This window comes from Pontibacter saemangeumensis (genome assembly GCF_039541895.1).
GTDB lineage: Bacteria > Bacteroidota > Bacteroidia > Cytophagales > Hymenobacteraceae > Pontibacter > Pontibacter saemangeumensis.
The window spans coordinates 519,044-576,714 of the sequence record NZ_BAABHC010000016.1 but is presented as its reverse complement, the minus strand read 5'-3'; the positions used below and the strand labels follow the sequence as shown (position 1 = coordinate 576,714).

Here is a 57,671-nt window from a genome sequence, read left to right as displayed (position 1 = left end):
GTCCAGTTTGGCCGTCTTCACTTCCGTGACACCCACCGGAATGGCATCGCTTTTTATTTCTGCTACTGCTGCATTGGCTGCCATCTGCTCCTTGTTGTCCATCAGCTTAAAGCCAACAGCAGCTATAATCACAAGCACAACGACGATATAGATTATCTTTTTCATTTGGTATATAGGGTCTGATGTTATTTAGTTAATGTTTGTAGTTCCCCTGTTGCCTGCAGGTAGTTCAGTTGGGCAATCTTGAATTTCAATACTTCGTTGTTCAGGTTTGTCTTGGCCTCCCGCAACTGCACCTCTGCCTCCAGCAGATCGGTGAGCGGGGAAAGCCCTTCTTTGTAGAGTTGGTTGGTGGTGTCATATACCTCCTGGGCCAGCGCCACATTTCCTTCCTGGGCCGTTATGGCATCCTGGCTGTTCTGCAGCTGGCTCACAGCGTTGGTCAGGGTCACGGCTGTGTTTGTCGTAAACTGCTCCATGTCTTCGTCCAGCTTCATCATTTCCAGTTGCGCCTGCTTGGCCTGCGCGTCTTTCTTGAAGCCGTCAAAAATCGGGATGTTGACCTGAAGGCCGATCACAGAGCTTTTGAACCAAGGCACGTTGCTGTCGAACAGCTCGTTTCGCTGCGTCTGGTAGCCGTACTGCCCGTACGCAGACAGCGTGGGGTAATACCCTGACTTGATATTTTTCTCCTGCAGGCTGGTCAGGTGCTTTTGGGTGCTCAGCAGCCGGAACTGTGTCTTGCCGGTGGCTGCGGCGTCCACATCCACAGTGGCGGGGTCTACTTTCTCCAGCATGATCGTGGCGTCCTGCAGGGTGATGTCCTGCTCCAGCGGCATGCCCATGAAGAATTTCAGCGTGTTTTTCTGCTGCTCAAAAGCGGTGCTCAGGCTTTGCTTCTGGTTATCCAGGTTCACGCGGCTCACCCGGATGCGGTTCACATCCACCTTCTTCACCAGGTCGTTCTCGTACTGGAGCTGCATGATTTTCTCCAGCTGCGTCAGGCGCGCCAGGTTGGCATCGATGGTGTTGAACTGCTCCTTTGTCTGCAGCGCCATCAGGTAGGCCGTGCCGATGTTATAGATCAGGTCTTCCTGCACCATCTGCGAGCGGAGGCGGTACAGGTCCTTTGCTGTTTTAGCAGCCTGCAGTCCCACGAAGTAAGATTTGTTGAAAAGCAGCTGATTCACCTGCAGGTTGGCTTTGGCGTTGTAGTCTTTGCCGAACTGCACGGGAATATCCTGCCCGGGCTGGCCCGCCAGTTCGCCGGGCAGGATCTGCGTGGGAAGCGCCGGGAAGTAATCGAGACCGCCGGTGGCACTTACCTGAGGCAGGCCAACGCTTTTTGTCTCCCTGATCTGCTGCTCGGATATCTGCTCATCGTAGGCGGCTTTCTTCACCTGCTGGTTATTCGTCAGCGCGTACCGGATGCTTTCCTGCAGCGTCAGCTCATTTATCTGTCCGGCAGTTGGCTGCTCCTGCTGCGCAATGGCAGGGCTCAGGAACAGCAGCATCAGCCCGACAAGTACATTTTTCTTGATCACGGTTGTTTTATATATAGGATTGTGTTAAATTCTTTTAGTTCAATAAGTTCTGGAATAAGAGAACTAAAGCGGTAAAAAAATTACGCTCTCTCTTTTCTTGTCTTTTCCTCCCACTGTTCAATCAGCGAGGGGAGCTGCTGTTTCAGATAATCCAGGAAGCTGATAAAGCTCCTGAGTTGGACGTCATATGCCGGGCTTTCTCTCTTCCTCACTTCCAGCACGCGCTTGAGCAGGTCATTTAATGCGCTCAGGTCATCCATTTTTTTGTTAAACAGGTCGCGCCAGTTGGAGGACTTGATTTTGAAGTACCTTTTCCGGTCGCCGGAGAAAGTGGTGTATTCTATATGACCTGTGTTGAGCAGCATGTTCAGGGCGTTGCTGGTGGCGCTTTTGCTGATGTTCAGCGCCTCGCTAATCTCATCAAAGGAAAGCTCGGGCTTATCAGATACAAGCAGAAGCCCCACAACCCGCGCCACGGCAGGCTGAAAGCCATTGTTTTCGTGGTAGATGCCGATCTCTTCTATCAGTTCCCGTTGTTTGTCACTAAGTGCCATGAATTTTAAATCTGTTATATGAGGAGAACATTGCAAAGGTATAAGTAAGTTTCGTTAGTTCATAAATTACTGAACTAAATATTTTTGTTTTTCCCCGCGCATTAAATTATATGCCTTTACTGCACATAATTACCCTCAGAAGCTGTCTCAGACAAATGAGGGCCCATTGTATGGAAGTACATTTGAGTACCCATAACCCTCAGGTGCAATATTATCGTAGGGGATACTTGGCTATTTAAAGGATTTATACTTAGTATGCGTGATTTTACTACGCAGCCAGTGAAACAGACGGAATAAGGCTGATCCGAAAAATACCAAGAATTAACTAACTGTAAATTAAAGAATAAAAGAACGTTCCGCTTATGGCTTCATCATATAACCGATGGTATCATCCTTACGATATTAACGAAAAGTATACCCGCCGCGCCGCTTACTTCTGCATGGAGTACGCCATTCACCAATCCCTGAAGATCTACTCCGGCGGTCTCGGTTTTCTGGCCGGATCGCACATGCGCAGCGCCTATGACCTGCGCCAGAACCTGGTCGGCATCGGTATGCTCTGGAAGTACGGCTACTACGACCAGGAGCGGAACGAGGACCAGAGCATGCGCCCGCACTTTACCCAGAAGTTCTACAGCTTTCTGGAGGACAGCGGCATTACGGTGCGCGTGCTGGTGAACAACCACCCGGTGCTGGTGAAGGCAATGGTGCTGAAGCCAGAAACCTTTGGTACGGCCCCGGTCTACTTCCTCACCACCGACGTGCCGGAGAACGACCACCTGGCCCGCACCATCACCAATCGCCTATACGACCCGGAGCCGAACGCCCGGATTGCGCAAAGCATCGTGCTGGGTATCGGTGGGGCAAAGGTGGTAGAGGCGCTGGGCGGTGCCGAAACCTACCATATGAACGAGGGCCATGCGCTCCCGCTTGCCTTCCACCTGTACCAGGAGTACGGCAAGAAGGAAGAGGTGCGCCGCCGCATGGTGTTTACCACCCACACCCCCGAGAAGGCGGGCAATGAGGAGCACGATATTCAGATGCTGCACGGCATGAGCTTCTTTAACGGTCTGGGGCTGGAGGAGGTGCGGGAGCTGACAAGCACCCACGGGCAGATGTTCAACCACACGCTGGTGGCGCTGCGCCTGTCGAAGGTGGCGAACGGCGTATCGCAGCTGCACGGCGAGGTGTCGCGCGAGATGTGGTACGACAACGAGGGCGTGTGCGAGATTAAATCCATCACCAACGCCCAGAACGTGCCTTTCTGGATGGACAAGCAGCTGTGGGAGTCGCAGGACCAGAACAAGGACATGGCCCTGCAGCGCCGCAAGGCCGAGATGAAGCGCAAGCTGTTTTATATAGTGGCCAACCAGGCGGGCAAGCTGTTTAAAACGGAGGTGCTCACCATTGTGTGGGCCAGGCGGTTCGCCGCCTACAAGCGCGCCGACCTGCTGGTGCGTGATATGGAGCGCTTCCTGAAGCTTGTGAACAAGCCGGATATGCCGGTGCAGGTGATCTGGGCCGGGAAGCCATATCCCTTCGACCACAATGCCGTGCACGTGTTCAACAAGCTGGTCTATTTATCCCAGAAGCTTGACAACGTGGCGGTGCTGACCGGGTATGAGCTGGCGCTTTCGCGGAAGCTGAAGCAGGGGGCCGATATATGGCTGAACACGCCGCGCCGCCCGCGCGAGGCATCTGGGACGAGCGGTATGACGGCTGCCATGAACGGTGCCGTGAATTTCTCGGTGCAGGACGGCTGGCTGCCGGAGTTCTCCCGAACGGGCGAGAACAGCTTCGTGCTGCCGATCGTGGATACGTCCCTGCCCGACGAAATGCAGGACGAAGAGGACTACGAAAACATGATGAATATGCTGGAGCAGCAGATTGTGCCGACGTACTACCGCGACCGCGAGCGCTGGCTGCACATTGTGAAGCAAAGCATGCGCAACGTGGTGCCGCAGTTCGACTCAGACCGCATGGCCCACCAGTATTACGAACTGATGTATAATTACCAGATGAGGGGGAAGTAGGCAGAAGTCGGCTTACACGTAGCCTCTATATAAAAGCAGCCGCCGCCTTGTGTCAATAAGGCGGCGGCTGCTTTTATATAGCATATATAGCACTCTGCCCGTTTCAGGCCTTCGCAGGTATCCGCTGCAGAGTGGCGAGCAGGAAGTCCCAGTACTTCTGCACCGAGCTGATCTGTACTTTCTCGTCGGGGGAGTGGGCCCCGCGGATGTTCGGGCCGAAGGAGATCATCTCCATACCCGGGTAGTTTGCGCCGAGGATGCCGCACTCCAGGCCGGCATGGCAGGCGTTCACGTCCGGCTCCCCGTTAAACTTTTCGCGGTAGAGGTCACGCATCAGCTGGATGATGGCCGCATCAGGCTTAGGCGCCCAGCCGGGGTACGAGCCGCTGAACTCCACGCTGGCCCCTGCTAATTCCAGCGCACTCTGTATCGCCTGCGCCAGGTCCGTTTTCTCACTGTCAACGGAGCTGCGCGTCAGGCAGAGGATGCTGTAATTACCCTCTTTCAGGAGCACGCGCGCAACATTGTTCGAGGTTTGCACCAGGCCGGCAATCTCCGGGCTCATGCGGTATATGCCGTTCGGGCAGGCATATATAGCCCGCAGCAGCGTCCGGGTGAAATCCATTTTCGCAACCTGTGAGGGCGTTTCCACCTGCTCTGCCAGCACCTGCAACTTCGGGTCGGTGGCGCTGTATTCCTGCTGCAGCACCGCTGTCTGCTCCTGCATGAAAGCCTCGAAGGCTGCTTTATCCGCCTCCGGAACCGTAACAATGGTGAACGACTCGCGCGGAATGGCATTGCGGAGGCCGCCGCCGTCAATCGTACTGATGCGCAGCCCAAACCGATTCACGGCATTATACAGCAGCCGGTTCATCAGTTTATTTGCATTGCCGCGGCCCAGGATAATGTCCATGCCCGAGTGACCGCCCGTCAGGCCTTTTATGCTGAGTTTGTAGCCCGCCATACCGGTTGGCGTAGCCTCCTGCCCATATATGCCCTTGGCCGTGACATCCACCCCGCCCGCGCAGCCGATGGTCAGTTCCCGGTCGTCCTCGGTGTCGAGGTTCAGGAGAATGCCGGCCTCCAGCAGTCCGCCTTTCAGCCCCAGCGCACCCGTCATCCCTGTTTCTTCATCTACCGTAAAAAGCGCCTCGATGGCCGGGTGCGGTATATCCCCTGAGGCCAGAATGGCCATGATGCTCGCCACCCCGATGCCATTGTCTGCGCCCAGCGTGGTGCCTTTTGCCTTTACCCAATCACCGTCCACGTACATCCGGATGCCCTGCGTCTCGAAATCGAAATCCGTGTCTGCATTTTTCTGGTGCACCATGTCGAGGTGGCTTTGCATGGCCACTGTCTGCAGGTGCTCCATGCCGGTCGTGGCGGGTTTCTTGATGATGACATTGCCGGTCCCGTCCTCATAGGTCTCCAGGCCCAGGCGCTGGCCGAAATCTTTTATAAACTGAATCACCTTTTCTTCTTTTTTTGAGGGGCGGGGAACGGCATTCAGGTCCGCAAAGTTTTCCCAGAGCGCCATTGGCTCAAGGTTCCGTACTTCAGAGCTCATAGTTATATGTGTTTTTTAGGGAGTTGCGCGGCCTTTTCAGCCACGGCCCTAAAGGTACAAAAAACAGGATGAAAATGGCGGGCCCGGTGCGCACAGGAGGATATACAGGCAGGTATGAGGAGGCTGTGTGTTTCCTGTAACGCACACCAGCCTTTATTTTCCTGGCGGGGACTTCTATTGCTGGTCAGATTGACAGACGGCGATGTTTTGAAAAAGGGAGGTGAAATCACTCCTCCTGGCAGAGGCTATATCCCTGTTGGGCATGCGGCCTTCACAGAATAAAGCGCTGCTTTCATATTTTATTTGCAACCGATTTCATTAATTGGTATGTTTGGTAACAGACAATCAAACCTGGCTTATATACCTGACAAGGGGCAGCCTGTTTTTTTCGCCTGAAGGGTATCAGAATGGCTAATAAAAATAAATGATATGAAGAACCACTCCTACATCAGGACAACAGTTTTTGCTTTGATGGCAGCTTCGGCGCTCACAAGCGCCTGCAGTAGCAACACACCGGCAGGCGAGGGAGCCGAGGCCGAAAATGCTGACAGCCTGGCGACTGCACCGCAGGACCAGCGGTATTTGTCGCAGCCGCTGGTCACGGATATCTACACAGCGGATCCGTCGGCCCATGTGTTCAACGGGAAGATTTATATATACCCGTCGCATGATATTGACGCCAATGTACCGGAGAAGGATGACGGGGCACATTTTGCCATGCGCGATTACCACGTCTTCTCCATGGATAACCCGGACGGGGAAATCGTTGACCACGGCGTAGCCCTGGACATTGAGGACATTCCGTGGGCTGGCAGGCAGTTGTGGGCGCCGGACGCCGCGTTCAAGGACGGCACGTATTACCTGTATTTCCCTGTGAAAGACAAAGAAGACGTGTTCCGGATCGGGGTGGCCACCAGCGCTTCGCCAACAGGGCCTTTCAAGCCGGAACCGCAACCGATTGCAAAAAGCTACAGCATCGATCCCGCCGTGTACACGGACGCAGACGGCGCGGCCTATATGTACTTCGGCGGTATATGGGGCGGGCAGCTGCAGCGGTGGAGTTCCGGCGCTTACAAAGCCGAAGACGTGTACCCGGCTGACGACAAACCGGCGCTGATGCCGAAGGTGGCGAAGTTGAGCGACGACATGCTGCGCTTCAGCGAGGAGGTACGGGATGTGCAGATACTGGACAAGGAAGGGAAACCGCTGCTGGCCGGCGACAACGAAAGACGCTTTTTCGAGGCTCCTTGGGTGCACAAGTACAACGGAAAATACTATTTCTCTTACTCCACCGGCGACACGCACAACATTGCCTACGCCATCGGAGACAGTCCCTACGGCCCGTTCACGTACGAGGGTGTGCTGCTGAAACCGGTGCAGGGCTGGACAAACCACCACTCCATTATTGAGCAAGATGGCAAATGGTACCTGTTCTACCACGACACGCAGCTTTCAGGCAAAACGCACCTGCGAAACATAAAAGTAACGGAACTGAAATACAACCCCGATGGCACTATCCAGACTGTCACGGCCTATAACGAATAATTTGCAGTGCCATATATAAAACCCCGCCTGGTAGATCCATACCAGGCGGGGTTTTTTCGTTATAGCCCTGGCTACGGGGCATTCTAATCGGGTCGGGTTGTTTTGCCACGCTCCGGTATAGGCCGGATCATTCTGCTGCTGACATAATCGGTATTTATATATACCCATATCAGCCGGCTCAAACGCATTACATTTAAATTGTCTGCGGATTCCCCTCCCGGGAGGGGCAGGGGTGGGTTCTGAAGAGCTGCTTCGTGCGCAGCATGCAGTTGAAAGTGGTATAAAGTGGGAGCTAAAAAAGCACTGCAGAAGATTTTTGCGGAACCTGCGCCTGCTCATCCGGAAAGGTGCAGGTTGCCGGTGACACTGCGGCGTCGGGGTTGCGTGACCAGTTTTTCTAAGCGGAGGTTAATGCCCTCTGCTGCCATCGTAAACGGCAGCAGCACGTCGTCTGTGTCATATGCGCTTAGCCGGGCAGCACTTTTCAGGTTTTTGGCCGTGACCAGGATGTACCCTTTGTAGCCTTGGGACCGCAGGTTTTTGATCATCAAACTGGCCAGGTCATCGTCGGGGACCGTGTTGATGATGAAATCCACGTGCTGGTAGGGCAGCCGCTCGAAAATGTCCGGGTCCTCCAGGTCGCCGTATTCTATATGCCTTCCCTGTTTCCGCAGGTTTTTCACCACCTTCGGGTCAAAATCCACGCCCAGCGCCGGGATGCCCTGCGTGTTCAGGTTATCATAAATCGCGCTCCCAAACCGTCCTAACCCGATCACGATGGCCTTGTAGGCATGCAGCGCGTTGGCCGCAATGCTTTTTTCCCCGTAGGGCGTTTGCCGCTCAAACACCTGCAGTACCGGTGCAAGCCACTTGTATAACACGTGGGAGTACAGAATCATATAGGTAGACAGGCCGATGGTAATCAGGCCCACGAGGGTGATGAGGCCTACGATCTCGGCGCTGATGTGGCCCACCTGATAACCGATGCCGGCGAAGATCAGGGAGAATTCGCTGATTTGCGCCACCGTGAGCCCGGCCAGAAAAGAGGTTCGCTTGGTGTAGCCCATCACGCCCATGATGATCAGCACGATGAGCGGGTTCCCGATCAGCACAAAGAAAGAGAAGATCAAGGCGGCCGGCACCAGCGCCCCCAGCTGGGAAAGGTCGAGCGTAGACCCGAGGTTGATAAAGAAAAACAGCAGCAGGAAGTCGCGCAGGCTGACCAGTCTGCTGCTGATGGCCTCCCGGAACGGCGTGGAGGCAAGGCTGACACCCGCCAGGAAAGCGCCCACTTCGCTGCTAAAGCCCATCAGCTCACTTAGCGAGGCCAGCAATATGGCCCATGCGATTGAGAACAAGGAGAGCAACTCCTGAGACCGTGCCTGGAAATGGGTGAGCCCCGGTATAACCCATTTCATCAAAAGATAAATGGCGGCGGCCAGCACGGCGCCTTTCAATGAGGTGACGGCAAAATCCTTCAGAAGCGAGCTGTCGTCGCTTTTCCCCACGGCAGAGAGCATGATCATGATCAAAATCACCACCAGGTCCTGCACAATCAGAAACCCGATGGCTATCTGGCCATGCAGCGAGTCTATTTCCTTTTTATCGGTCAGTAGCTTTACGATGATGATGGTGCTTGAAAAGGTAAGCGCGACAGCTATATAGAGACTCTGAACGCCTGAGAAGCCAAGCGCCAGGCCAATCAGGAGGCCTGCCGCCGAAGTGAAAACCACCTGCCCCAGGCCTGTCAGCAAGGCGATCCGGCCGGTGGATTTGATAAGGTTGAGGTCCAGTTTAAGGCCCACGATAAAGAGGAGAAGCGCGATGCCTATCTCCGACAGCAGGTGGATCTGCTGCTGCGAGTGGATAATGTTGAGGACAGAAGGCCCGATCAGTATGCCCAGGGCGATGTTCTTTAATGCTGGTTTTGGTCAGAAGCAGAGAATGTTTTAATTTCCCTTTTCACCTAAACCTACAATTTATATATATGACCTATACCCCGAACCCGGCGCGTTACAACACCATGGAGTACCGCCGCTGTGGCAGGAGCGGCATCAGGCTGCCGGCCTTGTCGCTGGGCCTGTGGCACAACTTCGGGCATGTGGACGTGCTGGAGAATGCGCGCCAGATGCTCCGCGATGCCTTCGACGCCGGTATTACGCACTTCGACCTGGCCAACAACTACGGGCCGCCCTACGGCTCGGCAGAGGAGAACTTCGGCAGCATACTAAAGACTGATTTCCGGGGCTACCGCGATGAGCTAATCATCTCCTCCAAAGCCGGGTACGATATGTGGCCCGGCCCGTACGGCGACTGGGGATCGAAAAAATACCTGGTGGCGAGCCTGGACCAGAGCCTGAAGCGCATGGGCCTGGATTACGTGGATATCTTTTACCACCACCGCCCGGACCCGGAGACGCCGTTGGAGGAAACCATGGGTGCCCTGGACCTGCTCGTGCGCCAAGGCAAGGCATTGTACGTCGGCCTGTCGAACTACCATCCGGCAGCAGCCGCCAGTGCCATTAGGATATTGCGTGAACTGGGCACGCCCTGCCTGATCCATCAGCCGAAGTACTCGATGTTCGTGCGCTGGGTGGAGGAAGAGGGCCTGCTTAACCTGTTGGAGGAGGAGGGCGTGGGCTGTATCCCGTTCTCACCGCTGGCGCAGGGCCTGCTCACCAGCAAATACCTGAAAGGCATTCCGGAAAACTCCCGTGCCGCCAAATCCACGGGCCATTTGCAGGAGGAGGACATCACGGACGAGAAGATGGTGCAGATCCGGCAGCTGAACGAGCTGGCGCAGGGGCGGGGGCAGTCGCTGGCCCAGATGGCGCTGGCCTGGCTCCTGAAAGACGACCGGGTGACCTCGGTGCTGATCGGGGCCAGCTCTCCGGCACAGCTCGCTGATTCACTCAAGAGCCTGCAGAACAAGAACTTCAGCCCAGACGAGCTGGCGCAGATTGAGCAGGTTCTGAAGTCGCCGCCCGGGGGTTGATCAGTACCTAAACTGACTTGCCGTTATATATACCCTAACCTCCCTACCACAGGATATATGCTCCCTTGGCAGGGAGCATATATAAGCGCGCGTTTTGGTAGTTGGGGTATAGGCTCTAAGTCAGCTTCAACCTTTGCTACCTATATAGCCTGTCATGCTCCTATGGGGTATATACCCGCACATATAGCAGAAATCTGTATCGCTGCTTCTGTCCAACAGTGTTCTTTACATCACCTCCAGCACCACCTCACCGCCCACCGGGTAACCCACGCAGGAGAGGGTAAGTCCCTGAGCGAGGTCCTTCTCCGTCAGCACCTCGTTGTACGACATCCATACCCGGCCCTTGGTGCAGCGGGCGGCGCAGCTGCCGCATTTGCCCGCTTCGCAACTGTAAGGCAGCGGAATGCCGGCTTTCCGGGCGGCCTGCAGAATGGTGTGCGGGTACTGCACCTGCAGCTGGTACTCCCGGTTTTTGAGGTGCAGCACCACCGTGTGCTCGTCTGTGTCGGGGGGCAGGAGCGGCACCTTGACCTTTATAGTGCTGAAGCTCTCTCTCCGGATATTGTCGTTTGGCACATGTGCCTGCCGCAGCGCATAAAAGCACATCCGCATATAGGTGGTGGGGCCGCAGAGGTAAAACAGCACCTGCCCGTAAGGAGCCACGGCGTACTGGCGCAACAGGTGCTGCAGCAAGTCTTTGTAAAGCCGCGCCCGCGAAAGGTCCGGTGACACGCTGTACAGGAACTCGACTGCGAGCTGCTCCGGGAATTTACGGGCCAGCTGCTCCAGCTCTTTCCTGAAGATAGCCTTCTGCGGGTGGTTGTTGCTGTAGATCAGCACCACGTTCAGCTCCGGATGGGCGTAAAGCAGCGTTTTCAGCAGGGAGTAAATAGGAGTGATGCCGCTGCCGGCCGCCAGCAGGAAAACCTGCTTGTAGCTGCCCAGGTTGTCGGGGAGCGTGAACAGGCCCGTTGCGCCAATGGTATGTAGCCGGTCCCCGACTTTGGCTCTGTCTATCAGGAGCCTTGAAAAGAAGCCGTTCTCGACGCGCTTCACCCCGATGGCCAATGGCTCGTGCAGGGCGGGGGTGGAGGTGATGGAGTAGGAGCGGCGGACCTCCCCGTGGTGCGTCTGGTGGGCGAAGGTGAGGTACTGGCCCGGCTTATAGGGGATGTTTTTTGCATCCTCGCCTCCGAAGACAAAGGTTTTGACGCCGGGGGCCTCGTCCCGTATTTCAGTGATGGTGATTGGGGTGTAGAGTGAGGTTGCAGCGTTGTCAGGTTCTTCCATAGGGTAATTCTTACGGAAGATAAAAAGAAAAAGGTCCTGCGGCAAATCACGCCACAGGACCTTTTCTTCCTGATTATGCCGGCTCTGGTATTGGCAACCGGCTGAGGGAAAAGCGTTTTTTTATGGATCAGGCCTCGTAGATTTCCAGTGGCAGCCCGTCGGGATCGGCGAAAAAGGTAAAGCGCTTACCGGTGTGCTCATCAACCCGCACAGGCTCCGGCTCAACTCCCTGTCGCTTCAGTTCGTCTACGGACGCCGCTATATCTGCAACTGCAAACGCGAGGTGGCGCAAACCGCGCGCCTCTGGGTGCGAAGGCCGATGCGGTGGGTTCGGGAAAGAGAAAAGCTCCACTATATAGCGACCGTTCAACGCCAGGTCCAGCTTATACGACTGCCGATCCTGGCGGTAGACCTCCCGTATCACCTCCAACCCAAGGATGGCCGTGTAAAAATGCTTCGATTTCCCGTAGTCGGAGCAGATGATGGCAATGTGGTGGAGGCTGTTGAGCTGTAGCATCAGGGTATAATGGCTTTTTGGCTGGTCCGAAAATTACGGAAGTATATCCTACTGGTCAATCAAACAGGCTATATATAACTGTGTTGAAAAGCAAGCAGAACTACTGCTGGATCATTTCATATACCCGGACATAGTCTACTTCCATGGCCTGCGGGAAGACGCTCGGGTCCACACCCTCGGCGCCGCCCCAGTTGCCGCCCACGGCTATGTTCAGCAGCAGGTGGAACTTCTTGTCGAAGGGCCAGGTGCCGGAGCCTTTGCCCTCGTTCACGAAGTCAAATACTTTCTGGTCGTCTATATATCCCCGTACGGCGTAGGGCGTCCAGTCTACGCGGTAGAGGTGGAACTCGGTGCTGGCGGTCTCTATCACCTTGCTTTTCCCCTTTTGGGTGCCTTTGGTGTGGTTGTAGGCCTCCGTGTGCACCGTTACGTGCACCCTGTTCTGATCGTAGCCCACATGCTCCATGATGTCGATCTCGCCTGATTTCGGCCAGTCTCCGTAGGCCCATTCCGTGGGCAGCATCCAGATGGCTGGCCAGGTGCCTTTGCCGGTCGGCAGCTTTGCTTTCACCTCAAACCTGCCGTACAGAAAATCCCCTTTCCCCTTCGTGACCAAGCGGGCGGAGGTGTAGGTATTGCCTTCCTTTTGCTCTTTGCGGGCCGTGATGGAGAGCTTGCCGTCGGCAACCCGGGCGTTGTCGGTGCTGTTGGTGTAGTACTGCAGCTCATTGTTTCCCCAGCCGCCGCCCCCTGTGTCGAATCCCCACTTGGCAGGGTCGGGTGCCCCGGTGTAGTCAAACTCGTCTGCCCACACGGGGGTGGTTTCAAACGCCCAGTTTTTATCCTGTGGGGTCTGTGGCTTCGGGATAGGCGCTACCGGCCGCGGGTCCTGCGACTTGGAGGCGCACGAAATAAGGAGCAGCGCCAGCAAAAGCAAGGCCACTGGCTGCCGCTGCCAGCTTTCGTTTGTGTGATTAATAGTAGGCTTTGTCATATATGAAAAACTTTTTAGTGTGATGCTGAAACGGGGGCGCGGCTCAGAATTGTCGACCTTTAAATTAATGTAAAAAAATAGGGCCAGCACTACGTTTGTAATACTGGCCCTATAAAGATAGAGGTTATTCCTCTACCCGGATGTCGTCCAGAAAGAAGATGCCCGGTATGAAGTTCCCTTCACCGCCTATCTGAATCACTACGCGGTTCAGGTCGGTTCTTTCGGCGAAAGGGCTGAAATCAAACGTCAGTTCCACCCACTTGTCCAGCTGGTTCACCGGCTGCTTTATCTCCACCTGGTTTGCCCATGGCTCGGCGGCGGTACCGTCCTGCAGCTTCACTGATACCTGCTTCAGGAGGTTCTTGATCGCCCAGTCCTCGCCTTCGGCAGTCGTGAAATCGTTGTAGCCCGGTACATATACCTTCAGCTTGATGACGTTGTTTTGTGTCAGGTCGAAGTTATAGTCGTAGTTGGCGAACATATTGGCAAACTCAAAATCATTTCCTGCCTGCTTGGCATACAGGGCCACCTTGGCGGATGTGTTGATCGGAACCGGAGCAGGGTTATCGTAGCTCTCCTGCAGTGTCAGGGCCTCTTTTTGCCAGGTGATGCTGCCGTCTTCGTCGAAGTTGTCCTCCAGTTCCAGTGGCTTTACGGCTCTTTCCTCAACCGGGGGAGCGTAGCCCTCCGGCACCAACACGTAATTGCGCACGCCGGCGCCGCCGCAGCAGGTTTTCCGGATGTACAGCCTGTTCTCGGTTAGTTCGATGACTTCATATATACCTTCGTTGTCATCCCAGGCGATCGTCTCGCCGTTACCGATAGCAAGCATCGTCTTCCCGCCTTCTTCATAGAGGGTCCAGGTGCTGGCTCCCGGCGTCTGCGGAACGCAAACATTCTCCACGCCGTTGTTCATGCCCCACATCGCGCCGCCACTCTGGTTCTCGAACTTGAAACCCTCCAGCCTGAAGACGTATTTATCGTCTTTCATGCAGTCATTCTGATCGGCAAGCGTCTGGTTCCACCAGGAGGAGGGGGCCTCAGGCGTACCTCCAAAGTTCATCGGCCCCACCGGGTCGAACACCCACGTTTTTCCGTCCGCATCATCCGCACCGCCTGTCAGGAAGTTGTAGTCCTCGCGGTCCAGCATCGAGAAATCTGTCGCTGCTATACTAACGGTTTTGGTGTTCATGGCATAGCCTCCCCTGGTGAACACGGTCAGTTTCACGGTGTAATCGCCTTCCACGGCAAAGGCCCCTTCCACCTGCTGGCCTTCTGCGGTCGCCCCGTTTCCAAAGTCCCATATCGCCCTGAACGCGCCCGGCGTTTCGTTCGTGAAGGTGATCAGGTTCGCGTTGTCAGGGTTGGGTGTGGCTGTAAACTGCACCTGCTCTGAAGTGGGGGCAGGGGCCAGTTCCGCGTCTGTTTCGTCTGGTGAGCAGGCCGTAAAGATGCCTGCCAACAGCGCCACAGCCAGCGAAAGGTAAGTTCTGGATATAGATAGGTTGAATTTCATGGTTTCTGGTTTTTAAATGATTTCCCGGCTATTAGCGGTACTCAGGATTTTGCTGCAACTGCGTGTTGTTGAGTTCGGCCTGTGGAATTGGCAATACTTCATGCGTGCCAGCCACGAAGCCATAGGGCGCCAGCACGGTGGCGGCCCTGCCTGTTCGCACAAGGTCATACCAGCGGTGCCCTTCCGTAGCCAGCTCCAAACGACGCTCTTTATAGATGTTCTCCAGCGTCGCGGCTACCGGAGCAAGGCCAACCCGTGCACGCACGGCGTTCAGGAGGGCTGCTGCCCTTTCAAGGTCCCCCCCGCTCTGCACTAGCGCCTCGGCTTCCATCAGGTATGTGTCTGCCAATCGAATCTCGATGTAGTCGTTCGGCCAGTTCAGCAGCGGCTCGCCGCCGCCGGTGCTTCTCCATTCCTGCTTCGGCGCGTACTTCTCTACAAAGTAGCCTGTGTTCTGGTACCCTTTCTCGTAGGTTGCCAGGCCCGCTTTCTCTAAGCTGTCGATGTTGGCGACCGTGAATTTGTAGCGCGGGTCTCCCTGTAGCGCGTTCACAAGGTCAAGCGTGAGCGGGTTAAAGCCCCAGCCCGCCACATACGTTGGGCCGGCATATCCCCTTGGCCCGAACATGGTTACCCCCACGTTGCCCTCAAAACCAGGCCAGTTGCCCCAGCCTGCGTTCGCAACGGAGGTATGCACTATCTCAAGGATAGACTCGCTGTGGAACTTGTTGCCGGGGCTGAAGATGTCGCCGAAATTGCTGAGGAGTTGGTAGCCGTACTGGCTGGTGCCGCCGGGTGTGCCGTTTACATCAGCCAACTGGGCTGCCGCAGCGCCCCACTCTTTCTGAAACAGGTGCACTTTGCCCAACAGGGCCTTGCCGGTTCCCTGGGTTACGCGTCCGCCCTCGCTTGCCGCGGACACGGTCGTTGGCAAGTCCGGAATGGCCTCTGCCAGGTCTTTTTCGATCTGGGCATATACTTCCTCCGGGGCTGCCTGCGTGGCGTTGTATATATCCTGTGTTGAAATTGAGGCCGTGAAAAGCGGCACGTTCCTGAACAGGCGCACCAGGTCGAAATAATAGTACGCCCGCAGGAATTTTGCCTCGGCTATATATCGGGCCCTTGTGGCGTCGTCCAGGCCGGGGATGCCTGCCTGCACTTTCTCCAGGATAGTGTTCGCCCGCGATACTCCCGTGAAGTTCCTGTTCCAGAACTCGGCTTGCGGACCAACAGCCGGGTCAAGGGTATAATTGTTCCAGACCTGCCAGGTGTTCATGTCAGAGGAGCCGCCGCCGCCTGCGTAAGCGTCGTCTGAGGCGGAGTTAATGGCTCCGACGTTATGGTAGGTGCCGCCCGCCTGCCAGCCCAGCGGGTCATAAGCCGCGATGAGACCCGCGTAAGCCTCTTCCGGGTTGCTGTAATAGTTAGACTCCAGCACCGTTCCCCTTGGGTCAACCTCCAGGAACTCCTTTTCGCATGCGCTGAGTGACGGCAGCCCCAGGGCTACCATCGCGATGTATTTAAAATATATTCTTTTCATATGATTGCAGATAAAATCAATTAAAATCCAACATTAACACCCACCATGAAAGAGCGGGCCTGCGGGTAGAAGGCACGGTCGATCCCAAAAATGCTGCCGCCGATCTCGGGGTCATAGCCCGTGTAGTTGGTGAAGGTCAACAGGTTATTGCTGCTTATATATACCCTTGCCTTCTGCATGGCCACTTTTGAGGTGATGGACGCAGGCAGCGTATAACCGATCTGCAGGGTCTTGATGCGGAAGTAATCGCCGTCCTCTAAGAAGAAGTCAGAAGGGTTGGTGAAATTGCGGTTGTCGTCTTTTGTGGACAGTTTCGGGTAATCGTTTGAGGAGCCCTCGCCCGTCCAGCGGCCCAGCGCCTCTGATTGCCAGTTGGCAGTCGGAATGTCCAGGCGGCGGAGACCCTGGAAAATCTGGTTACCGGCCACACCCTGTCCGAAAATCAGCAGGTCGAATCCATTGTAGGTGGCATTGAGTGTGATACCATAGGTCCAGTCGGGGAGGGGTTTGCCGATGAAGGTGCGGTCATCCGCGTTAATCTGCCCGTCGCTGTTCAGGTCAGCCCAGCGGAAGTCACCGGGCTGGGCGTTTGGCTGGATTGGCTGGCCTTCTGTATTCTGGTAACCAGCAACCTCCGCTTCATTCTGGAAAATACCCAGGGTGCGGAAGCCATAGAAGGCACCATATGCCTCGCCAACATCCATACGGGTGAGTGGGTAGGCGATATTCTGTACACCCTCTCCACCTTCCAGGAACTCCTTGCCTTCCCCTAAGAAGGTGATCTCGTTGTGGAGGTAGGAAACGTTTCCGTTTACGCCAAAGGTAACTTCGCCGATGTTCCTGCGGTAGCCGAGTTCCACCTCAACGCCCCGGTTCTCCATGTCTGCCACGTTGCCCCAGGGCCTTCCTGTCGCGCCAACATAGCCCGGCAGGTCAATCTGCTGCAGGATGCCGCTTGTTTTCTTGTTATACCAGTCAAATGTCAGGTTCCAATCCCGGAAGAGCGTGGCCTCGAATCCGACGTTGGTCTGTGTTGTCTCCTCCCATCGCAGGTCCGGGTTGGCGGGTGCATCCGGGCTGTATCCGATCAGGTAGTTGTCGTTTCCGAAGGTGTAGTTCCTGTTCGAGCCAACGGTGGATATATACCGGAAATCACCTAACGCGTCGTTTCCTACCACGCCATACGAACCTCTGAATTTCAGGAAGTCCACCGCGTTGTTGGAAGGCCAGAAGGCTTCACGCGAGGCCACCCAACCGATAGAGGCGGAAGGGAAATAGCCGAATTTGTTATTCGTGCCGAATCGGGAGGATCCGTCGCGGCGGATGATACCCGTAAAGAGGTAACGCTCGTCGTAGTTATAGACCACGCGTCCGAAAAGGGAGCTCACCGTGTGGTCAATACCCTCGTAAGCATCTGAGGTTCTGTTGGCGGTCGGCACTTTCAGGTTGAAAGAGGCCTCATCAAAAGAACTAGCTGGGATGTTGGAGAAAGAGACATACGTGCCGCTGGTGTGGTTATCCCTGTAGGCTCCTTGGCCTGCCAGCACCGTGAAATTGTGCTTGTTGAGGGTGCGCGTGTAAGAGAGGATGTTCTCGATGTTATAATCGAACGTCATGCTCCTGTCGCGGTTAAAGGCGGTCTGCTGGCTTCCGGAGGCAGCGTTCAGGTAGTAAACCGGCCTGAAGCTCTCGCTCCCCCAGAAGGCCAGTTTCGTGCCAAGCGTGGACCTGAGTTTCAGCCCGGCAAGCGGTTCGGCTTCAGCGAATATGTTTCCCACGATGTTGTCAGACCAGCCATAGTTGCCTAGCTGCGTCTGTACATAGGCCAGCGGGTTTGTCATCTCCTGCTGCACCGTAGAGGAAATGCCGTACGGGTACCCCTGCCTATCGCGGATGGTGGGCTGTGCATTATACACGCTGTTCGGGTCCTCCAGAATCGCCGGGTCCGTTATCAGTACCGGGGTGATGGGGTCCAGGTTGATGGCGGAGCTCAAGGGGCCGCCAAACTCTGTGTTAGGGTTCAGCGCGCCCTGGCTCTTGATGTGGGAGTAGCCCAGGTTCTGGCCTACCGTCAGCCACCTGGCAACCTTGTGCGTGGAGTTCAGGCGTATGTTATGCCGTTTGTAGTTAGAAATCTCGCTCGTCACGATGCCTTCCTGGTCCAGGTAACCATAAGAGCTGTAGAAAGTGGATTTTTCGTTACCGCCGCTGATGCTGAACTCATGGTTCTGGATGCGGGCGTCGTCGTTAAAAACGTAGGCCTGCCAATCAGTGCCTTCGCCAAAAGCCCGTGGGTCTTCGTACGCGATGGCACCTCCCCCTGCCACGGCTGCCTCGTTGCGGAGGGTAGCGTACTCTGAGGCGTTCAGCAGGTCCAGTTTCCTGGCGGGTGCCTGTGTGCCGTAGTAGCCATTATAGGACACGCTGATAGCCCCGGCTTTTCCGCGCTTGGTCGTGACCAGGATCACGCCGCTTGCCGCGCGGGCCCCATATATAGCCGCAGAGGCAGCATCCTTCAGCACTTCAATCGACTCGATGTCTGCCTGGTTCAGGTAATCAATGCCACCGTTCACCACAACGCCATCCACCACATAAAGCGGATCGTTGCTGTTAAGGGTGGTAATGCCCCTTACCCGCACGGTGGCAGCGGAACCCGGGGCTCCTGAGTTAGAGGCAATCGTCACCCCGCTCACTCTGCCCTGTAAGGCCTGCTCCACCCGCGTAATCTGCTGATTTTCTAAATCGGTGGACTTGACACTTGATATAGCTCCGGTTACGACGCTCTTCTTCTGAGTGCCGTACCCTACCACCACCACTTCTTCCAGCGCCTGGGCATCTGTGGCAAGCGTGATGTCAATCACGTTCCGGTTACCGATCGGCACCTCCTGCGAGAGGAAGCCTATGTAGGATACGACCAGCACGCCGCCCTCCTCCGGAACGGTGATCGCATAAGCCCCGGTTGCATCCGTGATTGCCCCGATTGTAGTTCCCTTCAAGGCCACACTCGCTCCGATCAGTGGTTCCCCATCCTGAGAGGTTACCTTTCCTGACAGGGTGACCGCGTACGTGCTGCGGGTGTCCGGATGGGGTGAGTGTGCATATGTAACTTTGCTGAAGCAACCGGTTGCCAGCGAAAAGCTAATAGCGAAGTAATATAATTTCTTCATGTGTTGGTGGATAGGTTAAAGAATAAGATGTGTTTTGATTTTTATATATAGCCTAGCTTGTCAAAGTAATGGGAGGGACCGCCAAAGCACTTCATTCATTTTTAACTGTCAGTTGTATCCTGCTTTTTTGTGATGAGAACTTTCTTTCAGGGGGTAAAACCGCTGGCAAATATGATGGCCGGAAAGTGGATCAAGTGATCACTTTTTCTGTCGTTCAAGTAAGGTATTCCAAGTAGGGGGCACAAAGAAAGCCTTACATCATGACTACATCAGCGGTTTCGGACAAATTACAGCAAAACTACGTCAGAGGTACCTGAATATGCTTTTAAGCTAGTGTAAAGGCATTTTCATAATTACAGCAGTTTTACTGCACGTAAATGTTACGCTACATCAGGAATGTTTTTTACCTTTAGGAGGCAACGGCACTCACTCATGCTTTCATTCATTTCTTTTGTGCGGACGGTTCTCCTGTTATGCTTCATTATGACGGCAGCCAGCCTGTCTGCACAGCAGTATTTTTTCGGGAACCCGTTTATCAGGAACTTCAGCACAGATGAGTTTGCGGGAGGTATCCAGAGTTGGGGCATCGTGCAGGATAACCGGGAGGTTTTATATGTTGCTAACAACTTCGGGATGCTGGAGTTTGACGGGTCGTTGTGGACTAATTACCCCATGCAGCGTGGCACCAAAGTCCGGTCAGTTCATACAAGTTCAAACGGACGCATCTATATAGGAAGCCAGGCTGATTTCGGGTACTTTGAACCTGATGGCGTCGGTAAGTTAGAGTATCACTCGTTGCTGGACAGTATCCCGGAGGAGTACCGCAGGTTTGACGAAGTGTGGCGCATATATGAGATCGGCGGTAAGGTCTACTTCTGCACCTTTAAATACCTGTATGCCTTTCAGCCGGGTAAGCCGTTGCAGGTCATCGTGCCGGGCAACCCGCTTGAGTTCTCCTTTAAAGTAAACGAACAGCTCTATGCCCTGGAATGGAACGTGGGGCTGTCGGTGCTGGAGGGGAACAGGCTGCGCCTGCTGCCCGGAGGGGAATTCTTCGCGAACAGGCAGATCGCCTCCGTGTTGCCTTACGGGGGAAAGCAATTGATCGTCTTTACCATCAACGACGGCATCTATCTCTACGACGGGAACAAGGCGACCGCCCTGCCCATGGCGAACCAGGCGGCCTTGCAGGAAACAATTATCAACCAGGCTGTTATGCTGAAAGACGGCACATTCGCACTCGGCACGCAAAATGACGGGCTGTACCTGATGAACAAAAATGGGGAGGTTCTCCTGCACCTTACCCGCCGCGACGGCATCCATGACAATACCGTGCATGCCCTGTACCAGGATGTGCACGGAAACCTGTGGCTGGCCCTGAACAACGGCTTGTCAATGGTGGAGCTAAGCTCCCCTTTCAGCCGGATAGACGCAACCACGGGCGTGTCAGGGTCCGGGTACGCGGCTTATCAGCAAGACGAGAAATTATACATCGGAACCAACAGCGGGTTATATAGGTCGGATCGGGCAGGGGCGTACAGGGGCTTCTCGCTGGTGCCCAACAGCAATGGGCAGGTGTACCAGTTGCGCGGGTTTGGCGACCTGCTCCTGATGGGGCATCATAAAGGCCCCTATATAGTTGATAACGCCATGGCCAGCCTGCTGTATGCCGGAAAGGGCGCGTGGGATTTCGTGCCCGTGCCGGGTAAGCCGGGGTTTTATATCGTGGGTTCCTACGACGGCATCAGCCTGGTGGAGGCCGTAAACGGGCGATTGCGGCTTGTCCGGAAGTACGGGGGCTTTGAAGAGTCGTCCAGGGTACTGAGCTTTGACGGCAGCGGCACGCTGTGGATGGCTCACGGTTACAAAGGGATTTTCAAGATCAGTTTCGATGACAGCTACGGGAGAATAACAAAAACACGCTTTTACAACTCCAAGGACGGCCTGCCGTCTGACTTGCTGGTAAACATGGAGCTGATCCGGAACCAGTTGGTGTTCCCGGCCATGTACGGCATCTACCGCTACGACCCGCAACGCGACCGCTTTGTGAAGGATGAGGAGTTTAGCTCCTATTTCCGGGAAGGCGAGCACCTGGTGGAGATGGAGGAAGACCTACTGGGCAACATCTATTTCATCTCAAACCAGCGGGTGGGTAGGCTTTCGTTTGACAAGTTCGGGAAACCTTCCATTGAAGACCGGCTGTTCCAGACCATCCGCGACCGGCTGAACGACGACCTGAGCTATATCCGCGTGCTGGACCTGAACAACGTCCTGTTCGGGGCCAAGGATGGGTTTGTCCACTATAACGCAGGCAAACAGAAGGTCATGCACCCGTTTAACACCCAGCTTACCCAGGTCATCAGTACGTCGCAGGAGGTGGATTCGCTTCTGTTCAGTGAGCGGGTGGTTTCGGAGGAGGCGACATATGAGCTGCCCTATGAGCTGAACTCGCTGCGCTTTGCCTATGCCTCCTCCTTTTTTGAGAGCCCCGAAAAGACGCAGTACCAGTACTTGCTGGAGAATTTCGACAAAAGCTGGTCGGAATGGACGGGCAAAACAGAGAAGGAGTACACCAATTTGTCGGAGGGCGATTATGTGTTCCGGGTGCGGTCCAGGAATGTGTACGGCACCACCAGCGAAAGCAAAAGCTTCGCCTTTAAGGTGCACCCCCCATTTTACAGGAGCCGCATCGCCTTTTTTGCCTATATAGTGGCGGGCTTTTTCCTGCTGGGCACCTTCTTTCACCAGGTGGATAAGCGCTTTAAGCGCGAGAAAAACCGGTTGATGCGGGACCAGGAGCGCAGGCTGAGCGAGAAGGAGTCGGAGGTGCTGGAGGTAACGAAGCTCAACGAGCAGGAAATCCTGCGGCTGCGGCACGAGAAGCAGCAGTCCGAGATAGACCACATGAACCGGGAGCTGACGTCCTCCACCTTTCACCTCATCAACAAGAACGAGCTGCTGAACACCGTGAAGCAGGACCTGCAGGGGATCATCCGGAAAAGCGAGCGCCCCAGCCATGGCGATGAACTGAAGCGGATCATTAGGAACATCGAGCAAAACATTACGAGCGACGCTGACTGGAACCAGTTTGAGCTTCACTTCAACCACGTGCATGGCGACTTTACCAACAGGCTGCAGGGGAAGTACCCGAACCTCACGCCGCAGGAAATAAAGCTGAGCACGTACCTGCGCCTGAACCTCACCACCAAAGAGATCGCACAGCTCCTCAACATCTCCGTCAGGGGGGTGGAGATAGGCCGTTACCGCCTCCGCAAGCGCCTGGAGCTGGATAGAAGTGAGAACCTGACCGACTTCATGCTGAAGTTCTGAGTTATAGGGAGTCCTGCCGCCATAGAACCAGGCCCTGAACAACTGTCCGGCTAAATGGTTGAAACCACATCAGCTTATATATAAAGGTGTGCTTAAGCAGACCGGCATTTCTCCGGCAGGCAACTGACTCTGAAGACAAAGCTCACTCCTCCATGATATATAGGATAGTGCGTACAAAAATGCATAAATTTAAGCAAGCAAGTTATACCTGCCATATACAAGCTATACCTTACCTATATAGGTGTAGCAAAGGCGTCTTACAGAACCAGGTTGCGCGTGAGGGATAAAGCAGCACTTAAATCGAATACAGAGGGGCGTCGCATCGTCATCATCGGGAACGGCATAGCGGGGGTTACCTGCGCGCGCCATATCCGCAAGCGGGACAGCGCCGCGCAGATCACCCTTATCTCCGGGGAGTCGGAGCACTTTTTCTCGCGCACGGCACTGATGTATATCTATATGGGCCACCTGACCTACGGGCACACAAAACCGTATGAGACCTGGTTCTGGGAGAAAAACAGGCTGCGACTTATATATGATTGGGTCACGCACATCGACTTTGAGCAAAAGACGCTGCAGCTGCAAAAGCAGCCCCCGCTTATTTATGACACACTGATACTGGCCACCGGCTCCACACCAAACAAGTACGGCTGGCCGGGGCAGGACCTGAAGGGCGTGCAGGGGCTTTACAGCCTGCAGGACCTGGAGGAAATGGAGGTGAACACCCGCAACTGCCAGCGGGCGGTGGTGGTGGGCGGCGGCCTCATCGGGATTGAGCTGGCGGAGATGCTGCGCAGCCGCCATATACCGGTCACGTTCCTGGTGCGGGAGGAGAACTTCTGGGGAAATGTGCTGCCGGTGCAGGAGGCGCAGCTCGTGAACCGCCACGTGCTGGAGCATCACATCGACCTGCGGCTGATACATGAGCTGGAGGAGATTCAGGACGATGGCACCGGTCGGGTGAAAGGCGTGGTGGCCTCCACAGGCGAGCAGATCGATTGCAGCTTCGTGGGGATCTCCGTGGGTGTGAGCCCGAACATTGCGCTGGTGAAAGACACGGCGCTCGAAACGAACCGCGGCATTCTGGTGGATGATTACTTCGCCACCAACCTGCCGGGGGTATATGCCATCGGGGACTGCGCGGAGCTGCGGACGCCTCCGACTGGCCGCCGCAGCATTGAGCAGACATGGTACACGGGCCGCATGCACGGCGAAACTCTTGCCTACAGCCTCACCGAAAAGCGGGTGCCTTACCGCCCGGGCCCCTGGTTCAACTCCGCCAAGTTCCTCGACATCGAGTTTCAGACATATGGCGTGGTGCCCGCCGCGTGGGGAGAGGAACTGCAGTCGCTGTACTGGGAACACCCTGGCGGCAAAATCTGTTTTAGAGCCGTGTTCAACCCGGATACAAAGGCGGTCACCGGGGTGAACGCCTTCGGGATGCGCCTGCGCCACAACTTCTTTGACCGGGCTATCAAAGAAGGCTGGTCAATAGAGAAAGTGCTGCAGCTGATGGAGGAGGCAGATTTCAACCCGGAGTTTTACGACCGGCACCATTCTGCCATCATCGGTGCATACAACGCACAGTTCGGTACTTCCCTGCAACCCCGGAAGAAAAAGGGGCTGTTCTCATTTTTCAGCCGATAGACATGACCTATATACAAAAAACAGGCTTAGTCCTCCTTTTAGCGGCGCTGGCCTTTTTTACATCGCTCGTGTTTCTGGGGCAGTTCAGGCTGACGGAAGCCGTGCTGAAAGAGGCGGTGAAGCCGGAGCATTACCCTGTCCTGCAGGAGGAACTGGCGCCCATGCTGGACAAAACCTACAGCTCCACTTTTGCCTTCGTCGGCGACTTTAACGGGTATTTCGGCGCCTACAACGACCAGCTGAAGATGGAGGGGCAGTACGAGCAGGTGATCTGGGACGATTATGCCTTCTCCGTCACTAAAGCGGCCAGCATCGGGTTTGTGGCCGATAACAAGCTGCTGTTGCTGCTACTGACCGTGTTTGTGGGCGCCCTGGGCGGGCTGCTGTTCGTGCTGCCCCTGTACCGGCACGAGCCGGAGGGCGTGAAGCACAACGGCATTATGTTCTCCTCCCTCAAGTCGCGGGGCTGGATTGGGGTTGTGCTCGGCACCTACCTGATCCTTTTCTATATCATCCTCTACTGGTTCCCGGCCTACCTTTCCAACATGGTGCTGCTGGCCGACCCCATCAGCCTGGCGCTCTCCGGCAACCTGGCCAGTACGTGGTTTATGTACGGGCTCATCTATACCCTGGCGATCCTGGTGATGGGCATCCGGATGTTCCGCAAGCACCGGGGCAACAAATACCAGACGCTGCGCACCGCCTCCGTCATGTTCTTCCAGCTGTCCTTCGCCTTCCTGATTCCGGAGATTCTGGTGCTGCTCAACAAACCCTGGCAGGACCTCAAGAACATATGGCCGCTCGACTATACCTTCTTTTTTGAGTACCGCGTGGAAAATTTCCTGAGCAGCGGCGCGGTGGGCATGTTCATGCTGATGTGGGGCATTATCCTGGTGGTGCTGGGCGTGCCCCTGATGACGTACTTCTACGGCAAGCGGTGGTACTGCAGCTGGGTGTGCGGCTGCGGCGGCCTGGCCGAAACCGCCGGCGACCCTTTCCGCCACCTCTCCGACAAGTCGCTGAAAGCCTGGAACGTGGAGCGGATAATGGTGCACAGCGTGCTGGTGTTCGCCGTGGTGATGACAGGTATGACCCTCGCCAACTACTTCTCCGGTTTCGAGATGCTGGGCGGCGCGACGGGGGTGGTGCAGCAGTGGTACGGCTTCCTGATCAGCGCCGCGTTCGCCGGTGTGATCGGCGTCGGGTTTTACCCGCTGATGGGCAACCGCGTGTGGTGCCGTTACGGCTGCCCGCTGGCGGCCTACATCGGCATCGTGCAGCGGTTCAAGTCCAGGTTCCGGATAACGACAAACGGCGGCCAGTGCATTTCCTGCGGCAACTGCTCCACCTACTGCGAGATGGGCATCGACGTGCGCTGGTACGCGCAGCGCGGCCAGAACATCGTGCGCGCCTCCTGCGTGGGCTGCGGCATCTGCGCCACCGTGTGCCCGCGCGGGGTGCTGAAGCTCGAGAACGGACCGGAGCAGGGCCGCATCACCGATATTCCCATCCTCACCGGCAACGACTCTGCTACCATATGGCAGTAAATTGAGCGTGCACATGTAGACAACATGAAATGAAACCGAAGCTGCAGTTTATATATAACGCGGAGACAGGGCTCTTAAACAAGCTGACGGATTTTGCCCACAAGGCCATTTCTCCGGCCACGTACAACTGTAACCTGTGCGCCCTCACACACGGTACCTTCACCATGAAGCAGGAGTGGGCGGATTATATCAAAGGCCTGCCGCTGGAAGCCGAGTTTATATACCGCGACGAGTGGCAATTCAAGGCGGCGCATGCGGCTTATCCACTGGTGGCCCTGCAGAGAGGGGCGCACGCGGCGGAGGTGGTATTGGGCGCCACCGAACTGAACAGGCTGAAGAACCTGGAAGAACTAAAAGCTGCGCTTCAGGCTGCCTTGCGGAGTCGTGCTGCCCTGTAGGGTTGCTTTCTGAAAAGCAGCATGATTGTGAGTTCCTGCAGCTTCAATGCTATATCCGCAGGCATCGTGCATATATAAAGAGGGCCCTGAGTGGCCTGTTTCCTGAAATTTCAACCATAAAAAGATGACACTATTCGGCTACCTTTTCCTGCTGTTCTCCGTTGCCGCCTGCAGCCAACTGAATGATGAGGCCGCCCGGAGTGAGCGCAGCGTAGATTTTGATGCGTTCGGGGATTATTGGTACCAGGGAAAGGCCGAGCTGAATACCTATGATTTAGAGCAGTACCGCTACGGCGAGAAACGCAGCGGCGAGGCCGTGCTCATCTTCGTCACGGAGGATTTCTCCCGGCAGAAACAGGTGAAGCTGGACAACCCGCAGGAGCACGAGGCGGATGCGCAGAAAGTGCTGAAGCTCAACATGACGAAGAACTTCCTAACGGGCATATACCCATATTCCATGATGCTGTCTGCTTTTACGCCGGTATATGACAAAGTACCTGCCGTGAAGATGGCAGGCAGCGTGCAGGAGTGGTGCGGGCAGACGTACACGCAGCTAAACCAGCAGGCGGGGCAGTACCAGGTGCGGCTGCACTCTTATTTTGAGCAGGAGGGCGACCAGCAGCTAACCCTCGATGCCCGTGCCGAGGACGATATCTGGAACCTCATCCGCCTGAACCCAAAGGAGGTGCCGAACGGTCAGCTCCGGCTGATCCCGGGCCTGCTCGACCTGCGCCTCACCCATATACCCTTTGCGGCCCATACCGCCACGGTGGCCCTCGCGCCCGCAGAGCAGGCAATGGCAGGCTTCGCGGCAAACCAGCTCAGCACCTGCACCGTCACTTACACCGACTACCCGCGGGAACTGCGCATCTTCTTCACCTCTGCTTTCCCCTATGAGATAGCGGGTTGGGAAGAGGTGCGGAAGCTGGAGAACGGGCAGCAGGAGGTGAGCAGGGCCACCCGCAAAGCCATCATGCTGCAGGACTACTGGACAAAAAACGGAAACGCTTTCCAGCCGCTCCGCAGAGAGCTGCGCCTCCAGGATTAACCGGGCTATTTATATAGGGGGACATTGTTAAGTTATATATAAAATTGAAATAAAAATATCGATAGAAGCAGCAACATTCCTCATGGTTCAGAGTAATAAGATTAAAGAGGCCCATCTATCCGTAGATGGGCTTTCATGTATCTGCATATATGGGATAACCATGACTCCCTTGCTACCTCAGAGAAAGCAGGATTAGGAAAGCGTGATATTCCTTACGCCGAAAGAATATTCCAACATGGAGAAGCGACTTGAAGGCAAAACTGCGATCATCATCGGCTCTGACGCGGGCATTGGGCAGTCCACGGCCATTGCGTTGGCGCGGGACGGTGCGAACGTTGCCATCAGTTACCTCTACGATGAGGACGGGGCCCAGCAAACGTTTCACCAGGTGAAGCAGCATGGGCAGCGCGCCCTGGTGATTCAGGCAGACACAAGTGACGAAGAGCAGGTAGAGGCGCTTTTTGACAGCGCGATCAGGGAGTTCGGCCAGTTATATATCCTAGTGCATATCGCCGGCATGGGCGCCGCTGGCACAAAGGTAGCCGAACTCCCGACGGAGCGCTGGCGCGATGCTTTCGCCACCAACGTAGACAGCTGTTTTTTCTGTGCCCGCCGCTTCGTTAACCACCGCCTGGAAAAAGGCGGGAATGGTAAGATCATCCACATCACCCCGGTGCAGCAGCAGGTAACACGCGCCGGCGCTGCCGACTACGAATGCACCAAAGGAGCCATCCTGAACCTTTCGCGCATCCTGGCCCTGGAGGTGGCGGAGTACGGTATCTGCGTCAATAACCTGGTGCCGGGGATGGTGCACCTGCCTTATATACAGGAGGAACAGAGCAGGCTGGAGGCGCGCGCCGCAGAACTGCAGCGAATTCCGCTCAAGCGCGCGGCCCGGCCGGAGGAGATCGCCAAACTGGCCCATTTTCTCGCATCCCCCGATTCGGATTACTGCTCCGGGGCCACCTACACCATGGATGGAGCCTTGAGCCTGGGCCCTGTTGCATAGGCAGCGGCAAGGGTGTTGCGCCCAGTACCCCTCTCAGACGGGCTGCCTCGCCTATATGGCTGTGCCTGAAACCGCTGTTTTTCATTGTTTTCAAGCCTAAGTATCAGTCGCACCTGTTCCTGCTTCCAGGTGGCCTTCAATACATGAGCAGCCGGTGAAGCCTTTTGCACCAGCAGGCGGCACATGCATCCCTGCAGATACTGCCTCCCGTGGCAATAGTTCGGGCAGGTTGCGGTAAGATGGTATTTCAGGGTAATAAACACGTAATCACCCGCCGTTCAGTTGACATGATAGCAGGCAGACCGTATCTTCATATTACAAAAGCAGCTAACCAAAAGGAATTCTTCTTGAAGAGGCCTTAGGTTAAAGCCTATGGTTCTATAGTTTCTTTAGTTTTACAAGGCGAAGGAGCAGCCAAACTTTAATGGGTGCTGAGGGCGGCTCTCCTTACGTCTTGCTAAAGAACCCCCTCACCCATTATAGAGCTATTATTCAGCGCGTCCTTTGCCATTTTTACTCTTCATGATGGCAGGATGCATCCCTCGCGCACTCCTTCACTTAATTTTTCACTATGAAAGCAAAAGGGATGATGAAGGCGGGCTACAGCAGGCAACGCAACACCAGATCATATAAACTTCAAAAACCAGTGGCTGGCGTGGGACCAGGCATTATGGTAAGTCGGCCTTCAAGTGATTCTGGAAGCGTCAGAACCGGTGTAATAGAGTCCAAAAAGCATAGCAGTGGAGGTTACGCCCTAGTGGCAACTGCACTTGATGCAGTAGAGCACATGCAGGAGCTAAACCCTGCGGTCGGGTCTTACCATGATTTCATACATTTCAACTATGGTGCTGTCAGCCAACGGTACCATAAATCAACCAGCAGCCGGGAACTGGAATAATAACGTTTTAATAATAAAGAACTCACGATAGCTTTAGTTTGGTTTACTTGGTTTCACAACATGCCTATGTTCTGAAATGTATAAAAATAGCCTGCAATTTTTTGCAGGCTATTTTTGTTCGGGATGCCCGCACGATACCAGAAATAGAGCAAAGTTTGTGACGGGACTGCTTAAACAAATAGTACACCAACTCAAGCGCTATTCGGGTAAAAAACGCATTTAATTAAGTGTAAGTACTTAAAAAGCCACCCTTGTTTAACTCTTGGTATACATCAACGTAAATTCTGACACCTCCCATGTATAGCGAAACAGATATATGGGTGCAATTACCTCATGCTTGGCATATATAAAAGTTAAAAAATCCATACATTGAAACTGTACAACGATAGATGAAGGAAAGCTTAAGCAGGCCAGTGTCGCAGTCGCTGAAGGAATACGCCCGCGGGATCACAGGGGGCTTGCTCTTCAGCTTTCCGCTGCTCTATACCATGGAAATGTGGTGGGCCGGCTTTATTGCCTCACCTGCGCAGCTGATGTTGCTGGTTGCCGTTACGTACCTGCTGCTGCTAGGCTACAACCGCTTTGCTGGCATGCGGGAGGATGCTTCGTGGCGCAGCGTGTTTGTCGACTCGGTGGAGGAGATGGGCATCGGCATCGCCCTCTCGTTTTGCGTGCTGCTGATTCTGAACCGCATCACCCTGTACGACATGTCGGTGGAGGAGGTGATGAGCAAGGTGGTGATCGAGGCCATGGCGGTTTCGATTGGCGTATCCGTAGGCACCGCGCAGTTGGGCGTGAACAAAGAGGAAGACGAGCAGGGGAGCGACAGTTTAAAGGCGGAGGGAGGCGGGCAGCGCGGAAACCAGGACAGGGGGAAAGTTGCCACGGCGGTGCTTGCCCTGTGCGGCGCCATCCTGGTGGGCGGCAACGTGGCCCCGACCGAAGAGATCCTGATGATTGCCGTAGAGGCCGAACCGGTCCATGTGTTGCTGATGGCCCTGGTGTCGTTGCTGCTGGGGACGGTAGTTGTCTACTTCAGCGATTTTAAGGGCACGTCCCCAAAAATGTCCGGCCATCTGGCCTACACCATCCTCTACGACACCTGTATTTCTTATCTTATCGCGCTTGGGGCTTCGGCTTTCGTGCTGTGGTTTTTCGGGCGCTTCGACAACATGAGCTTCTGGAACGCATTCGCCCAGTGCATTACGCTCGGCGTGATCGCTTCCCTGGGAGCCTCGGCAGGGCGCCTGCTGATTAAATAACGACCTGATGGAAGTCAAACACAAAAAGGAGAAGAAAGAGATCAAGGACCAGAAGAATCTGCTGGAATGGGCGGTGTTTTGGCTGAGTTTGCTGCTGGTGCTCTCGATTCTCGCTTACCTGGGATACCAGACGTACCACCACAAGCCCACTTCCCCCGAGCTTTCGGTGCAGTTTTGGCCAGAGCCGACGGAAATGCAGCCATACCGCTACCACGTAGAGGTGGAAAACACCGGTGGCGAGACAGCTGAGTCGGTGCAGGTGGAAGTGGTGCTGCAGCAGGACGGCAAAGAGGTGGAGAAAGCAGAGCTGCACCTGAACTTTGTACCGCAGGAGTCGAAGCGGGAGGGCTGGGTGAACTTCTCCCAAAAACCCGCCACCAAAAGTGCTGTGTCGGCCAGGGTAGCCAGTTATCAGAAACCCTAAGCAAAGAGCACAGGTTATTTCATCATACAAGGCTATCAGGCCGTCTTCAATGCCAGAAGGCTACCTTTCAACTGATGGAGCAGGATGGCAGCTATATGTTCAGGGATATTTCCTGTGACATTCTTCGGCTTTTCCTCCATAAATCTTGCCTCTTCGTGCTAATCCTCTGCTAATGGCACCCTAGGACTCGCATCGCTTTCAAATCCCTCCCATTAGCTTTCCTGGAACAAGGAACTTCAGATGTGGTACCTTGTTGTATTGATTTAAACCGTGCTGCATAATAAAGGGAAGGTGGCTTTACCAAATATAGGAGGTATATTCCTGCAGGAACGCGGGCGAGTAAACATGCAACTCTTCTTCGAAATGATGTAACAGGAAACAGCGGTGCGTGTAGTAAGTTTGTATAATACGTACTTGCGCCATGGCGGCTGGAAATCTCCCTAACAAGGGCCCTTTGAACCAGGATACCTGTTTAGAAGCCAGATGATTACATGTAAAATAAGAGCTTTTAACGGCTGTCTGCGTAAAAATAAGATAAAGCTTAAAATTTAGAATGAAGCACGATAGCGAAGACACAGCAACAGAATTTATACCCTTGGAAATGACCTCGCCGAGGACAGCGGCTGCGCCCGGCCCACAGGACGATGCATGTTGCGGGGGCGGGGCATGCAGTGCTGCCGCCGGGCAGCAGGCGGTAGAGGAGGCGAAGGCTTCCTATATACCCACCATCCTGAGCCTGGTGCTGTTACTGACAGGTATTGCCCTCGATTACACGGATGCAGCCTGGTTCACGGGCCTGGCCCGGTTCGCGGTTTTCGCGCTGGCCTTTGTGCTGGTGGGCTGGCGCGTGGTGTGGCATGCCATCACCAGCATGCGCAGCAGCTTCTTTAACGAGTTTCTGCTGATGACCGTGGCCACACTGGGTGCGTTCTATTTAGGGGAGTATGCAGAGGGCGTGGCAGTCATGCTTTTCTACGTGGTAGGGGAGCATTTTCAGGAGGCAGCGGTGGTGCGGTCACGGAAATCCATCAAGGCGCTGATAGACAACCGCCCGGATATGGTGAACCTGCAGACCGCCAGCGGCACCACCAGCGTTCCCGCGCGGAATGTACGGGTAGGGGAGCGCATTCTGGTGCGGCCGGGTGAGAAAGTGGCCCTGGACGGGGACCTGCAGTCGGAAGCTGCCTCCTTCAACACGGCGGCCCTTACGGGTGAGGCAAAGCCTGACACCAAGCACAAAGGCGACCGTGTGCTGGCGGGCATGCTGAATTTGAACACGGCAGCCATTCTGCAGGTTACGGCCGCATACGAAGACAGTGCCCTGTCCAAGATCCTGCAGCTGATGGAGCAGGCGGGTAGCCGCAAGGCAAAAACTCAGCAGTTCATCACGCGCTTTGCCAAAGTGTATACGCCCATTGTTTTCTTCCTGGCATTGGCTATCACGGTGCTGCCGTACTTCTTCGTCAGCAGCTATGTTTTTGGCGACTGGTTTTACCGCGCGCTCGTGTTCCTGGTGGTTTCCTGCCCCTGTGCCCTGGTCGTTTCTATTCCGCTTGGTTATTTCGGGGGTATCGGGGCCGCCTCCCGCAACGGTATCCTGTTTAAAGGGGCCAATTTCCTCGATATGATCACGCAGGTGGACACGGTGGTGATGGACAAAACCGGCACGCTGACGGAAGGCGTGTTCAAGGTGCAGGAGGTAAAGACGGTATGGCCTGATGCCCAGGAGTTCCTGGACTATGTGGCGGCTGTCGAGTCGGTATCTACGCACCCGGTGGCACAAGCCGTAACAGACTATGCCCGAAAGGCTCATTTGCAGGCTCTGCAGGTACAGGAGATCCCGGGCCATGGCGTGAAGGGCATGGTGGCAGGGCGCGAGGTGCTGGCTGGTAACGGTAAGTTGCTGCGCCGCCACGGCGTGACATATGACAGTGCCATAGATGAAAACCCCGAGACCACGGTGCTGGTGGCCATCGACGGCAGCTACGCCGGCCACATCATCATTGCCGATAAACTGAAGCCCGATGCAGTTGCCGCCGTTAAAGCGATGCGACGCCAGGGGGTGAAGCACCTGGTCATGCTGTCGGGCGACAAGGAGGCCATCGTGCAGAAAGTGGCGAAGGAACTGCAACTGGATGCGGCCTACGGCGGGCTACTGCCGCAGGACAAGGTGGCTAAAGTAGAGGAGCTGAAAGCGCAGCAGAAGAAAGTCGCTTTTGTGGGAGACGGCATCAACGACGCACCCGTGATCACCCTGTCGGATGTGGGCATCGCGATGGGCGGCCTGGGTTCTGACGCCGCCATTGAAACGGCCGATGTCGTGATACAAACTGACCAGCCTTCCAAAATAGCGACGGCGATTTCCATTGGCCGCAAGACAAAGCAGGTGGTGTGGCAGAACATCGGGATGGCTTTTGCCGTGAAAGCCGCGGTGCTGCTCTTAGGTGCCGGCGGACTGGCCACCATGTGGGAAGCCGTGTTCGCCGATGTGGGGGTAGCGCTGCTGGCAATCCTGAATGCCGTCCGCATCCAGCGGATAAAGTTCTGATGTGGGGGAAATAACTATATAACCTGTGCCACTTGCCTGGAAAGTCTGTAGCTGCTGCTGCAGACTTTTATATTTTCACCAAAAAATATATTATCTATAGTATAGTTTTTATAAGTTTCAGTACCTTCTGCCTATATTCCTGTTTAAACAGCGGATCTCCTAACTAACTCAGTTTGAGCAAAGCGTCCTATTGGAGAAGCGGATTCGGAAGAATCTTGAGGGGATAGGATTAGGGTGAGTGCTTAGTTGTTGGTGCTAACACCAACAACGGCCGAAAGTATTTATACTATATTCAGATCATATTTATGACACGCGAAGAAGAAATCACTAAAGTATACGGAGGGAAACCACATGTTGTAATACTTGGGGCAGGTGCAAGCATAGCTTCTACAAGAAGAAACCCAGAAGCTACAGGCAAAGAGTTGCCATCAATGTATAATATCACTGATGTAGTTGGCCTTCGTGATATTGTTGACGCTCTTCCTGATGGTGTATATCATGATAACTTCGAAATTCTTTACAGCAAGCTTTATGATCTGAATCCTTTATCATCTGAAATAATAGAAATTAACAAAAGGATTTATGATTATTTCAGCGGAATGAAGTTACCAGTAGAGCCAACAATATATGATTATTTAGTTCTCTCTTTAAGGGCAAAAGATACTATAGCTACTTTTAATTGGGACCCTTTTCTACACCAAGCATGGAGCCGTAATCAACCATTTTTTACTGAAGGAAGATCATTAAGAGAATGTGATAATCTTTATCAGTTCCCTCCAAAAATCTTATTCTTACATGGATGTGTTAGTATAGGGTATGATGCAACTCATGATGCCAGCGGGCCAAGCAAGTATAACGCATATACAGCAAATGGTGATTTATGCTACTTCGAGCCGATAAAATTACTATATCCTGTAACACATAAAGATTACAATGTTGATCCATACATAAAGTCCCAATGGATCAGACTACAACGGGATTTAAAGGAAGCTAAAAGAGTTACAGTGTTTGGCTACAGTGCTCCCCAAACTGATGTCGAAGCCATTGATCTACTTAAGGAAGCTTGGGGTGAAGTTGATGCTAGAGCTTACGAACAGTTCGAGTTGATTGATATTCGTAAGGAAGATGATGTAAAGGAATCTTGGAACGAATTTATACATTCTCATCACTACGATTATCATAAAAGTTTCTTTGACTGTAGTTTAGCAAACCACCTAGACGAACTTTTGAAAGTTATCATCATTGGTGTTTTCCTCTAACTCCTAGCGAGGCATTTCAAGATGGGAATCCAGTTCCTGATAATTTTTCAACATTAGATGAAATGTGGGAATGGTTTAAGCCACTTCATGAGGCAGAAAAAGCTGCTGAAATCTAATAAGAATATTACTTCCCGCCGTTGTTGGTGTTATCACCAACAACTAACCTACGATAACACCGAATTTTTGAGCAGCAGCACATGGCATTCTTCACCACCCTACTGGATTGGAAGCGCCTGCTGAAGCCTGACATATATATAACGAACTACTTCTTCTTTAACCAGTGAAACGCATAGAGCAGCTCACGCCCTATCTGGCGCGCCCGCTCTGTGTATTTTTCTGCTTCCTGGGGTGTGCCGTCAAAAGCCTTCGGGTCTTCATAAGGGAGGGCGAGGCGGAGTTCTGTCCCGGGTACAAAAGGGCAGTTCCGGTCGGCATCGGAGCAGGTCATAATGGCGGCGAAGGCTGTGGCCGGGTTCGCGGCGTCGGTTACTGCTTTAGACCATACCTGCACTGCCGGCTGCTCCGGCGCATGACTGGCCTGATAGATTGGGTTATCCCCGTCACCGCTCCTCTCAATGCGAAACCCGACAAGCTGCATCGCTTTCACGGCCTTGGGGTTGAAAGCCGTCGCCTCGGTGCCACCCGAAAAACAGGTAACATCCGCTATGCCATACCGCGTGGCGGCGGCGAGTGCCCACAACTGCGCCATATGGCTCCTGCGGGAATTATGGGTGCAGATGAAGTTTAGACGCACCGGCTGGCCCTGCGCCTGTTTCTGCTGTATATAGGCGGTTAGCTGTTGCAGGCGCTGCTTTCTTTCCGGCGGAACCAGGCCGAACTCCTGCTCCAGGGCCTGTACAGTGTCACTGAGTGGGGTATAGAGTTCCATAATTTATATAGGTGGGTTGAAGATCAAGAAAAAGGTTTTGCTTCGTTGAGGTAGTATTTTCTTCTGAACCAGAACGCCACGTTTACGAGTGCTCCATCAGGATGGATAGTGATTGACTCGAATGGAAGAACGAGACGCGATACACCGATGATTGTGCGGCGGGTCCCTGCTTTTTACACTTAATACCCAGCCGCCTAAACTTCTTTCCTATATGGCCTCTTCCTTTAAATTAAAGGGAAGCGGTATTTTAACCATGGATGGAAGTAAATAGGAGCTGCAATAAATACTCCCACCGCACTTCTGAGCGCGGTGGGAGAGGAATGCTTAGCAGCAGTTGGAGCCGGGGGCGCAGCAGGCTGAGGCGGCGGGCTTGTCGCCATATACCGTGATGCTGAAAATGCCGGTGCTGCTCGCGCGGAAGGAGCGGATTTCCTCCTCGCTGAGGTAGTCTTTCAGGATCTCGTCCGGTACCTGAATCGCTTTCTCCTTCTGCACCGTCACGTTCTCAAACCCGGCTTCCCGAATGATCTGCAGGTACTCCTCCTTCTGAATGGCCCCCGAAACGCAGCCGGCATACAGTTCGCTCGCTTCTACCAGTTCAGCGGGCAGGTTACCCACCAGCACCACATCCGAAATGCTGAAATGCCCCCCCGGCTTCAGGACGCGGAAGGTTTCGGCGAAGGCCTTGCGCTTGTCCGGCACCAGGTTGAGCACGCAGTTGCTGATCACCACATCGGCGCGGTTGGCGGCCACAGGCAGATCCTCGATCTCCCCCTGCCGGAACTCCACATTATGGAAACCCAGCTTTTCGGCGTTGTCACGGGCCTTGGCGATCATGGCCTCCGTCATGTCCACGCCCAGTACCTTGCCGGTATCGCCTACGATGGCGCGTGCCACAAAGCAATCGTTGCCAGCGCCGGAGCCCAGGTCTACCACCACATCGCCAGGCTTGATTTGGGCAAACTCGGTGGGCACGCCGCAGCCCAGCCCAAGGTCTGCATCGGGGTTATACCCCTCCAACTGGGTGTAATTATCCGCGAAAATGGCGTAGTCCACGGTGCAGCAGCCGGTGGCGCCGCAGCAGGAGGTTTCATTTTGCTCCTTGCTTTGCAGGGCAATTTCGCCGTATTTCTCCTTAACGAGTTTCTTCAGTTCTTCTGCGTTGTTCATGGTCTTATTGCTTTTAAGTTGAATAAATTTATATATAGTATTTTTATATATGGCTCTTCAGCCTGAATTTAGATAAGCAGGATGGCAGGTGATATTTTTATAGTCCCTTCTTTTTAATCGGTTTATTACGATCATTTAGCCCAAATTTTTTTAGCAGCAGTTCGTGTCGCAAGGTTTGTAGTCTGAGAAAAGCACGTGCAGCATCTGCTGGGCCTGTTTCCAGGCGCGTGCGTCAATGCAGTAGCACACTTTCTTGCCGTCAATGTCACCCTGTATCAGCCCGGCTTCCTTCAACTCTTTCAGGTGCTGCGACACCGTCGACTGCGACAGCGGCAGCTCCTCCACAATGTCGCCGCAGATGCAGGCCCGGCGCTCCAGCAGAATGCGCAGAATCGCCACGCGGGCCGGGTGCGCCAGCGCTTTGGCGTATTTCGCCAGATGGATGTCGGTATCCGTGAATGCGGCTGTCTTGCTTGCTCCCATATATTTTTTATTTATGATCGTAAAGTTACGATAATAACTGAATAAACTAAAAAAAGTTTCGTATGCATTGGTTTAAAAAAAGCAAACATATCTTCCTGACCGGTAGTTACACTCCTGAGCAGGGGAGAGTCAGCTGAACAGGGCGGCAAAAAGCTTCACAACCAGCGTTTGAACCACTTTTGGGCGGCTCCGTAAGTTAAAGTGAATCAATCCTAAAAAACATATGAAAACATTGACTTATATATATACCAAAACCAGGGCAGGTGCTGCCGTACTGCTGCTGCCTTTTATGATGGGCTGCTCAGTTTTCGGAGGCGGAGGTTATTCTGATGACCCGGCCGTGCGGGCGCAGCAGCAGGAAATTGAGTCGCTGGAAAGGGACGTGCAGGAGGCGGAGCGCTACGCGGAAGAAGCGGAGCAGCGTGAAAAGGCCGCGAAGAACAGGCTGAAGGCCGCCAAGCATGAACTGAAGGCGCTGGAAGAGCAGGCAAAGCGCAGAGGCTACTAACAGCTCCTGGTTGTTTGTTGCCACAGATCAGGAAGCATATCAACAGGAAGTGACACATTTATATATAAAAAGGAGAGCAGCCAGCTCTCCTTTTTTTGTGTCCTGATGCTATAGGTTCACTTACGATTTGATCTCGCTGGGCAGGAAACCAAAATGCTTTTTGAAGGCGGCCGTAAAGTGCGCGGCGTTTTTATACCCCACTTCATAGGCAATGTCGCCGATGCGCTGCTGCGATTGCCGGAGCAGTTGTTTTGCTTTTTGCATCCGAAGCCACACCACATAGCCGTGCACCGTGTGGTTGCAGCACGCCTTGAATCCCTGCTTCAGTTTGTGCTCGTTCAGGTAAACAAGCCGCGCCAGCTCCTGTATGTTCGGCGGGTTCACGAAATTCTTCTCCAGGATAGCTTTAGCTTCGGCAATGCGCTCCTGGTCATCGCCGCGCAGCAGGCTGTGGCGCGGCTGCAGTTGGTCGTGCCACTGCTCCAGTTGCAACACCAGCAGCTCCGCCACTTTCGCTTCTATATATAACCGCTTGAGGGCCGGGTTCCGCTGGCAGTTCCGGATATCATGGATCACCCACTTCATCTCGGCGGTAATTTCCATCGGCTCGCTGTTCAGGTAGGTGTGCTGGCCCTGCAGCACCCGGGCGGCGAACTCTTTGTGCAGGAAACTCTGCTGGTGCATAAGCCGGAAGTAAAACTCCAGCGATAGAATCACCAGGAAGTAGTGGTGCCGCCGGTGGGGAGGCATTCTATAAAGGGCCTGAAAGTGCGGGGTGTAGCATATATACTGCGTGTTGGGTGAAAATGCTTTCCGGGGCCCAAAGCCTGTTACATCTGCGGAGGCGTCCCCATCAAGGTAAAAACCGAGCATAATGCTCTCGCCGGTTACCTCATACCGGTCCTGCACCGGGCGGGTGAAGGCCATTTCCGTGTCGATGAGGAGCAAGCCGCACGCGCAGGCCTGGTAGCTGCGCAGGAAAGAGATGGCCGGGTCCTGCAGCACCACTTCTTTCTCCTGCAAGGGCTGGCTGATGTCGTATCCCGGTGAAATCTCTTCACAGCAGATCCACTCCTGTACAACATCTACTTTGGAAGTCACCTTCATAAAATTCCTTTTTCGATAATCTTTCTTCTTTTTTCGATAACCGCCCCCGCTTGTGAAAGCCTACATTTGCCAAAGATAGTTATTTGTAATAAGTCTAAATAAAAACAATGTATAGAAAATTTGCTTTTACCTTCCTGTTCCTTTTGGTGTCTCCTATCATATGGGCGCAGCACGGCGGGGCCGCACTACACGGCCGGATACTGCAGGAGAACGGCCAGTCTATCGCAACAGCCAGTATCGTGCTGGAAAACACCCGTTACGGCACCATCACGGACGAGCAGGGCCGGTTCTCACTCTACCGACTACCGGAGGGATCCTATCGCTTGCGCGTCATTTCCCTTGGCTTCGAGAGCCAGGCGGTGCAGGTGCAACTGCAGCGGGGGACAAATAAGGAACTTACGCTTACGCTGTCGCCAAAGGCAAACGAGGTTGCCCAGGTGGAGGTGTTCGGGGAGCGGGACAAACAGCCGGAGAAGCTGGATGCCATTACCCGGTTGCCGCTCAAGCCGAGCGAGCAGATCCAGAGCATCTCCGTAATATCGGAACGCCTGCTAGAGCAGCAGGGCGCCCTGACGGTGATCGAGGGCGTGCGCAACGTGCCGGGCGTATATACCTATGCCACCTTTGGCGGCGTGCGCGAAAGCATATCCTCCAGGGGGTTCCGCGGCATCCCCACCCTGAAAAACGGGGTGCGCGTGATGACGGACTTCCGGGGCGGGGGCTTCTCCACCGACATGCAGGGGGTGGAGAGCATTCAGGTGCTGAAAGGCGCCAGTTCCATCACGATGGGCGCGGCAACTGACCTCGGCGGACCCGGTGGTATCGTGAACATCGTCACCAAAACGCCGAAGTTTGAGAATGCCGGATCGCTGTCGCTACGGGCTGGCAGCTGGGGCCTGATCCGGCCGACGTTTGATGTGCAGCGCGTGGTCAATGAATCGAACACCCTGGCGGTGCGCGTGAACGGCGCATACGAAAACGGAGGCAAGTTCCGGGACCATATGCGCAACGAGTCGTTCTACCTCAACCCTTCCGTCGAGTGGCGGCCAAACGCGAAGAGCACCCTTACCTTGGAAATGGATTACTTCGATGAGGAGCAGAGCATCGACGTCGGGACGGTGAACCTGTCGGTGGGAAATGCAGAAAATGAGATTTACGACCTGCCCGCTAACCGGTTCCTGGGCTTTGAGTCAGATATGACCGATATCAAGCACAGCACCTACGCTGCCCGGTTTAAGCATAACCTCACCAGCAACTTATATATACGCGCGGCCACCTTCCACTCTAATTATAATGCTGACGCGATAAAGAGCAACCTGTCGGCTTTGAAACAGGATGTGGAGAAGGATATAAACACCAGCCAGGTGAACTGGTATAACCGCTCCATTTCCCACAACTCCACGCGGGAGGATAAAAGCACGGTGTTGCAGTTGGACCTTGTCGGGCAGAAAATAAAGACCGGGAGTATCCTGCACACTTTCCAGGCGGGGGTCGACTACCGCTATATAGACCTCTACCAGCCTTCGTACAATTCCATCGGGATCGATGTGATCAATGTGCTGGATCCGGCCACTGTTTCGAATGCCCTGCCGGAAGGCGTTCCTGCTTTTGAACTGACGCGCGAGACACAGTCCTATGACTCCCGCTTCGGCCTTACGTTCCAGGATGTGGTTCAGCTGACCAAATGGGCGCGGGTATATGGCGGCGTGCGGTACAGCACGAACAAGACAGAGGACGACGGCGAGAACAGCGAGACCTCTGACTTCTGGAACCCGCTGGCCGGGGTGATGTTCACGGTGAGCGACAACATTAATCTTTTCGGTTCTTATACCAACAGCTCGAACCCGCGCTCCGCAGCAGTGGCAGACGCGAACGGCGAGGCGCTGGGCGCAGAGCGAATCGACCAGCTGGAGGCAGGGATCAAGTCTGAGTGGTTCCAGGATCGCCTCCGTTTCAACCTGACGCTCTATAAAATCAACAACAGCGACATGAACCTGGAGGTGTTCCGGGTGGACGAGACCGGCGCCGTGGTGCCGGCCGGCTACTATACCAAGGGCGGAAACGACGAGCGCAAAGGCGTGGAAGTGGAACTGACAGGCCGCGTGCTCCCCAACCTGGAGATCGTGGCGGGCTATGCCTATATAGATGCCCGGTATAAAGACCATACCACGTTTGTCCCCGGGTCGGCGCCAAACAACACCCCGAAGCATACCTTCAACGCCTGGGCCAGTTACTCCTTCACAGACGGCATCGCGCGCGGACTGAACCTGGGGGTAGGCGCCTACTATCTTGGCGAGCGCCCCTACAACGACTGGACGCAGGACGGGGTGCAGTACCATGCCATTTCGCCGGACACCGCGCCCTGGTACAACAAAGCCTACACGCTCGTGAATGCACAACTGGGCTATGCGTTTGAGAAGCACTGGGGCCTGCGGCTGCTGTTTAACAATATCCTGGACGAGGTGGGGTATGACGCGTACCGGTCTAACTTTATCGACAGGATACAGCCGCGAAATTTCTCCGGAGTCGTTACCTACACATTTTAACCTTTTTAGCTACGTTTGATCGGAATTAGTCACAAACGGCAGCTGCCGTGATTCGGGAAGAAAACTATCACACCATGAAGAACACCTATACTTTGCGCAAGCTTTTCAACGATGTGCACCTGTGGCTCGGCATTGCCAGTGGCCTTGTCCTGTTTGTGGTGTGCCTGAGCGGCACCATCTACACCTTCCATTCCGAGATTGAGGAGTGGCTGGAGCCGGACAAATATGAGGTGAAGGCGCTGACCCGGCCTATACCTGTGGATGCCCTGGTGCAGGAGGCAGAGCAGGAACTGAAAGGCAAAGTTGTTGCGATCGAGATACCGCAGGACAAAGGGAGCACCTACCGCTTCAGTGTTGCCGCCCCGGCGGGCGGGGCGGAACACGGAGGGGGGCGCCCCACTACCTATATGGTGGACCCTTACACGGGAGCTGTGAAAGGCACCACGGAGGGCCCCGGAACCAAGTTTTTCCAGACGATGATGCAACTGCACCGCTGGCTGCTGATTGACGGAGGCGTAGGGAAAATGATCGTCGGCATCGCCACCATCATCTTCGTGTTCCTGACGCTGACAGGGCTGGTGCTGTGGTTCCCGGTGAAGCGGAAGAACTGGAAGCAGGGCCTGAAAATCAAGACAAACGCCAGGTGGAAGCGCATCAACCACGACCTGCACAACACGCTCGGCTTTTATTCTTTTCTGCTGCTGCTGGTCATGGCGCTCACCGGGCTTTGCTGGTCATTCGACTGGTACCGCGAAGGCCTGAGCAAACTGATGGGAGAGGAGGTATTTAAGGGAAGACGCGAGAAACCGCTGGCTTCTCCCGCGCCAATGGCTGGCGGAGCTACGCTGCAAGTTTCGGATTACCTGGCAAAAGCCAATACAATACTCGCCACCGATGGGAACACAAGGATCACTTTGCCGGAGGATGATAGCACTGCCGTTGTGGTTTATAGGACTGCGGCGGGCTTCTTTGCCTTCTCCGCTGCGGACAAAGTGCAGCTTAGCCAGCATACCGGCGAACCGCTGAAGGTGGAGATCTTTGCCGAAAAGCCCCTGAATGTGCAGATCGTGTCGCTCATCAAGCCCCTGCACCTGGGGGAGGTCTATGGCACTTTCTCCAAAATACTGTATTTCATTGCCTGCCTCATTGCCACCAGCCTGCCCGTTACCGGCACTATGATCTGGATAAACAAGCTGAGGAAAAAGCCAAAGAAAAGAATGGCGGCATCCGTGAGGGTGTAGGATGGTTTAAGGCGGGTTATATATAGCAAAGCGGCTGAAGAACATATCCTTCAGCCGCTTTGCTATATATAACTTACAAATTACCTGCGTGGTTTCGCCCGCTGGTACTGCACCGGCCAGGGCACATCCGCCCCTAGCTCCAGGGCAGCGTGCAGCGGGAAGTACGGGTCCCGGAGCATTTCGCGGGCCAGCAGCACAAGGTCGGCTTTGCCGTCTGCTATAATGGCTTCGGCTTCTGCGGATGTCGTGATCATGCCAACGGCGCCCGTCATGATACCCGCTTCCTTCCTTATTTTCTCCGCATAAGTCGTCTGGTAGAGCGGCCCAACCGGGATACTGGCGTTCGGTACGTTGCCGCCGGTGGAACAGTCTATCAGGTCTACGCCCTTGGCTTTCAGCAGCTTGCTCAGTTCCACAGAATCTTCTCCGGTCCAGCCGCCCTCGGTCCAGTCGGTGGCAGAGATGCGCACAAAGAGGGGGTGTGTTTCCGGCCACACCTCCTGTACAGCTTCCGTCACTTCCATCAACAAGCGAACCCGGTTTTCGAAGGAACCGCCGTAGGCGTCGGTGCGGCGGTTGCTCAGCGGCGAGTAAAACGCGTGCAACAGGTAGCCGTGCGCGGCGTGTATTTCAATTACTTGGAACCCGGCAGCCAAAGCCCGTTGTGCCGCCACCCGGAAGTCATGGATCACTTTCCGGATTCCAGCTTCATCCAAAGCGGTAGGAACGGGCTCATCCGGCGTGAAGGGCACGGCGCTGGGCGCCACTGTTTGCCAGCCATTTTCTTCGGAAGGGGCAATCGGCGCACCTCCTTTCCATGGGCTTGTGTGGCTGGCTTTTCTGCCGGCGTGGGCCAGCTGCACACCCGGCACAGCGCCTTCGGCCTCCAGGAAAGAGGTTATCCGCTTCAGGTTTTCGACATGCTCCTCCTTCCAGATCCCAACATCATCCGGCGTTATCCGGCCCTCCGGCGACACAGCGGTGGCCTCCACCACTACAAGGCCGGCGCCGCCGACCGCCCTGCTGCCCAGGTGCACGAGGTGCCAATCATTCGTAAAGCCGTCTTCGCTCGAGTACTGGCACATCGGCGATACAGCAATCCTGTTCCGGAAGGTGATGTCTTTTATGGTAAGTGGACTGAAAAGTCTGGACATGATATGGTATATATAAAACGTTTTTTGATGAAGCACCTTTGCCGCCTGCCGTTGCCTACCAGGAAGCCGGCAGCGGAAAAGGGTTCGCATCCCGCCAGCCACGTAGCGAATCCTGCTACGGTTGACGTAGCCGGTGCAACTTTCGCAGCATGAAGTGGTTTTAGCATAAAATACCGCTTTGAGCTTTTTTTGTTCAGCTTGCGCTCTCAAAACCCGTAAGCACGACATATAAAAAGCCGCCCGATCTATAGATCGGGCGGCTTCTGATGGAAATAACTGGGAGGTGAAATTTAAATGTCAGCCCTCCATAAAGTGGTTGTTAAGTAGCCTTAACAAGCTATTTTATTTGCCGTTGTTCATTGTTTTGATTTCAGCACAGGCAACTGGCAGGGTGGCGATATACTCGCCGTCCACCGTCATGCCGTGCAGCACGATCACATTGTTCTGCAGCGGGAGCAGCGCTACTTTGTCGCTGATGTCGAACGTGCGGGTATAGTCAATAGAGCCATCGGGTGCGGTCGGGAATGGATCCAGTGGCAGTAATACGGCTCCGTAGAACGGAATGCCTTCCACTAATTCCACAAGTCCGTCTCCATCTGTGTCGGCAGACATGGGCGGGCATATGGCGTTGTTGTTGTTCTCTGTGAAGCCATGGATATGCTGCGGGTGCACCATGCCGGGCTCTAAACCGGTCGCCATAATGTGTACTGTCAGCATATTTCCGTCCAGGGTAAGGGTGGTGGTACCCGTTACACCGGAATTGTTCAACGACATGATATCAGCTGTATAAGTCTTTTTCAGGTTCAGCGAGTTAGTCCGGTGTGCCTCCTGAACGTTCTGTGCCGTCATGTCCTGCGGACCTACGCTGTCTTCGTTGCAAGCTGTGAATAGGAACATGGCGCATGCGGCCATTGCGGTTGTTTGTAGGATAGATTTTTTCATGTTTTTATATATAGTTTATAAAAGTGAATTACCTACGAGGTGCTTCGGCTAATACTAAGAATATGCAGCAGAAGCAGGGTGAACACATGCTAAATTGATTGCAATAACCAAATAAAGTAAGTGAGCGATCAATCCAGTATTGGAGCATTCTGTTATTTCTTGCTTTTTCCTTCGTGATACCTTTCAGCCACTGCAACACTTCATAGTGTAATGGCCCCGGTGAAGAAATGCCATTGCAGTGACTCAATGGAAGGTAGTCTTGAGCTATCCGCTCGGTGTGGACGGGTGGATTTTATATATGGCTGAAGCAGCCCCTTCATCGTGCTTTACCCAGGTCAATCACTCAAAATAGGTCATGCCAAGCGGATTCGGCGAAACGCATGCGCCAAAGCACGGCAGAAAGCTGAAAAGTACATCATCAATAGAGGCTTCAGCCAAATATAGCGTGGCTGTGGGATGGGAAGTGTTGCCAGATCCGTCGGAAGATATAGGTGATGCTGCGTCTTACCTCTCGTTCTTCGGCTTTTTGACCGATGCAGCACATGTTTTTTGAAGCAGCAAAGTTCAGTGGAAAGCATTGAAAGCAGGAAAGGCGGCTGATCCATGATCAGCCGCCCTCCCTGCTTTTTTGCCCTGTGCTTATTCTACTACCTTTATCAGCATTCCTTTCTGAACCGGGTCCGTGAGCTGCATGCCGTTCAGTATGGCCAGTTCCTCCATCCGTGTGTCTTTCACGTTGAAGGTGCGGAAAGCCTGGGCCAGGGTGGTGTTCTGCGGCACGGTCTTTATCTCGATACGCTCCGGCTGCCGCTTCAGCTTATCTGGCTCCGTGAGGGTGGCGAACCCTTCCATGGTGGCGCTGAACAGCGGGAAATAGGCGTTAAAATCGGTGGAGGTGGTCACGCCCATCAGGTTATAGATATTGCCGCCGTACTGGATCAGGTACATGAGCACCCGAAGGTTTTGCTGCTGCTGCTGCTGTTGCTGCTGCTGCTGGGGTTGTGGTGTGGCGATGATGGCGATGGCGGGCAAGCCGTTGACCGTTACTTTTTTAGACTCCGCCGGCTGCAGGCCATAGCCTTGCAGCACCTGCTGTGCGGCGGCCTCCAGGCTCTCGCCGGGGGCCAGCGACAGCGACATCATCGCCTTGCCGTCCTTCGGCGCCATCTGGAACTGCTGTGGCGAGTTCATATGTCCCCACCCGCCCGGAATCGGAAACTTAAACTTCAGCTCGGGGTGATAGAAAGTGTTGTTCTCCACAAAACCCTGTCTCGGGTCTTCGCCATATACAAGCCCATCGATCATGCGCAGGTAACTGTCGTGGTTAATCTTGGCGGTGGTCAGGTTTAGCTTTTGCTTCCATTCGCCTGCCAGCTGGTTCACGGTGTTATAGCGGTCGGCGGGGTTCGGGTGCGTGGAGAGGAAGCCCGGAATCGCCGCGCCGTTGCCTTCCTGCTGCCGCTGCAGGGTCATAAAAAAGTCAGCCATTTCATCGGCATCGTAGCCGATCTTGGTTGAGTACTCCACGCCCAGCCTGTCTGACTCCCGCTCAGCGTCGCGCCCGAACTTCAGAAACAACAGGCCCAGCCCCTGTGCGGCCGCATCACCCATCTGGGCCAGCTCCGGGGAGATGATCATACCGGCGATAAGGCCTACCTGCGCCAGCGTGGACTTGCTTTGCTGCTGCGCCGAATGCCGCGCCGCGATATGCCCGATCTCATGCCCCAGCACCCCGGCAAATTGCGCCTCGTTGTTGAAGTGGGCTAAAATGCCGCGCGTAAAGTACACGTAGCCCCCTGGCACGGCAAACGCATTCGTCACGGGAGAGTCAACTACCCGAAAGGTGTAATCCAGTTCGGGGCGGTGCGAGATGGCGGCCATGGCTTCTCCTTTCTCCTTGATGAAGTTTTGTAGCTTCTCGTCCGGGTATAAGCCAAACTGCGCGACCACAGCCGGGTCCGACTGAGCACCCAGCGCTATTTCCTGCTCCTCCGACATCAGTATCAGGTCCTTCTTGCCTGTGACCGGGTTGGTGGCGCAGGAGTGAAAGAGCAGCATAATCGCAACTGTAAAGCCGGTGATGGTATATTTCTTCATAATTTCAGTCTGTAAATATCAGGAGACCGTCAGTTCCTGATAAGTTTATATTCAGGTTGATAAATTTTCACTAATAGCAACGGCATTGCACCTGTTTAGTTGCAAGTTGACGTGCATGCGGGCCTGGCAGACGCCAGACTGTCAGATGGCAGGGCTTTTTATGGTATCTGCTGCCTGTCCTTGGGTAAGTGCAAATTGCTTGCCAGCCTGCCGCCGCTGTGCCAGATGCAGGCAGCGGCGGCACACTTTCTTGCCGGCTTCTGCTTGCTTCCTCGCTTAGAAGTCTTTTCCTTTGGGGAGTATTAGAAAGCAAGCAGGGGGTGGCGCCTTGCCTGCAGCCTTCGCTGGTAAAAAGTTTAAGCCCTATGAAAGTCAGAATCTCAGGTAACAGTATCCGCTTCCGGTTAAAACAACCGGAGGTCAGTTATTTTCAGCAGCACGGCAAGATAACAGAAGTAACAGCCTTCGGGCCGGCGCCTGCCGACCAGCTTCGCTTTATGCTGGAGGTTTCGCCAGCACCGGAGCTGGCCGTGCACTTTGAGGCGAACACCACCACCATCCGGGTGCCGCAGGAGCTGGCCGCGAAATGGACGGGCACGGCACTCGTCGGCTTCGACGGAAGGGTGGATACCGGGAAAGGGCAGCAGATGGATCTGCTGGTGGAGAAAGACTTTGCGTGCCTGGATGCCCCGGAAGAGGATAATGTGGGCACATACCCCAATCCAAACGCGGCTTGCTAAGCCAAAGGGGGTAATGGTTACCGACATCCCGCTTCGGCGGCCCCCGTTTGTATAACCTATCTTAATTGATTTTATATATAACCCGCACCAAAGCACGCTGGCAAGCAGTTTTGGGGCACAGTATCAAAATGGCCTGATGTACAAGAAAGAGCAAGCGTCGCAACTCCGGCAGGCTTTCTGGACAACGCTGGGGCAGTATATCGCTCCGCACCCGCCTGCCGACGGGGGAAAAGTGAACTGGCTGAATTACAGAACAGGCCAGAAGCACGTCTATTTCAGGATGCAGGCTGATAACAGAAAGGCCTCGATCGGCATCGAACTGACACACCCGGATACTGAACTGCAGGAGCTTTTCTTCGATCAGTTCAGGGAGCTGAAGCAGGTGCTGCACGAGTACCTCGGGGAGGAGTGGGAGTGGCTGCTGCACACCAAAGACGAAAACGGCAAAACCATCAGCAGGATCTACAAAGAAATCGCGCCGGTTAATGTCTTCAACCAGGACGACTGGCCCCAGCTCATCTCATTTTTCAAACCGCGCCTTGTTGCCTTAGATGAGTTCTGGAGTAATGCCAAGTACAGTTTCGACAGTTTCTGGTAGGCAGCGGGGTGGCTGCAAAATAGGTTTTAAACCTCCATACCTATCAATATATTGCCGCTGCCTATATATACCAACCAATAGAAGTAAGGGCTCTTTTGCAGAAAATCGCTTGGGTGTGTTCTGTTTCAGGTGCTTTTTCCTTCGATGGCGCTGTTGCTGATGCAGTACCTGACGTGCGTCGGGGTGCGTGGATGGTCGAAGAGGTGGCCCAGGTGCGCGCCGCACTGGCTGCAAACCAACTGCGTACGGGTTCTGCCGTAGGTGCTGAGCGTTTGCCGCCGCACATTTTCCCCTATATGCGCCCAGAAACTCGGGAAGCCGCAGCCAGCATCAAACTCCTCCGCTGCAGAGAACAGGCTGTTGCCGCAAACTGCGCAGCTATATATAGCCTGCGTCTCTGTGCCTTGCTGCTTTCGCTCAAACTTGTGCCCTATGCTCATTTTATATATCCCGCCTGCGTTGTTTAACATACGGCGAAGAAGCTTGATTCCGTCTGGTATGTTCAGGTCACGGATGGTCTGATGCCTTTAAGATCTTGCTTTATAATATGATGGCAGGGCGATGAACCGAAAGAAGTATTTCTAATTGGCAACAACTATATGAAAGGAAGCCCCCAAAAATTAGCTGTAATAACACATCTGGCTTCAGGCTTTTCGTGTGAAGCCGCACATACATAAAGGCTACTGAAAGGAATTAAGCTTCGGTTTCGCTGAATCTGAGATAAAACGTGGTGCCATGGCCAGGCGAGCTTTCCACGTCGATGGTGCCGCCGAGTGTCTCTACCTGCGCCTTTACCATATATAAACCGATGCCGCGCCCCTCCGTTTTCTTCTCCAGCTTGCCGTAAAGCTTAAAGAGGTGGCTCCCGAACTTGGTCAGGTCAATGCCTTTGCCGTTGTCGTGGAACAGGATCAGGTGCTGCTTTCCTTCCTTGGCATAGGAGACGCTTATAAATAGCGGGCGCTCAGGGTCGCGGTATTTGAGGGAGTTGGAGAGCAGGTTGTGAAAAATGCTGTAGACGTAGGCCCTGTTGGCCTGAATGCACACCTCCGCCGGCACATCCAGCTGTACGGTGGCCGCCGCCGACTCTATCCGGTCCTGCAGGCTGCGTGCCACTTCCTCGCAGGTGGACCTGATGCAGACGTTTTCATGGAAACCGCCACTGCTCTCGTCCCGGAGCGATAAAATCTCGTCGAGGTCTTTTATAACTGTGTCCAGATTCGAGGAGGTTTCCCTGAGCTTCTGGAGCACCCGCGGGAAGTTCTCGTTCTCATGGTCCATGTGCTCCAGCAGCGACACCAGCCCCACGATGTTGGCCACCGGTGCGCGCAGGTTATGCGAAACGATGTAGTTGAACTGGTGCAGCTCGCGGTTGTGCCGGATCAGGTCTTCCGACAGCCGCCGCATCTTCTTCTCCGCCTCCTTGCGCTCCGTTACGTCATACTGGATGGCGAAGTACTGCGAGACCTTGCCTTCGTCGTTAAAAACAGGGGTGATGTCCATGTAAAACCAGAACTTCTCGCCGTTCTTGCGGTAATTCAGGATCTCCAGCGAAATCGGCTCGTTCTCTTCAAAAAGCCTTTTCATCTCCAGGATGTGATTCGGGTCCGTTTCCGGCCCCTGCAGCAGCTCGCCCGGCTTTTTGCCGATGGCTTCCATCATGCTGTACCCGGTGACCTTCGTGAACTCGCTGTTCACCCACTCCGTTTTGCCGGCAACGTCTGTTATCACCACGCAACTCACCGCCTTGCTTGCAATCAGCGACAGCTTTTCGAGCTCATTCAGGGCTTTTTTCTCGGCAGTCACATCTTTGGCGATGCCCAGTATGGCGATCAGGTTTTGCCCTATGCACACCGGGAGTATGGAGAAGTTGAGGGTCCTGACTTTCCCGTACTTATTCCTGACCTTTCCTTCCAACGCAATGGATTCACAGTTCTGGGCTTTGCTGAGGGCTTTGTTTGCCTCGAATGAGAACGAGGGCGCAATAAACCGTGAGAAATGCTCCCCTATGATCTCTGCCCGGCTGTAAGAGAGGATACGGCAGATGTTCGAGTTCACCTGCTCAAAAATGCCGCCGGGCGTTAACGTGAAAACAGCGTCGGGGTGTGTCTGGAAGAGGGAGGTATAGAAGCTGTGGCTTCGCTCGAGGGTAAGCTGGGACTCTCTTTTCAAGGTGATGTCCCTGGCGTCGATCACGTACCCGTTTACAAGCTCATCGTCCATCGCGTTGGTGATCACGGCTTCCATCCAACGCCAGCTGCCGTCTTTTGTCCTGAACCGGAACAACGGCACCTCTACCTCCTGTTGCGAATTCAGCAGCGCGAAAGCGGCCTTCATGCGCAGCAGGTCGTCTTTATGGATATACTCCAGCGCTGCTTTGCCCAGCAACTCCTCGGGGCCATAGCCGGTCAGGCGCACCGCCGAACTGCTGACATACTGGTAAATGCCGGTATTGTTCACGACGGAAATAAGAGCGGTGCTGTGCCGGACAAGCGCGTGGTAAAACTCCGGAGAAAGGGTGTCCTCGCTCATACATTGATCTGACTAAGTGGCTTATCCGCAAGCATAGAAGCTATATGGTTATGGGTATATGATTTTTGTTTATTCCTGAATTATAGAACTATTTAAAGTAAAAAACCCTTAAAATGCTGAATTTGTATTTTATACTATTCGCATATATAATAGTTATGATTTTAGTTTTGCTGACATGATAGATTTGGTTGAAATGGATATATAAACTTGATTTTAAATGATATAGGGCTATTATTTGAAGTGTCCGGTACTTAAAATATTTTGGAGGCATGACGTAGGGTCTGGATTTTTAGCCACGTATAACATCATATACCCAAACCCCGTGGCGCCCTTCATAAAGCTTCACCCGGGAACATCGAACTGAAATACGCCTCTTCCTGTTTCTACCAAGGACGGCGGCAGCGTTTTTAGGGCAAAGTACTCCCGACGGCCGCGGTGCAAAGCCAGCCCAGTTAAACCCATATAAACCAGATGAAACATATGCATCTCAATAAGGCATCCGGTCCGGAAAACCGCGGCGAGAACCCGCGCAGACTTCTGCAGCAACTGTATATAGGGGGTTTCGCCGCATTGCTGCTGCTCACCCTTTTGTCTGCCGCCGCGCCAGTTGCGGATACCACGGAGCCCCTTGTCCTTCGTGCCGAACCTCTTGCCTTTACCCCAACCGAATTCTATATAGCCAGCGTGGTGGATGAGCGGCAGGACCGGAAAGCCGTGGCTTACCTGTTCCCGCTGCCCGCTGCGCCTGCCGCACCCCTGGGCAAGGCACTCCCCGTCGACTTGCAGGGCGGTGGCCTGGCGGCTATCCGGGACTTTATGCAGCAGAGCCTGCCCCAGAATAAAAAGCTGCGCCCGGTAGTGGTGCGCCTGAAGGAGTGCCTCGTGTCCGAGACAGCGGGAGCCAAAGCAGGCCGCGTGGATGGGCATGTGGTGGTGGCCATGGCCTTTGAGTACGAGCGCGACGGCCAGCTCATTCCCTTGGTGGAGTACAAGGGCGGTGCCCGCTACGACAGGCCAGCCAGCCAGCACGGCGTGGTGGAGCCGGCCCTGCGTCGCTCCCTGGCCGATGCCCTGCTGTACCTGAACACGTGGATGGACCGCGAGGCCAGCACCAACGAGAAACTGGCCAAGGCGCTGAAGGTTTCGTTCCGGGACCATGCCTTGAATCTGGAGGATGACTCAGTTTTCTACAGCCCTGAGCGGCCCCTCGCCTGGACCGACTTTCAGGGAGCATCCTCTAAACCCAGTACGTTCGCCGCCTCCGTTTTCCCGAGCTTTGCTTACGAAGGGCAACCCGAGGTGATCGATGGCGTGATTCACCTCGACCTTGTAATGAAGGTGTATGTGCTGAAAAGCTCTTCATGGGTAAAGGCGCCTGCCCGCAATGCATATGGCCTGAACCACGAACAGCGCCATTTCGACATTGTGAAGCTGGTGGCGGAGCGTTTCAAGAAAAAGCTGACGCCGGAGCGCCTGACGCTGGAGGACTTCAACAGCATCATCCAATATGAGTACATTGAGTCGTTCCGGGAGATGAACCGCCTGCAGGAGCAGTATGACAACGAAACCCGCCACGGCCTGGACGAAGCCGCCCAGGCAAGCTGGAACAAGCGCATCGATGAGGAACTCAGGGCCTTCCGCATTAAATAGCCCTTTATATATAGCCTGGCCATGTAATCCTGAACTAAACATTTTTTCCGGCTTTTCCTGCTGTTGGATGTCCGCTCAAGTTTCTTTCTACCTTGATAAACAAGCCTTATCCTCCGTTGCTGCGTAGGTTCTAAGACAGGGGGCAATAGGACCGTTGCCTTTCTCATTCAAACCTAACAGAAGATAGCTATGGAAAAACAGATGAAGGCAGCAACGTATGAGGAGTTCGGCGGGCCTGATAAGGTCAAGATCACGACTGTGGAAGTGCCGGACCTGCAGGAGGGCGAAGTGCTGGTGCGCATCAGGGCCGCCGGCGTTAACCCCGTGGATTATGCGGTAAGGGAAGGGTATCTGAAGGATTTTCTGCCTTACGAGTTCCCCGTGATCCCGGGCTGGGATATGGCGGGCGTGGTTGAGAAGCGCGGGTTCAGCGCCCGCAGGTTTAAGGTGGGCGACGAGGTATATGCCTATGCCCGCCGGCCTTTGGTGAAGTACGGTACCTTCGCGGAATATATCGTGCTCCCGGAGACGTACCTGGCGAAAAAACCGAAGAACATATCCTGGGAGGAGGCAGCCGGGATACCGCTGGTGGGCCTCACCGCTTACCAGTCCCTTTTTGATGCCGGCCAGCTGGAGCAGGGCCAGACGGTGCTGATCCTGGGCGCGTCCGGCGGAGTGGGCTCTTTGGGCATTCAGCTGGCAAAAGTGAAAGGCGCGAAAGTGATTGGCGTGGCCAGCGAGAAAAACCACGCCTTTATGAAGCAGCTGGGCGCTGACCATACCATCGATTATAAAGACGCCAACATTGGAGAGGCGGTGAAAAAGATATTGCCTGGCGGTGTGGATCTGATTTTCGACTGTGCCAGCGGCGAAACGCTGGAGCAGAGCCTGCCGGCGCTCAAGCCCAACGGGACACTTGTCTCTATTCTCAACCATGGGGAGAACATTGACCCGAAGATCAACTTCCACTATGTTTTTGTGGAACCGAACGCCAGCCAGCTGGATTATCTGCGGGAACTGGCGGAGTCCGGGCGGCTGAAAGTGCACGTCAGCAAAACTTACTCTTTAGACGAGGCTGTCAAGGCGCTGAACCAGATACAGTCGGGGCACACCACCGGTAAAATCGTGCTTGTGCCGTAAGGGAGATTCTTTACAGTTGGAGGGCCTTGCTTTTGATTCTCAATGCAGGTTTATATATAAGCGCACGGGCCGGAAGGGTCCGTGCGCTTTCCTTTTAAACTCCTGCCGGCCGCTTACGCAGCACCATCCGGGAGGTAAACCCGGTATATGGCAGATAGGTCCTCTTCGCCAAATCCCTGTTGCCTGGCCTGGGCATATAGCTCTTTCGTGGTTTGGAGCGCAGGCAGCGCAATGTTCTGCTCATATGCCGTCAGGCTGGCCAGGTGCAGGTCTTTGTGCATCCACTCCAGCGGGAACTCCGCGGAGAATTCGCGGTGCAGGAGCTTTTGCTGCTTTGATTTGAGAAAAGGGGCCGCGGCGGGTGTGTTCAGCAGGGTCTGGCAAAGCACTTCTTCTGAGAGGCCCAGCGCAGTCCCCAGCCGCAGCGACTCCGTGAAGGCAGCCATCGCCTGTGCCAGCAGCATGTTGATCACCATTTTCATGCTGGCGCCCTGCCCGTTTTCGCCCGCGTGCACCACGCTTTTGCCCATCACCTCCAACAACTCCCGCACCTGCTCCAGGTCTGCCGCATCGCCGCCGACCAAAAAGATCAACTCTCCCTTTTCCGCTGGCATCAGGGTGCCCGACACGGGCGCGTCTAAAAACCGCTGGCCCATTTTACGGGCTTGTGTGGCCATTTTTTTGGAGAAGGAAGGGTTCACGGTGCTGCAGTCTACCCAGAGCGAGTTGCCGGGCAGGGCACGCAGAAACCCATCCGTGCCTGCGGCTACTTCTTCCACGGCTTCGGGCGTGGCCAGCATCGTAAACACCAGGCGGCACTGCTGCGCCACTTCCTCCGCCGACGCCGCCCGTGCGGCACCCTGCGCGACCAGTGCGTCGGCCTTCGCCTGTGTGCGGTTATATACCACCAGTTCGTGACCCGCGCGTAGCAGGTTGGCAGCCATGCGGCTGCCCATGATCCCTAATCCTATAAATCCTACTTTCATCGGCTCTGTTTTGAAATATCTGAAGTGCTTCCGGGGTTATCTACCGTTGCATTCCTCAAAACGCATCCCCATGATTTAGGATACTAGAAGCGGAAGTAGATTTCAGTCTGCGTGGTAGGACAGGCTGTGGGGTACTTGAGGAAAAGGCATATAGCCCTAATTCCCTCTTCTGCGCTGCTTCTTTTTCTCCTGCCGGCGCTGTTTCCATTCTTCTTTCCAGTCTTTGTAAGACTTCACGGCCTTATCAGCCACGTTGTTGAACAGGCGGTCCAGGAAGTTCTGGTTTGGCGGCTCAGCCCGGAAGGAGACACAGGCCATTTGCTCCTGCAGCCGCTCCGGGAGCGGGTCAAACTGGCTTTTCATATAGCCCGGGTAAGCCGGGTCGAGGGCGATGCGCTTCATAAAATCGCCCCAGACAGGCAGTGCTGTGCTCGAGCCCTGCCCAAGCTGCAGGGTCCGGAACCGCACTTTCGGGCTTTCGGCCCCTACCCACACGCCCGTTACCAGCTTGGGCGTGATGCCGATAAACCAGCCATCGGCGTTCTCCTGCGTGGTACCGGTTTTGCCGGCGATATCCATCTTCAGGCCGTACTCGGAGCGAAGCTTGGCGGCACTTCCTTCCTCCACCACGCCCTGCATCAGGTGGAGCATAATGGCGGCGTTCTTTCGGGAGAGTACCCGCCGGGCAAACTCGTTGGCGTGGTGCTGCCGGATAATCTTGCCGCTGCGGTCCGTGATTTTCTCGATATAGGTGGGGATTACCTGGTAGCCCTCGTTCGCGAACGTGGCATAAGCGCTCACCATCTCCAGCAGCGAAAGATCGGCGGTGCCCAGTGCAAGCGATGGCACGGCGGGCAGGTCTCCCTTGATGCCTAAGCGGTGCGCCAGCTCCACTGTGCGCTCCACGCCGGCCTCCATGATCAGCTGCGCCGAGACAGTGTTCACGGAATGTGCCAGCGCCCCCCGCATGCTGTACTCGCCGCCATAAGTATCGGTCGCGTTCTGCGGCGACCAGTTTTCATATTCTGGGTAGGTTCTGCGCTCGTTGGGGAAAAAGGTGCAGGGGGCGATGCCTTTCTCCAGCGCGGCGGCATATACGATCGGCTTAAAGGTAGAACCCACCTGACGGCGGGAGCGCACGTGGTCGTATTTGAAGATGTCGTGGTTAATGCCGCCCACCCAGGCGCGGATGTACCCGGTGCGCGGGTCCATGGCCAGCAGGCCCGTGTTCAGGAAACGCCCGTAGTAAGCCAGTGAGTCCAGCGGGCTCATCTCTTTTTTGCTGCTTCCGGCCCAACTGAACACGTCCATGGGCACCGGCTCCCGGAACACAGTGCTGATCTCCTCCTGCGTGATGCCGGCCCGCTCCATTTTCCGGTAACGGTCGGAGCGCTGCATGGCGGCCTGTATCACGTCTGCGTCTTTGCCCCACGGGTTTCTGCCTTTCCAGTGCTGGTCGAATTTCTTTTGCAGCAGGGCCATTTTTTTCCGCACGGCCCGCTCGGCGTGCCGCTGCATGCCCGCATCGATGGTGGTGTAGATCTTCAGCCCGTCGGTGTAGAGGTTGTAGGGGTCGCCGTTCTTTTTCTTCTGCGAGGCCGCCCACTTTTCCAGCTCCAGGCGCAGCTGCTCCCGGAAATAGGGCGCTAGGCCATCGTTATGGGTGATGTAGCGGTAATCCAGCTCCAACGGCAGCTTTTTGAGCGAGTCGGCTTTGGCAGCGGTCAGGAAGTTGTACTTCGCCATCTGGTTCAGCACCACGTTGCGCCGCTGCTGCGCCCGCTCCGGGTTCAGGCGCGGGTTATAGGTGGTGGTGGCCTTCAGCATCCCGATCAGCACGGCGGCTTCCTCGGTCTTCAGCGAGTCGGCGGTGGTGTTGAAAAAGCGCCGGCTCGCCCGTTCGATGCCATAGAGGTTACCGCCCATCGGAACGGTGTTCAGGTACAGTTCCAGCAGTTCTTCTTTGGTGTAGATGCCCTCCAGTTTGCGGGCGATGATGATCTCCCGCAGCTTGTTCACGGGCATGTCCCAGATTTTGAAATCCTTGCGGGGGTACAGGTTTTTGGCCAGTTGCTGGCTCAGCGTGCTCCCGCCGCCGGCGCTTTCCTGCAGCAGCAGCGACTTGATGAGTACCCGGAACGCACTCCGGACGTCCACGCCGCTGTGTTTGTAAAACCGGGCATCCTCTGTCGCGATCAGCGCCTCTATGGCAGCCGGTGCAATTTCGTCGTAGGCAATGTTGGTGCGGTCCTGTATATAGTAGCGGCCCAGCAGCACGCCGTCCGCCGAGTATACCTCCGAGGCCGTGTTGTTCTGCCGCGCCCGCAGCTCGCGCTTGGAAGGCATATGGCCAAACACCCCCATGAAAACGGCCATATAGAATATGGCGAATAGCAGCAGCAGGACGAGCGACCCCTTCAGCATGGCCCGGAACAGGAACCTGAAATCAGAGAGTTTCGCATTCTTGAAATCAAAGTTGCGGGCCTTGTTTCCTTTATGCCGCCAGTAGGCGCCGGTGAATTTGGGTTTCTGGCTCAGGTAAAACAGGTGGAGCTCCCTTTTCAAAAACAGGAGAACCGGTAAGAGGAGTTTATAGACGACAAACTTGATGATATTTTTCAGCACACGCTTCATGTGTTATGTTCTGTTTAGCGGAGGCCCCCCGGCGTAGCGGAATAACTGCCTCCTTAAACCGTATTTGAGACTGCGAGTTACAAACGATTTCTGAGGATATAATCATTCCCGCCGCCCCGCCTTAATTGTTGCACGCCGTTCAAGAATTGCGCCATATTGTTACCCAATGGGAAGAGAGCAGACAAACTGCCTGGCTCTGTGCCTCTTCTCCAGCCAGAATTAGCAGGTGGGCAGGAAAAGATTTTTTCGAAAGCTCCTTCCTCCATATTGTTTTTATATATTGAAATGGATTTTCCTGCCGCCGCTGCTGCTGTTGTGCCAGTTGCAGGATCCTGATCCCGGCATGAATATATAACGGACTGAACTGATGAATAAAAAAGTTTTCTTCTGGTCGATTGTGGTGGCCCTCGGCGGCTTCCTGTTTGGCTTTGACACCGCCGTGATCTCGGGGGCGGAGCGGGATATACAGGATAACTGGTCCCTGAACGTGTTTGAGCACGGCCTCACGGTTTCCATTGCCCTTTTCGGCACCGTGATCGGGGCTTTGTTCGGCGGCATTCCCTCTGATAAGCTGGGCCGCAAGAAAACCTTGTTCTGGATCGCGGTCTTCTACTTTATATCC

Annotated in this window: 42 protein-coding genes and 1 pseudogene (2 of these 43 running past the window's edge); 21 read left to right on the top strand and 22 right to left on the bottom strand. The window is 54.8% G+C overall.

The window, feature by feature from the left end; translation table 11 throughout:
• From ABD920_RS16430 to ABD920_RS16420, 3 genes are all read right to left on the bottom strand, one after another.
• Positions 1-165: the 5' portion of an efflux RND transporter periplasmic adaptor subunit gene (locus ABD920_RS16430; RefSeq protein WP_345160574.1), read on the bottom strand. The gene continues 888 nt to the left of window position 1, outside the view; the window shows 165 of its 1,053 coding nt (coding positions 1-165); it begins with the start codon at positions 163-165; the stop codon falls past the left edge of the window.
• 20 nt (positions 166-185) lie between these two features.
• Positions 186-1,544 carry a TolC family protein gene (locus ABD920_RS16425; protein WP_345160573.1) on the bottom strand — a complete coding sequence of 453 codons (1,359 nt, stop codon included), beginning with the start codon at positions 1,542-1,544 and terminating at the stop codon, positions 186-188.
• Between the two features lie 80 nt (positions 1,545-1,624).
• Positions 1,625-2,098 carry a GbsR/MarR family transcriptional regulator gene (locus ABD920_RS16420; RefSeq protein ID WP_345160572.1) on the bottom strand — a complete coding sequence of 158 codons (474 nt, stop codon included), beginning with the start codon at positions 2,096-2,098 and terminating at the stop codon, positions 1,625-1,627.
• 362 nt (positions 2,099-2,460) lie between these two features.
• Between ABD920_RS16420 and glgP the strand changes: the two genes are divergently transcribed.
• Positions 2,461-4,131: an alpha-glucan family phosphorylase gene (glgP, locus tag ABD920_RS16415; RefSeq protein WP_345160571.1), complete on the top strand. Its 1,671-nt coding sequence runs from the start codon at positions 2,461-2,463 to the stop codon at positions 4,129-4,131.
• A gap of 103 nt (positions 4,132-4,234) precedes the next feature.
• On the opposite strand, the gene ABD920_RS16410 is transcribed toward glgP, so the two are convergent.
• A complete protein-coding gene (locus ABD920_RS16410; RefSeq protein ID WP_345160570.1) occupies positions 4,235-5,698 on the bottom strand; it encodes an aminoacyl-histidine dipeptidase in 1,464 nt (487 codons plus the stop codon).
• 429 nt (positions 5,699-6,127) lie between these two features.
• Between ABD920_RS16410 and ABD920_RS16405 the strand changes: the two genes are divergently transcribed.
• Positions 6,128-7,243, top strand: a complete 1,116-nt coding sequence (locus tag ABD920_RS16405) for a glycoside hydrolase family 43 protein (RefSeq protein WP_345160569.1) — start codon at positions 6,128-6,130, stop codon at positions 7,241-7,243.
• A 335-nt stretch (positions 7,244-7,578) separates the two neighbouring features.
• Here the strand turns inward: ABD920_RS16405 and ABD920_RS16400 are convergent, their stop codons facing one another.
• Positions 7,579-9,141: a cation:proton antiporter gene (locus tag ABD920_RS16400; RefSeq protein ID WP_345160806.1), complete on the bottom strand. Its 1,563-nt coding sequence runs from the start codon at positions 9,139-9,141 to the stop codon at positions 7,579-7,581.
• Between the two features lie 89 nt (positions 9,142-9,230).
• Between ABD920_RS16400 and mgrA the strand changes: the two genes are divergently transcribed.
• A complete protein-coding gene (gene mgrA, locus ABD920_RS16395; protein ID WP_345160568.1) occupies positions 9,231-10,238 on the top strand; it encodes an L-glyceraldehyde 3-phosphate reductase in 1,008 nt (335 codons plus the stop codon).
• Between the two features lie 225 nt (positions 10,239-10,463).
• Here the strand turns inward: mgrA and ABD920_RS16390 are convergent, their stop codons facing one another.
• The 6 genes from ABD920_RS16390 to ABD920_RS16365 form a co-directional block, all read right to left on the bottom strand.
• Positions 10,464-11,528 (bottom strand): 2Fe-2S iron-sulfur cluster-binding protein, encoded by a 1,065-nt coding sequence (locus ABD920_RS16390; protein WP_345160567.1) that lies wholly within the window; start codon positions 11,526-11,528, stop codon positions 10,464-10,466.
• 127 nt (positions 11,529-11,655) lie between these two features.
• Positions 11,656-12,045 (bottom strand): SMU1112c/YaeR family gloxylase I-like metalloprotein, encoded by a 390-nt coding sequence (gloA2, locus tag ABD920_RS16385; RefSeq protein WP_345160566.1) that lies wholly within the window; start codon positions 12,043-12,045, stop codon positions 11,656-11,658.
• 100 nt (positions 12,046-12,145) lie between these two features.
• Positions 12,146-13,039 carry a glycoside hydrolase family 16 protein gene (locus ABD920_RS16380; protein WP_345160565.1) on the bottom strand — a complete coding sequence of 298 codons (894 nt, stop codon included), beginning with the start codon at positions 13,037-13,039 and terminating at the stop codon, positions 12,146-12,148.
• A 124-nt stretch (positions 13,040-13,163) separates the two neighbouring features.
• Complete coding sequence (locus ABD920_RS16375; protein ID WP_345160564.1) at positions 13,164-14,555, bottom strand: PKD domain-containing protein; 1,392 nt, start codon at positions 14,553-14,555, stop codon at positions 13,164-13,166.
• Between the two features lie 31 nt (positions 14,556-14,586).
• On the bottom strand, positions 14,587-16,095 hold the full coding sequence (locus tag ABD920_RS16370) for a RagB/SusD family nutrient uptake outer membrane protein (RefSeq protein WP_345160562.1): 1,509 nt from the start codon (positions 16,093-16,095) through the stop codon (positions 14,587-14,589).
• Between the two features lie 20 nt (positions 16,096-16,115).
• Positions 16,116-19,262, bottom strand: coding sequence for a SusC/RagA family TonB-linked outer membrane protein (locus tag ABD920_RS16365; RefSeq protein WP_345160560.1), 3,147 nt, complete (start codon positions 19,260-19,262; stop codon positions 16,116-16,118).
• 483 nt (positions 19,263-19,745) lie between these two features.
• Between ABD920_RS16365 and ABD920_RS16360 the strand changes: the two genes are divergently transcribed.
• The 10 genes from ABD920_RS16360 to ABD920_RS16315 all read left to right on the top strand — a co-directional run bounded on the left by ABD920_RS16360 (position 19,746) and on the right by ABD920_RS16315 (position 34,632).
• Positions 19,746-22,592 (top strand): triple tyrosine motif-containing protein, encoded by a 2,847-nt coding sequence (locus ABD920_RS16360; RefSeq protein ID WP_345160559.1) that lies wholly within the window; start codon positions 19,746-19,748, stop codon positions 22,590-22,592.
• 276 nt (positions 22,593-22,868) lie between these two features.
• Complete coding sequence (locus tag ABD920_RS16355) at positions 22,869-24,239, top strand: NAD(P)/FAD-dependent oxidoreductase (RefSeq protein WP_345160558.1); 1,371 nt, start codon at positions 22,869-22,871, stop codon at positions 24,237-24,239.
• Positions 24,240-24,241: 2 nt separating this feature from the next.
• The gene (locus tag ABD920_RS16350; protein ID WP_345160557.1) at positions 24,242-25,786 is read left to right on the top strand and encodes a 4Fe-4S binding protein; all 1,545 of its coding nucleotides are present in this window, start codon (positions 24,242-24,244) and stop codon (positions 25,784-25,786) included.
• A 29-nt stretch (positions 25,787-25,815) separates the two neighbouring features.
• Positions 25,816-26,184, top strand: a complete 369-nt coding sequence (locus tag ABD920_RS16345) for a hypothetical protein (protein WP_345160556.1) — start codon at positions 25,816-25,818, stop codon at positions 26,182-26,184.
• Positions 26,185-26,308: 124 nt separating this feature from the next.
• Entirely contained in the window at positions 26,309-27,232 is a 924-nt protein-coding gene (locus tag ABD920_RS16340) for a hypothetical protein (protein WP_345160555.1), read from the top strand.
• 235 nt (positions 27,233-27,467) lie between these two features.
• Complete coding sequence (locus ABD920_RS16335) at positions 27,468-28,241, top strand: SDR family NAD(P)-dependent oxidoreductase (protein ID WP_345160554.1); 774 nt, start codon at positions 27,468-27,470, stop codon at positions 28,239-28,241.
• Positions 28,242-29,528: 1,287 nt separating this feature from the next.
• Positions 29,529-30,401, top strand: coding sequence for a TIGR02587 family membrane protein (locus tag ABD920_RS16330; RefSeq protein WP_345160552.1), 873 nt, complete (start codon positions 29,529-29,531; stop codon positions 30,399-30,401).
• A gap of 7 nt (positions 30,402-30,408) precedes the next feature.
• Positions 30,409-30,825, top strand: coding sequence for a hypothetical protein (locus tag ABD920_RS16325; RefSeq protein WP_345160551.1), 417 nt, complete (start codon positions 30,409-30,411; stop codon positions 30,823-30,825).
• Between the two features lie 553 nt (positions 30,826-31,378).
• Positions 31,379-33,373, top strand: coding sequence for a heavy metal translocating P-type ATPase (locus tag ABD920_RS16320; protein WP_345160550.1), 1,995 nt, complete (start codon positions 31,379-31,381; stop codon positions 33,371-33,373).
• 305 nt (positions 33,374-33,678) lie between these two features.
• Positions 33,679-34,632 carry a hypothetical protein gene (locus tag ABD920_RS16315; protein WP_345160549.1) on the top strand — a complete coding sequence of 318 codons (954 nt, stop codon included), beginning with the start codon at positions 33,679-33,681 and terminating at the stop codon, positions 34,630-34,632.
• A gap of 262 nt (positions 34,633-34,894) precedes the next feature.
• Here the strand turns inward: ABD920_RS16315 and ABD920_RS16310 are convergent, their stop codons facing one another.
• From ABD920_RS16310 to ABD920_RS16300, 3 genes are all read right to left on the bottom strand, one after another.
• Positions 34,895-35,521 carry a low molecular weight phosphatase family protein gene (locus ABD920_RS16310; protein WP_345160547.1) on the bottom strand — a complete coding sequence of 209 codons (627 nt, stop codon included), beginning with the start codon at positions 35,519-35,521 and terminating at the stop codon, positions 34,895-34,897.
• Between the two features lie 324 nt (positions 35,522-35,845).
• Positions 35,846-36,691, bottom strand: a complete 846-nt coding sequence (locus tag ABD920_RS16305; RefSeq protein ID WP_345160545.1) for an arsenite methyltransferase — start codon at positions 36,689-36,691, stop codon at positions 35,846-35,848.
• A gap of 150 nt (positions 36,692-36,841) precedes the next feature.
• Positions 36,842-37,174, bottom strand: coding sequence for an ArsR/SmtB family transcription factor (locus ABD920_RS16300; protein ID WP_345160543.1), 333 nt, complete (start codon positions 37,172-37,174; stop codon positions 36,842-36,844).
• 223 nt (positions 37,175-37,397) lie between these two features.
• On the opposite strand from ABD920_RS16300, the gene ABD920_RS16295 reads away from it, so the two are divergent.
• Positions 37,398-37,682, top strand: coding sequence for a hypothetical protein (locus ABD920_RS16295; protein ID WP_345160541.1), 285 nt, complete (start codon positions 37,398-37,400; stop codon positions 37,680-37,682).
• Positions 37,683-37,802: 120 nt separating this feature from the next.
• Here ABD920_RS16295 and ABD920_RS16290 read toward each other — a convergent pair whose 3' ends face one another.
• Entirely contained in the window at positions 37,803-38,789 is a 987-nt protein-coding gene (locus ABD920_RS16290; protein ID WP_345160539.1) for a helix-turn-helix domain-containing protein, read from the bottom strand.
• Between the two features lie 107 nt (positions 38,790-38,896).
• Between ABD920_RS16290 and ABD920_RS16285 the strand changes: the two genes are divergently transcribed.
• Both ABD920_RS16285 and ABD920_RS16280 read left to right on the top strand, forming a co-directional pair.
• Positions 38,897-41,335 carry a TonB-dependent siderophore receptor gene (locus ABD920_RS16285; RefSeq protein WP_345160537.1) on the top strand — a complete coding sequence of 813 codons (2,439 nt, stop codon included), beginning with the start codon at positions 38,897-38,899 and terminating at the stop codon, positions 41,333-41,335.
• 74 nt (positions 41,336-41,409) lie between these two features.
• On the top strand, positions 41,410-42,576 hold the full coding sequence (locus ABD920_RS16280) for a PepSY-associated TM helix domain-containing protein (protein ID WP_345160535.1): 1,167 nt from the start codon (positions 41,410-41,412) through the stop codon (positions 42,574-42,576).
• A gap of 80 nt (positions 42,577-42,656) precedes the next feature.
• Here ABD920_RS16280 and ABD920_RS16275 read toward each other — a convergent pair whose 3' ends face one another.
• The 3 genes from ABD920_RS16275 to ABD920_RS16265 all read right to left on the bottom strand — a co-directional run bounded on the left by ABD920_RS16275 (position 42,657) and on the right by ABD920_RS16265 (position 46,769).
• Complete coding sequence (locus ABD920_RS16275) at positions 42,657-43,730, bottom strand: NADH:flavin oxidoreductase/NADH oxidase (protein ID WP_345160533.1); 1,074 nt, start codon at positions 43,728-43,730, stop codon at positions 42,657-42,659.
• A gap of 342 nt (positions 43,731-44,072) precedes the next feature.
• Positions 44,073-44,672, bottom strand: a complete 600-nt coding sequence (locus tag ABD920_RS16270; protein ID WP_345160532.1) for a hypothetical protein — start codon at positions 44,670-44,672, stop codon at positions 44,073-44,075.
• A gap of 639 nt (positions 44,673-45,311) precedes the next feature.
• Complete coding sequence (locus ABD920_RS16265; RefSeq protein ID WP_345160530.1) at positions 45,312-46,769, bottom strand: M48 family metalloprotease; 1,458 nt, start codon at positions 46,767-46,769, stop codon at positions 45,312-45,314.
• A 365-nt stretch (positions 46,770-47,134) separates the two neighbouring features.
• Between ABD920_RS16265 and ABD920_RS16260 the strand changes: the two genes are divergently transcribed.
• On the top strand, positions 47,135-47,509 hold the full coding sequence (locus ABD920_RS16260; protein ID WP_345160528.1) for a DUF7009 family protein: 375 nt from the start codon (positions 47,135-47,137) through the stop codon (positions 47,507-47,509).
• A 136-nt stretch (positions 47,510-47,645) separates the two neighbouring features.
• Complete coding sequence (locus ABD920_RS16255; RefSeq protein WP_345160526.1) at positions 47,646-48,107, top strand: DUF4268 domain-containing protein; 462 nt, start codon at positions 47,646-47,648, stop codon at positions 48,105-48,107.
• A 125-nt stretch (positions 48,108-48,232) separates the two neighbouring features.
• Here the strand turns inward: ABD920_RS16255 and ABD920_RS16250 are convergent, their stop codons facing one another.
• Positions 48,233-48,577 (bottom strand): peptide-methionine (R)-S-oxide reductase, encoded by a 345-nt coding sequence (locus tag ABD920_RS16250; protein WP_345160524.1) that lies wholly within the window; start codon positions 48,575-48,577, stop codon positions 48,233-48,235.
• A 223-nt stretch (positions 48,578-48,800) separates the two neighbouring features.
• Complete coding sequence (locus ABD920_RS16245; RefSeq protein WP_345160523.1) at positions 48,801-50,639, bottom strand: PAS domain-containing sensor histidine kinase; 1,839 nt, start codon at positions 50,637-50,639, stop codon at positions 48,801-48,803.
• Between the two features lie 480 nt (positions 50,640-51,119).
• On the opposite strand from ABD920_RS16245, the gene ABD920_RS16240 reads away from it, so the two are divergent.
• Positions 51,120-52,289, top strand: coding sequence for a hypothetical protein (locus ABD920_RS16240; RefSeq protein WP_345160522.1), 1,170 nt, complete (start codon positions 51,120-51,122; stop codon positions 52,287-52,289).
• Between the two features lie 189 nt (positions 52,290-52,478).
• Positions 52,479-53,429, top strand: a complete 951-nt coding sequence (locus ABD920_RS16235) for an NADP-dependent oxidoreductase (protein WP_345160520.1) — start codon at positions 52,479-52,481, stop codon at positions 53,427-53,429.
• A 113-nt stretch (positions 53,430-53,542) separates the two neighbouring features.
• Here ABD920_RS16235 and ABD920_RS16230 read toward each other — a convergent pair.
• Both ABD920_RS16230 and ABD920_RS16225 read right to left on the bottom strand, forming a co-directional pair.
• A pseudogene (locus tag ABD920_RS16230) lies at positions 53,543-54,433 on the bottom strand (NAD(P)-dependent oxidoreductase); the annotation flags it as partial.
• Positions 54,434-54,571: 138 nt separating this feature from the next.
• Positions 54,572-57,049, bottom strand: a complete 2,478-nt coding sequence (locus ABD920_RS16225; RefSeq protein ID WP_345160519.1) for a penicillin-binding protein 1A — start codon at positions 57,047-57,049, stop codon at positions 54,572-54,574.
• 367 nt (positions 57,050-57,416) lie between these two features.
• On the opposite strand from ABD920_RS16225, the gene ABD920_RS16220 reads away from it, so the two are divergent.
• Positions 57,417-57,671 carry the start of a sugar porter family MFS transporter gene (locus ABD920_RS16220; protein WP_345160517.1) on the top strand. It continues 1,095 nt past the right edge of the window, so the window shows 255 of its 1,350 coding nt (coding positions 1-255); the start codon lies at positions 57,417-57,419; its stop codon lies beyond the right edge, outside the window.

Coding starts and splice junctions, on each gene's coding strand:
- ABD920_RS16420 (WP_345160572.1), bottom strand. CDS start 2,098: ATGGCACTTAGTGACAAACAACGGGAACTGATAGAAGAGATCGGCATC.
- glgP (WP_345160571.1), top strand. CDS start 2,461: ATGGCTTCATCATATAACCGATGGTATCATCCTTACGATATTAACGAA.
- ABD920_RS16410 (WP_345160570.1), bottom strand. CDS start 5,698: ATGAGCTCTGAAGTACGGAACCTTGAGCCAATGGCGCTCTGGGAAAAC.
- ABD920_RS16405 (WP_345160569.1), top strand. CDS start 6,128: ATGAAGAACCACTCCTACATCAGGACAACAGTTTTTGCTTTGATGGCA.
- mgrA (WP_345160568.1), top strand. CDS start 9,231: ATGACCTATACCCCGAACCCGGCGCGTTACAACACCATGGAGTACCGC.
- ABD920_RS16390 (WP_345160567.1), bottom strand. CDS start 11,528: ATGGAAGAACCTGACAACGCTGCAACCTCACTCTACACCCCAATCACC.
- gloA2 (WP_345160566.1), bottom strand. CDS start 12,045: ATGCTACAGCTCAACAGCCTCCACCACATTGCCATCATCTGCTCCGAC.
- ABD920_RS16380 (WP_345160565.1), bottom strand. CDS start 13,039: ATGACAAAGCCTACTATTAATCACACAAACGAAAGCTGGCAGCGGCAG.
- ABD920_RS16375 (WP_345160564.1), bottom strand. CDS start 14,555: ATGAAATTCAACCTATCTATATCCAGAACTTACCTTTCGCTGGCTGTG.
- ABD920_RS16370 (WP_345160562.1), bottom strand. CDS start 16,095: ATGAAAAGAATATATTTTAAATACATCGCGATGGTAGCCCTGGGGCTG.
- ABD920_RS16365 (WP_345160560.1), bottom strand. CDS start 19,262: ATGAAGAAATTATATTACTTCGCTATTAGCTTTTCGCTGGCAACCGGT.
- ABD920_RS16360 (WP_345160559.1), top strand. CDS start 19,746: ATGACGGCAGCCAGCCTGTCTGCACAGCAGTATTTTTTCGGGAACCCG.
- ABD920_RS16350 (WP_345160557.1), top strand. CDS start 24,242: ATGACCTATATACAAAAAACAGGCTTAGTCCTCCTTTTAGCGGCGCTG.
- ABD920_RS16345 (WP_345160556.1), top strand. CDS start 25,816: ATGAAACCGAAGCTGCAGTTTATATATAACGCGGAGACAGGGCTCTTA.
- ABD920_RS16340 (WP_345160555.1), top strand. CDS start 26,309: ATGACACTATTCGGCTACCTTTTCCTGCTGTTCTCCGTTGCCGCCTGC.
- ABD920_RS16335 (WP_345160554.1), top strand. CDS start 27,468: ATGGAGAAGCGACTTGAAGGCAAAACTGCGATCATCATCGGCTCTGAC.
- ABD920_RS16330 (WP_345160552.1), top strand. CDS start 29,529: ATGAAGGAAAGCTTAAGCAGGCCAGTGTCGCAGTCGCTGAAGGAATAC.
- ABD920_RS16325 (WP_345160551.1), top strand. CDS start 30,409: ATGGAAGTCAAACACAAAAAGGAGAAGAAAGAGATCAAGGACCAGAAG.
- ABD920_RS16320 (WP_345160550.1), top strand. CDS start 31,379: ATGAAGCACGATAGCGAAGACACAGCAACAGAATTTATACCCTTGGAA.
- ABD920_RS16315 (WP_345160549.1), top strand. CDS start 33,679: ATGACACGCGAAGAAGAAATCACTAAAGTATACGGAGGGAAACCACAT.
- ABD920_RS16310 (WP_345160547.1), bottom strand. CDS start 35,521: ATGGAACTCTATACCCCACTCAGTGACACTGTACAGGCCCTGGAGCAG.
- ABD920_RS16305 (WP_345160545.1), bottom strand. CDS start 36,691: ATGAACAACGCAGAAGAACTGAAGAAACTCGTTAAGGAGAAATACGGC.
- ABD920_RS16300 (WP_345160543.1), bottom strand. CDS start 37,174: ATGGGAGCAAGCAAGACAGCCGCATTCACGGATACCGACATCCATCTG.
- ABD920_RS16295 (WP_345160541.1), top strand. CDS start 37,398: ATGAAAACATTGACTTATATATATACCAAAACCAGGGCAGGTGCTGCC.
- ABD920_RS16290 (WP_345160539.1), bottom strand. CDS start 38,789: ATGAAGGTGACTTCCAAAGTAGATGTTGTACAGGAGTGGATCTGCTGT.
- ABD920_RS16285 (WP_345160537.1), top strand. CDS start 38,897: ATGTATAGAAAATTTGCTTTTACCTTCCTGTTCCTTTTGGTGTCTCCT.
- ABD920_RS16280 (WP_345160535.1), top strand. CDS start 41,410: ATGAAGAACACCTATACTTTGCGCAAGCTTTTCAACGATGTGCACCTG.
- ABD920_RS16275 (WP_345160533.1), bottom strand. CDS start 43,730: ATGTCCAGACTTTTCAGTCCACTTACCATAAAAGACATCACCTTCCGG.
- ABD920_RS16270 (WP_345160532.1), bottom strand. CDS start 44,672: ATGAAAAAATCTATCCTACAAACAACCGCAATGGCCGCATGCGCCATG.
- ABD920_RS16265 (WP_345160530.1), bottom strand. CDS start 46,769: ATGAAGAAATATACCATCACCGGCTTTACAGTTGCGATTATGCTGCTC.
- ABD920_RS16260 (WP_345160528.1), top strand. CDS start 47,135: ATGAAAGTCAGAATCTCAGGTAACAGTATCCGCTTCCGGTTAAAACAA.
- ABD920_RS16255 (WP_345160526.1), top strand. CDS start 47,646: ATGTACAAGAAAGAGCAAGCGTCGCAACTCCGGCAGGCTTTCTGGACA.
- ABD920_RS16250 (WP_345160524.1), bottom strand. CDS start 48,577: ATGTTAAACAACGCAGGCGGGATATATAAAATGAGCATAGGGCACAAG.
- ABD920_RS16245 (WP_345160523.1), bottom strand. CDS start 50,639: ATGAGCGAGGACACCCTTTCTCCGGAGTTTTACCACGCGCTTGTCCGG.
- ABD920_RS16240 (WP_345160522.1), top strand. CDS start 51,120: ATGCATCTCAATAAGGCATCCGGTCCGGAAAACCGCGGCGAGAACCCG.
- ABD920_RS16235 (WP_345160520.1), top strand. CDS start 52,479: ATGGAAAAACAGATGAAGGCAGCAACGTATGAGGAGTTCGGCGGGCCT.
- ABD920_RS16225 (WP_345160519.1), bottom strand. CDS start 57,049: ATGAAGCGTGTGCTGAAAAATATCATCAAGTTTGTCGTCTATAAACTC.